The sequence below is a fragment of the Actinoalloteichus caeruleus DSM 43889 genome (assembly GCF_000429185.2).
GTDB classification, from domain to species: domain Bacteria; phylum Actinomycetota; class Actinomycetes; order Mycobacteriales; family Pseudonocardiaceae; genus Actinoalloteichus_B; species Actinoalloteichus_B caeruleus.
Genome location: NZ_AUBJ02000001.1, coordinates 4951778 through 5009448, shown reverse-complemented (window position 1 = coordinate 5009448; position 57671 = coordinate 4951778). Strand labels below are relative to the sequence as shown.

The following is a 57671-nucleotide window of genomic DNA, read 5'->3' as shown; positions in this document are numbered from 1 at the left end:
CGCGGCCCCGCTCTTCGCCGAACGCGGGTTCCTCGGGGTCTCCATGGAGGACCTCGGCAAGGCGGTCGGGGTGTCAGGCCCCGCCCTCTACCGGCACTTCCGCAACAAGGAGTCGGTCCTGAGCGAGATGCTGCTCGACATCAGCCACCGGCTGCTCGACGAGGGGCGCCGCCGGGTCGCGGGCGCCACCTCACCCCAGGACGCCCTCACCACGCTGCTCACCTGGCACGTGGAGTTCGCCCTGGCCCAACCCGCCCTGATCCGGGTCCACGACCGCGAACTCCACAGCGTCCCCGCCGCCGACCGCCGCCGGATCCGGGCGGCGCAACGCCGCTACGTGGAGGAGTGGGTCGACGTCCTGACCCGGCTCGCCCCCGGGGCGCCCTCCGAACGGCTCCGCGCCGCCACCCACGCGGTCTTCGGGCTGCTCAACTCCACTCCGCACAGCGCGAACGGCGTCGACACGACCACGATGGCCCTCCTGCTGCGCCGCATGGCCGAGGCGGCACTCGCCGAGGCCATCGCCACCGGCGGGGAAGCATCCTGACAGCTGGATCCGCACACCGCTCCAGCCCCGGTCACCCGGTTCCGCCGGAGGGCGGGACGCCTCGGCGCGTCGCGCCCCCGCCACGCCCAGCTCGTTAACTAGAACAGGTCATTTTCCTCGCTCGAACGAGGGTTTTCTCCGCATCGAACTTCAACGGCCCCGGGAACGACGTCGATCATGCTCGGGTGCGGTGGCGGCCCGCACGAGGTGAGTGCCCCACTCAAACCGTTGCCGACCAAGGAGCGCGCTGGCGCCGCGACCACCGCAGAGCGCCGGCAGTCGGTCCGTCCGGTCCGGGCCCCACCACCCCAGCACTCGCGACGACACCGAGGAGAAACCCCCCTTGTCTTCCAGGACCTCGCGCACTCTGAAGGCCGCGGTGATGGCGGCCGGCCTCGCCGCGGCGGGCGCCGGCACCGGAGCCGCCGCCGCGGCCGAGCACACCGACGGGACGACGGACCTTCCCTACGTCCCCAAGGAGCTCGGCGTGGAGGTGCCGCTGAACACCTGCGGCCCGCTCGTCTACCACCCCTTCGGCACCGAGGTCGTTCCCTGCCTCGACACCGAGGCCAAGCTCAGCGTGCCCAACGTCCTCACGGCGCCGGGCCACGCCGTCGAGGCGATCGCGCACGGCCTCGCGCGGGACGCCCAGTCCCCCCAGTCCCCGCTCGAGCCAGGGGCCACCTCGGCGTTCACCACGGCGATCGGCGAGCAGCTCAACGAACTCTCCGGCCTGACCCGCACCAGGCCGGACATCGAGGTCGGTGTCGCCCCGCAGAACATCGGCCTGCTGGAGGACACCAAGTCCGAGAAGCTCGTCCACGCCCACGTGTGGGAGCGCCCCGAGGTGCACTCGGGTTTCTCCGCCGTGGACACGGCGGTCGAGGTGACGGCTGTCGAGGGCTACAACCTCGACCCCGAGCTGAACCTGAACCCGGTCACCCAGCAGGTGGGGCAGGCCACCCAGCAGCTCCAGGTCCACCGCCTCCTCTCCACCCCACCGGTGCGGGAGCTGCCGGTGGTGGGCCCCGCCGCGGACCGGGTCGTCTCGGGTGGCGGCGAGACGCTGCGCAGCACGGCCTCCGGGCTGGGCGAGACCGCTGGCCAGGCCCGGCGGAACCTGTCCGAGCTGGACGCGGCCGGGACCCTGGGGGAGACGGCGGGAGCGCTGCGCGGAGTAGCGGACGCGGCCGGAGCCCACGTGAGCGGAACGGCGCCCGCCGCGAGGGGCCTCGTCGACCGCCTTCCGGGCGCCGACCGCTTCGACGTGCCGCAGGACGGCCTCGCCGGGCTGGCCTCGGCCGCTCGCCAGGAGCAGACGCCAGGCGAGGCCGACGAGCCGTCCACCCCCATGACCAGCACCGTCACCACCCTGTCCGACAACCTCTCCGGGGTTCTCGACCTCCTCCCCGGCCAGGAGGAGGCCCCAGGTGACGGCGGGACGCAGGCCGGCGGCGACACGAACGCCCGCATCCTGCCGGACCTGAGGCTGCCCGACCTCGGACTGCCCAGGTTGCCCGGTCAGACGCCAGCCGCCACCGCGGACCAGCAGGTCTCCGAGATCCCGCACTCCGTGGTGGAGAACGGAACGGCCGCCACCGGCCGCCTGCTCTCCGGGGTCGACCTGCCGGAACTCGCCTCCAGCCTCCCCGTGGGCGAGGCCGCGACGACGGAGCGGCTGCTGCCCGACCGCACCCTCCCGACGCTGCCCCTCCGGACCGAGCGGTCGCCCGAGACGCCGCAGACCCTGCCAGCACCGGCGGACCAGCCCCAGGCGGCGGCCGGGGGCGCCGAGGCCGCGCAGGACCCGGCCGAGCGGCCGCAGGTGCTGCCCGCCGCGGCGGACACGCAGCACAACGAGTCCTCCGGGGTGCTCGGCACCGCCCAGAACGTCCTGTCCCACGCGGCCGGATTCGCTCCGATGACGGGAACGCTGCCGCTCGACTGAATCACACGCGGAAACCACCGGGCGAAGGGCGAATAGGCCCTTCGCCCGGTTGGTGCTGCCCGCACCACATTCCCGGGTACGCCTTTTACCAAGCACCTCCCAGCCGGGAGGCCACCGTGGGAAAAATACCAAGATTCACTCTTTCAGGTACAGAACCCACAATTCTGCCGGACGGGGATGAATTACCGGTCGAAGTTGGGGCAGAATCCCCCCAGCGCCTCAGCGGGAGCCCTCCCCAGAGACGCTGCCAGACACTCACACGTAATTCCTGAAGGAAGGCACACCAGTGCGTACCTCGACTCGTATTGCAGGCGCCACCGCGGCGGCAACGCTCGGTGCTCTCGCCTTCAGCGCCCCCGCGTTCGCGGACGCCGCGGGCAACGACGGCATCAACGCCGTCAACGACAACAACATCAGCGCCGTGCCGATCCAGGCCTGCGGAAACAACATCGCCGCCGTGATCGGCGTCATCGTCCCGCTGGTCTCCCCGCAGATCAGCGACTGCACCAACGCCCCGATCCTCGACCACAACAAGGTCGAGGTCGAGGTCGAGCACGGCAAGTGACACAACCCGGCCGAGGCGAGACGCCCCGGATCAGCTGACTCAGCCGGCTGACCGACAACGCCGTCTTCCGTAAGGCCCCGGTGGGAGCTTTCCGCCGGAAATGCGCGTCACCGTTACTGCGCTTCCGACGAAAGAAACGCTGCCGCCACCCCAAAGCAACTCCTGTCGTGCGCGGCCGGCCGTCAATCACACGGCCGGCCGCGCACCGGGAGCTCCCGGCTCTCGCCCACTCCGGCGGCGACGGTCGACACCAAGCACGTTTCACCAGATCGAAAGGCCCACCAATGCGCACCTCCGCTCGTCTCGCCGGCGGCCTCGCCGGTGCCGCCCTCGGCGTCATGACGCTGGGTGCCACCGCGTTCGCGGACTCCGCGGACAACGACGGCATCAACCTGATCAACGACAACAACATCAGCGCCGTGCCGGTGCAGCTGTGCGGCAACAACGTGGCCGCCGTGATCGGCGTGATCGTGCCGATCGCGTCCCCGCAGCTCAGCGACTGCACCAACGCGCCGATCCTCGACCACAACAAGGTCGAGCTCGAGTTCGAGCACGAAGGCCACGAGGGCAAGGGCACCCCGCACGGCGGGCACGGCTCGCACCACGCCGGCTTCTGATCGGCACTGCCCACGGCAGGACACCCGGAAGGGCGTCGGTCCGCTCGGACCGGCGCCCTTCCGCACGTCCACGCCCGGGTGTCGCGGATTGCCGGGTGCGCGGGGGAGCCCCACCATGAGGCCCTGACAGTTCGCGTCCACCCGAACGGAGCAGCGCGTGTCGATTCCCGAACCACTACAGCCGGGGGCGGCCGTCCCGAACGATCCGGCTCTGCCCTCCGCTTACTGCCAGGTGACCACCACGACCGACTCCGAGGACACCGCGCTCCGGCTCGCCAGGGACATCGTCGAGACGGGCCTGGGCGCGAGCGCCCAGGTGCTGGGTCCGATCAGCAGCGTGTACCGCTGGGCGGGCCTGATCCAGGTCACGCAGGAGTGGCAGTGCGTCGTGAAGACCGTGATGTCCCGGTTGACCGACCTCACCGACCACATCGAGGCGATCCATGACCGGGAGGTCCCCGAGGTGGTGGCGACGCCGATCATCGGTGGCAACGAGGACTACCTGAACTGGGTGAGCGCGCAGGCCGCCCCCGAGGACCTCTGAGCTCCCGGACCCGGTGTTGGTGCTGAGGGCCCCCGTCACGCCGGACCGCCGCTGACGTCGCCGCCGAGGGACGACGTGCCAGTTCCTCCGTCGGCGGGGCCACCCATCCGCCAGGCGGCGACCCGGGCCCCGGCGGACACGAGGTCCCCTCGGGCCTGCCTCCACTCCCGCGCCGCGGCTCCCACCGCACCGCCATCGACCTTCGGGGGCCGTCGAGACGCCGAGGATGTCCCGGGGAGGCGAACGGGATCCCCGCCACGGGCTGGGCGACCATGACGGCAGGCGTCCGACCGGCGACGGCGGGCTTCCTCAGACCCGTTCGACCACCGTGGCGATGCCCATCCCCCCGCCCGCGCACAGCGTGACGAGCCCGTACCGCAGCCGCCGCCGCTCCAACTCGTCGAGGACCGTTCCCAGGAGCATCGCCCCGGTCGCGCCCAACGGGTGGCCGAGCGCGATCGCGCCTCCGACCACGTTCACCCGCTCCGGGGAAAGGCCGTAGTCCCTCGTGAACTTCATGGGCACCGCGGCGAATGCCTCGTTGATCTCCACCAGATCGATGTCGGAGATCGTGAGCCCCGCCCGGTCCAGCGCCCGGTCGACGGCGGGGCCCGGGCCGGTCAGCATGATCGTGGGATCGGCCCCGCTGACCCCGGCCGCGAGGATCCGGGCCCTCGGCCGCAGGCCGATCCGTTCGCCCACCTCCTCGTTCCCGACGAGGACGAGCGCAGCACCGTCGACGATCCCCGAGGAGTTCCCGGCCGTGTGCACGTGGTGGACCTCGGACAGCGAGTCGTAACGGCCCAGGGCGACCGCGTCGAAACCGCCGTCGCGTCCCACTTCGGCGAAGGCGGGGGCCAGTTCTCCCAGCGCCTCCACGGTCGTTCCCTCCCGGGGGTGCTCGTCCTGGTCGAGCAGGACCCGGCCGTCACGGTCCCGCACCGGAACGAGCGAGCGGTCGAACAACCCCGCGGCCCGGGCCTCGGCGGCCCGGCGCTGCGACTCGGCGGCGTACCCGTCGACCGCGGCGCGGTCGAAACCCTCGATCGTGGCGATGAGATCCGCGCCGATGCCCTGGGGCACGAACGCCGTGCGCCGCATGGTCTCGGGGTCGTTGGCCCACGGACCGCCGTCAGAACCCAGCGGGACACGGGACATCGACTCCACCCCGCCGGCCAGCACCAGTCCCTCCCAGCCGGAGCGGACCTTCTGGGCGGCGACGTTGACCGCCTCCAGGCCCGAGGCGCAGAAGCGGTTCAGCTGCACTCCGGCCGTGGTCTCGGGGAGGCCCGCGAGGAGGGCGGCGGTCTTGGCGATGTCGCCCCCCTGGTCCCCTACCGGGGTGACCACTCCGAGGACCAGGTCCTCGACCAACGCGGGGTCCAGGCCGGGTGCCCGCCGGCGCAACTCCTCGACGAGCCCCACCACCAACTCGACCGGGGGAACACCGTGCAGGGCTCCCGTCCGCTTGCCCCGACCGCGCGGGGTCCGCACCGCCTCGTAGACGAACGCCTCGGCCGTCATGTCACCGCCTCCGCTCCCTGGACGCTCCCTGGCCTCCACAAGCTACCGTTCAGTAGCCATCTCGGGCGAGTGTTCCGGCTGATCGTTGACACCACCCCACCCGAAGGTCACGATCACAAGGACATTCCTCCTTTCAGGCAAGGAAGTCGCGATGACCCGTTTCTTCCGCTCACCGCCGCGCGGAGTACGCACCCCACTCGCGGTCGCACTCTCCATCCTGTTCTCCGGTGTTCTCCTCGCCCCGGCCGCGTCGGCCGAAACGCCCGACCTCGTGCGGGACGACCGATCCCACCACCACTACGTCGCACTCGGCGATTCCTTCACCGCCGGTCCCCTGATCCCCTATCCACAGCTCAACCCGCTCGGCTGTTTCCGGTCCACCAGGAACTACCCGGCGGTGCTCCGGGCGTCCCTCGACGTGAACTCCTTCACCGACGCCAGCTGCAGTGGCGCGACCACCGTGGACCTGCACGAGCCCCAGAACGTCCTCGCTGGACGCAACGCTCCCCAGCTCGACGCGTTGCGGCCGGACACCGACCTGGTCACGCTGCAGATCGGTGGCAACGACATCGGCTTCAGCGACATCGTCCTGACCTGCGCGACGCGGAGCGTCACCGCGCCCACCGGGAACCCGTGCGAACGCCACTACACCGGCGGGGGCGGGAACGAGCTGCTGGACCGCATCGAGGACACCGCGCCGCTGATCGACCGGGCACTGGACGAGATCACGCACCGGTCCCCGTCGGCGACGGTGCTGGTCGTCGGGTACCAGACGATCGTGCCCGCCACTGGTGGCTGCTTCCCCCGGGTACCGATCGCGCGGGGCGACACGGCCTTCCTCGACGGCGTGCACCAGGCACTCAACGCCATGCTCGCCTCGGCCGCCGACCGGGCTGGCGCGGTCTTCGTCGACACCTACGGCGCCTCGCAGGGCCACGACTGGTGCCAGCCGAAGGGCGTGAAGTGGGTGGAGGGCGTCCTCCCCACGAGTCCGGCCTTCCCCGTACACCCCAACGAACTCGGAATGGCGGCCGTCGCCGACATGATCGAGGCGGAACTGTCCACCCGGACCACCATTCCCGCGCTGGACTGAATCACGTCGCGGTGGCGGCAGTCGCCCACATTCGCGCCGACTGCCGTCACTCTGCGCCCCGATACACGAACGAGTTAAACCCGAACGAGTAGTTACTCCGTGGTTGCCTCGCGGCCGGATCGGCGAACAGGTAGACCCGATTTGCCCCCGCCGGCACGAAACCCGCCGCCATCCACTGGCGGGCACGACAACGCCCTCACCACACACGGAGGACTACCGACATGGCTCTGCACCACCTGGTCGTCAGCTCGCTCCTCGCGGGCAGCGCCCTTCTCGGCGGCGCGGCTCCCGCCGCCGGCAGCGAGCCGGCGGCCTCGCGGCCGGCCTCGACCGTGTTGACCCTGAACGTGCGTCCGGTCACCCCGGCGAAGGCCGACGAGTCCCCCCTGGGCAGGACCGTCCTGCTCACCTGCGACCCCGACGGGGGCGACCACCCGAACGCGGAGGCGGCCTGCGCCGAGCTCCGGGACTCCGGGGGTGACCTCGAGGCGATCCGAGGCGACGGCAACGCCTTGTGCACGATGATCTACCAGCCCGTCGCCGTCTCCGCGCGGGGGACGGTGGCGGGGGTGCCGGTGGACTACGAGACCGAGTGGTCGAACTCCTGCACGATGGCCGCCGGCACCGGCGCCCTGTTCCAGTTCTGAGCCGAGCTCCGAGCGCGCCGGTCGACATCCCGTCGGCCGGCGCGTTCGTGCCAGCGGCCGCGAGGACCCGCTCCCCGCGATGCCGCACGGCCCGGCGCCGGGCCTGCCCTGGCGCGGGAAGCCGGCCGCCGCGCACCCACCTCGGTGAACAGCCCGGCCCCTCCCGCCCGGGCCCAGGTGCTCAGCGGGCCGCCCGGTCGGGCCAGGCCGCCGGCAGCACGGCGAGCACGAGCAGGGCGACCACCATGAATCCGGCACCGTAGCCGGCCTGTTGGACGACGAGGCCGATGGCGACCGCGCCGAGGCCGGTGCCCGCGTCGAAGCCGATGTTCCACTGCGTGCTCGCCAGCCCGTAGTTCCGCCGCTCGACCCGCTGGAACATGATCACCAGGGTGGCGTTCTGCACGACGCCGAAGCCGAGTCCGAACAGGACCATTCCGGTGAGGAGCACCACCGGCTGGTCCCCGAGCACGACCGCGCCGACGCCCGCACCGGCCGACACCACGGCGGGCACCAACAGCCGTCCGTTGCCGAACCGGTCTCCGAGGAGTCCCGCCGCCCAGCGCCCCCCGGTGGCGAAGGCCTGCTGGGCGAGCAGCGCCGCCGGCACGAGAGCGGCTCCGGCTCCGGTGACCGCCAGGGGGAGGAAGGTCACCACCGTTCCCGAGGCCACCGCGGTCATCGTCAACACCAGGAAGGGGCGACGCAGCGCGCCGGTCCGGAAGGCCCGGAGCAGACCGCCCGCCTCCTGGCCCCGCACCGGGCGGGGCGCGGCCAGGCCGATCGCGGCGAACAGGGAGACGAGCGGCACCAGCCCAGCCGTCAGGAACACCGTCTCGTAGCCGAGGTGCTCGGCCATCCAGACCCCCAGCGGCAGCGCGCCGAGTCCCGCCAGTCCGACGGCGCCGCCGTAGAGGCCGGAGCCCTTGCCCCGCAGCCGTGGTGGCACCAGCTCGGCGACCAGGGCGGCGCAGGCGACCGTCACGATGCCGAAGCCGAGGCCGCGCACGGCTGAGACGGCGAGGACCACATCGATCCGGGAGGACGCGATCAGCAGCAACGCGGGCGCTCCCAGCAGCACGGCACCCGACAACAACAGGGTCCGGTACCCGAACCGGACGAGCAGCCGGGGCATGAAGACCTGCAGTCCGACCGTCGCGAACATGTAGACGCCGGTCGTCGCGCCCGCGAGCGCCTCGGCCGCCCCGTTCGCCGCGGCGAACTGGGGCACCACCGAGAGCAGGAGGTAGAAGCTGGAGAAGACACCGAACGTCGTCGCCAGCAGCAACATCATCTGCCGGCTCCACACGCCGGTGGCCTCGGCTGCGGGTGGCTCGCTCCGCGTCTCCCTGGTGCTCACGTGCCTGACGGTAGCTCGTCCCCTCGTCCGTTCGGCTGGTCCGGGTGGTGTGAGCGCCCCGCGAATGGGTTACTTCGCTTCTAGTCGCACCCGTGTGACCGGCGATACGTTCGACTCACCCGTGCGATGCCGAACACCAACCGGCATCGCGGGACCGACGGCGGGCCGCGGGCAACCGGTCGCCGCCCGCCGACCCGCCGCCATCCGACGGAAGGAAACACCGTGAAGATCGCCGTTCCCCGCGAAGTGAAGAACAACGAGTACCGGGTCGCGCTCACCCCCGCCGGTGTGCTCGAACTCACCGGGCTGGGTCATGACGTGCTGGTGGAGACCGGGGCCGGGCAGGGCTCCGCGATCAGCGACGCCGAGTACCACTCCGCCGGCGCCAAGATCCTCGACACCGCGGAGGACGTGTGGGCCAGCGGTGACCTGGTCCTCAAGGTCAAGGAACCCGTTCCGTCCGAGTACCCGTTGTTGCGGGCCGGCCAGGTGCTCTTCACCTACCTGCACCTGGCCAGCAGCAGGGAACTCACCTCGGCGATGGTGGACAGCGGTGTGACCGGCATCGCCTACGAGACCGTGCAGGCCCCCGACGGCACGTTGCCGCTGCTCGCGCCCATGTCGGAGGTCGCGGGCCGGCTCGCCCCGATGGTGGCTGTCGGGGCCATGCTGCGGCCCGCCGGCGGCCGGGGCGTACTCCCCAGCGGCGTTCCCGGCGTCCCCCCCGCGAAGGTGACGGTCATCGGCGCCGGTGTCGCCGGGCTGAGCGCGGCCTCCATCGCGCTCGGGATGCAGGCCGACGTCGAGCTGCTCGACACCAGGGTCGACAGGCTGCGCTCGATCGACCGCGAGTTCCGGGGAAGGCTGCGCACGATCACCTCGAACCGGTACACCCTGGAGCGGTCGGTGCTGTCCGCCGACCTCGTCATCGGCGCCGTGCTGGTGCCGGGCGCGAAGGCCCCGAAACTGGTCGACAACGACCTGGTGGCGCGCATGCGGCCGGGTTCGGTGCTGGTGGACATCTCGATCGACCAGGGTGGTTGTTTCGCTGACTCCCGCCCGACGACGCACGACGAGCCGACCTTCCGGGTGCACGACTCGGTCTTCTACTGCGTGGCCAACATGCCGGGCGCGGTTCCTCACACGTCCACCCACGCGCTGACGAACGTGACGCTGCCGCACGTGCTGGCACTGGCGGAGCACGGCTGGCGGGGGGCGGCGCGGCGGGACCCCGACCTGGCGCACGGGCTGAGCACCCACGAGGGGGCGTTGACGAACCGGCCGGTCGCTGAGGCGCACGGGATGGAGTGGGTCGAGCCGGAGCGCCTGTTGGGCGGGTGACGGAAGGGCGGGGCGCCGAGGCGGCGCCGTACCGGCATCACGCTTGGCACGAGGTCGCGACGCATCGCGGCACAGGGGCGGCCCGCTCAACCGGCCTGGGGGTCACCGGGAGCGGGCCGCCACCGTCAAGTCTAGTCGCTCGGTACGGCTTGTGTTGACCAGGTCGTGGTGTATCCGGAGAAGATCACCCGACTACCAACCTTTAGCCCATCCGAGAGCGCCCGATCGAGTGAACCTCCACCGGAAGACTGAATCATTTTCATCTCGTGGCCGATGACTGCTCAGTGAACGCCTCGGTCGACCCGACAGCTCACCCGTCGCACACCGCGCGGCCCATCCGTCACGGGCGGACGGACGAGGCCGGGCGGCCGCCGGGGGGACGACGTTGGCTGATCGCCTGCCACGACCCCTTCGGCCGGGACCGATCGGTGACCGTGCTGGTCGACGACCAGGACGTACTCCTGGTCGCACCCCCCGGGGCGAGCGCGGTGCTGTCCACCCAGCAGACGCGCTCCCTACGGCGGTCGCTGGACCGCGCCGCCGTCACCACGAGGGACCACGACGGAGATGAACGTGACTGAGAAGGCGCTGCGCCAGGCGGTGATGGAACGCTTGGCGATGCTCGACCGCGCCGCCGAGCATGACGACGAGAACACCCTGCTGCCGCTGGCCCGAGCGGAACTGCGACGCCTGGCCGACGGCTGGCGACTCCTGCTCACCGTGCACCAACCGGCCGACGACGGGCGCTGCCGCGCCTGCCCGGGTGGCTGGCGGCGCCGCCGCTGGCCCTGCAAGGTGTGGCTCATGGCCCACCGTCACCTGATCGGGGACGGGGGTGGGCAACGACCGCGCCGGGGCCCCCTCGGTTCCCTCGGGCGAGGGTCGGCCAGGGGAACGCCGCCGCACCGCATGAGCCCGACCCACGAACCCGAACACCCCCTCCCGGTGACCCCAGCCCCCACCACTCCCGGTGGATCCGGGGCACCGGGACCGCCCTGGCCGGACGACGCGCCCTCCCCCACCGCTCCGGCCTGGCCGGCGAGCGACCAGGAAGCCGCCGAAGCCGCCAGTGCCGAGAGCACGTCCACCTCCCCGGGGCAGGGCCACGTGTTCGCCACCCCGGTGGGCGGGCACCTCGAGACCGACAGCACCCGCATCCACCGGGCGAACGTGATGGAGCGCCAGTCGCGGCTGATGCGACGCCTCTCACCGAACGGCTGAGAGCGGCTCGCCATCCCCCGGCACGCGGGACACGTGCCCGAGGGCGGTGGGCGCGAGCCGTGACCTCCGTCGTCACCGGGCTGACGCACGACGCGGTGCGGCCGGGAACGCCGCCGCACACCGCTCCGCCCGGGACGACGAGCCCCGCCTCGGCTGCTCGGGGTGACGGGAACGCCGCCAGGACGGGCCCCGGCGGCGCCCCTCGAGCACCCGCCCGACCGCACCCGCTCGGCACCCGGCGGGTTCACTCCTCGACACCGCCCAGGCACGGTCGGTACTCCCACCGGCCCCCACCCGGCCCGGTACCCACGACCGCCCACCGGGGAACCGCCCCGTACGGCAGGATGAGCGCGTTCAGCCGCGCGGCGACGAGGAGGAATCCGTGCACGACGGCACAGGCCGGATCGTTGTGCAGGGCCTGACGAAACAGTTCGGTCCTGTCACGGCGGTGCAGAACCTCGACTTCACCGTGGAGCCCGGCTCGGTCACCGGGTTCCTTGGCCCCAACGGGTCCGGGAAGACGACCACCCTGCGGATGCTGTTGGGACTGGTGACACCCACCGCGGGCGTCGCCACCATCAACGGGCTCCGCTTCGACGACATCACCAACCCCGCCCGAGTGGTCGGCGCGGTCCTCGAGGCCCAGAGCTTCCACCCCACCCGAAACGCGCGGAACCACCTGCGCTGCTACGCGGCGGCGATCGGGCTGCCCGACTCGGCCGCCGACCGGGCCCTGGACCAGGTGGGGCTCGGAGTCGCGGCCCGGCGCGGCGTCCGGGGGTTCTCCCTCGGCATGCGGCAACGCCTGGCGCTGGCCACCGCGCTGCTCGGTGACCCGCAGGTCCTCGTCCTCGACGAGCCGGCGAACGGTCTCGACCCGGAGGGCATCGCCTGGCTGCGTGGATTCATGCGGTCCTTCGCCGCCGCCGGCAGGACCGTGCTCGTCTCCAGCCACCAACTCCGCGAGGTCGAACAGACCGTCGACAAGCTCATCATCGTCAGCCGCGGTCAGACCGTCTACTACGGCGGCCTCGACGACCTGCGGGCCACCCGTCCCAGCCGCGTGCTGGTCAGGGCGGACGACCCCAACAAGCTGGTGGAGGCGCTTCGGGCCGCCAACCTGACCAACCTGGAGACCACCCCGGACGGGACCCTCGCCGTGATGGGCGGCGCCGATCCGAGGCGGGTCGCCGACATCGCCCGCGACGCCGGGGTGGCCGTCTACGGGATCCAGGAGGACAAGGCGGACCTCGAGGAGATCTTCTTCCAGCTCACCAGCGGCCAGTACGGCGGCGCGCAACAGAACCTCTACACCCAGCAGCCACCAGGACCGGGCCAACCCGGCGGGTTCGGCGGTCCCCCGCCGCCGGCCGGGTACCAGCAGCCCCCGGGCTACCAGCAGCCCCCGGCCGGCTACCAGCCGCCACCCGGGTACCAGCAGCCGCCACCGGGGTACCAGCAGCCACCGGCCGGCTACTCACCACCACCCGGCTACCAGCCACCGGGGTACCAACCGCCCCCCGGCTACCAGTCACCCCCCACCGGTGACCAGGCTCGCCCGGAACAGCAACCGCCCGGCGGGGACCCCTCCGAGGGCAACCAGGGAGGAAACGCCTGATGGGCCGGCTCATCACCTCCGAGTTCCGCAAGATCCTCACGGTGAACCTGTGGTGGGCACTGCTCATTCCCGCCGCGCTGTTCACCTTCTTCCTCGCCTGGTTCGGCGGCGCCGTGGGTTCCTTCGCGGGCAGCGCGGCCGAGTTCGGCGGCGACTCCGTTCCGATCGCCGGGCTGATGTACGCGGCGGGCTTCAACCTGGCCACGGTCTTCGGCGCGATCTTCGGCGGTCTGTCGATGTCCGGTGAACTGCGGCACAAGACCATCACCACCACGTTCCTGACCGCCGACTCCCGGGCCGCCGTGCTCGGGGCGAAGCTCGTCAGCTGTGCCGCGGTCGGCGCGTTCTACGGTGTGGTCTGCGCGATCACGGGTTCCCTCGGCGCCTTCGTCGGTTACGGTGACGGCTTCCCCGCGGTGGGTGACTGGCTGCTGCTGTGCCTGGTCAGCATCGTCCTGATGGTGCTCTGGACGTTGTTGGGCGTGGGTTTCGGCGCGCTCGTCGGCAACCAGGTCGGGGTCGTCCTCATCATCCCGATCTACACGCTCCTCGGTGAGACCATCCTGGTCAGCCTGTTCTCCGAGATGGGTGGGAGCGCGGTCAGCCCGTACCTGCCGAACGGTTCCGGCAGTTTCGCCCTGCTCGGCCTGGCGATGGCCCAGCTGTTCTCCGTGGTCAGCACCCATGCGGGGACCGCGGACATCCCGCCGGAGGTGCGCGGCGACCTGGAAGCGGCCGGCGTCAGCGGGCAGTTCAACGACTGGTGGCTCAGCGGCCTGGCCTTCCTCGGGTGGGCGGCGCTGTTCGTCCTGCTCGGGTGGCTGCTCAACCAGAAGCGCGACGTCACCTGACGAGCGCGAGCCGCCGGCCCCACGACGGGGGCCGGCGGCTCTCCCCGGCTCCCGCCTGGCGGCTCGTCCGCCCCGGCCGACCTGACGGCCCCAGTCCGCGCGGACGTGGGCCCCTGCCACACCTGTCGGCGGCACCCACCCACCCGCCCGCGGGTTCCTCCTGCTGGACCGCCGGGCAGGGGTGCTGGCGCCGCACCGGCCGGTCGGACGTCGACGCCCCTCGGCGCACAGCGGGTGCGCCGCGCTAGGAAAGGCCTAGCCTGACCACGTGCCTGACAGCTCTTCCCCGAGTCCCGACGCCAGACCGGGCTCCAACTCCTCCGGCCCCGGTTCCGCCCGTTCCGCCCCGGAGGACGCCACCGGCCCGGCGCGTTCCACAGACGAGCCCTCCCCCGCCGTGCCGGCGGCCGGCTGGGTGCGGCGTCTCGCCTCGGCGAGCTGGCGCCACCGCGGGACCGTCCTGCTGGCCTTCGGGGCTTCGGTGCTCGGGGTTGGTCTCGAGGCGGCCGCGCCGCTGCTCACCAGGGTCGTCGTGGACCGAGCCGTGGACGGGAGCACCGAGGGGATCGGCCTGCTGGTGGGTCTCCTCTTCGTCCTGGCCCTGGTCCGTTTCGGGATGGCGTTCGTCCGGCGCTACGAGGCGGGACGCCTCTCGGTCGACGTCCAGCACGACCTGCGCCAGGCCGTGTTCGCCGCGGTCAGCCGCTTCGACGGGGGCAAGCAGGACACGATGCGCACCGGCCAGGTCGTGTCCCGCGCGATCAGCGACCTCCAGGTCATCCAGACGCTGCTGGCGATGGCGCCCTTCTCCGCCGGCAGCGCCGTCCTCGCGCTGTTCTCACTGGTCGCCATGTTCTGGCTGTCGGCACCGCTGACGCTGATCGCGTTGGTGGTGCTGCCGCTGGCCGCGCTGACCGCGATGCGCAGCCGGCTCGTCCTCTACCCCGCGACGTGGGCCGCGCAGCAACGGGCGGGCGAGGTGGCCGGTCACGTCGAGGAGGCCGTGACCGGTGTGCGGGTGGTGAAGGGCTTCGGCCAGGAGGAACGGGAGATCGGGCGACTGGAGGACAGCGCGAGGAAGCTGTTCGGCGAGCGGCTGCGGGCGGCGCGCCTCACCGCGTGGCCCAGCTCCCTGCTGGCCGCGCTGCCCGTCGCCGGCCAGGTGGGGGTGCTCGGTCTCGGTGGCTGGTTGGCACTGCGGGGCGAGATCAGCCTCGGCACCTTCCTCGCCTTCGCCACCTACGTCGCCATGCTCGTCGGTCCGGCCCGCATGCTCACCAACATGGTGGTCAGCGCGCAGTTGGCCAGGGCCAGCGCGGAACGGGTCAACGAACTGATCGACTCCCAGCCCGAGGTGCGGGAGGCCGAGGGGGCCGTGGCACTGCCGGAGGGACCGCTGGCCGTGGAGCTGCGCGGCGTCGGGTTCGGCTACGTCCGGCGGGAGCGGGTGCTCGACGACGTGAGCCTGCGGGTGGCACCGGGCGAGACGGTGGCCCTGGTCGGGGCCGCGGGCTCCGGCAAGTCCACGGTCGCCCTGCTGCTCCCCCGCTTCTACGACGTCCACACCGGGTCGGTCCGGGTCGGCGGCCAGGACGCCCCCGTCGACGTCCGTGACCTGCGGCTGGACTCCCTGCGCGGAGCGGTCGGGGTCGCGTTCGAGGAAGCCTTCCTCTTCTCCGACACCGTGCGCGCCAACATCGCCTACGGCCGGCCGGAGGCGACGGAGGAGGAGATCAGGGCGGCGGCCGCGGCGGCGGAGGCCACCGAGTTCATCGACCGGCTCCCCGCCGGGTACGACACGGTGGTCGGCGAACGGGGCATGTCGCTCTCGGGGGGGCAGCGGCAACGGATCGCCCTGGCCAGGGCCCTGCTCACCGACCCGAGGGTCCTGGTGTTGGACGACGCGACGTCGGCCGTGGACCCCGTCACGGAGGCCGCGATCCACGCCACGCTCCGCTCGATCACCCGGGGGCGCACCACCCTGCTCGTGGCGCACCGACGTTCCACGCTCTCCCTCGCGGACCGCATCGCGGTCCTGGACCGGGGCAGGGTCGTCGACGTCGGCACCGAATCCGAACTGAACCAGCGGTGCCCGTTGTTCCGCCGACTCCTCGCCGGCCCTGGCGAGGAGATCGAGGGCGCGGGCGACGACGGGGACGAGCCGGAGGGCGGGCCGGGAACGGTGCCTCGGGGCCGGGACCTGTGGCCGGCGGTCACCGACGAGGACGGGACGACGAGCCGCCCGGCGCTGGAAGCCGACCCGGATCTGGCCGCCCGGGTGGCCGCGCTCCCGCCGGCGAGGGACGTGCCCGACCTCCGGGGTGTGGACGCCAGCGCCCCCGACCCGGAGTTCCGGTTCCGCCGTCAACTCCGCGTCGTCAGGTGGCCGCTGGCACTGGCCGTGGTCGCGGTCGCCCTTGACGCCCTCACCGGGCTCGCGCTCCCCACGCTGGTCCGGCACGGCGTGGACTCGGGCGTCGGGCAGGGTGACGGTGGCGCGCTGCTCGTGGCGACGGCCGCCGGCGCCGCCGTGGTCGTGGTGTCGTTGCTGGCGGTCGCCCTCCAGACCGTGGTGGCCGCCAGGGCCGGGGAGACCCTGCTGTACCTGTTGCGCGTCCGCAGCTTCTCGCACCTCCAACGGCTGGGGCTCGACTTCTACGAACGCGAGCTGGCCGGGCGGATCATGACGCGGATGACCACCGACGTCGACGCGCTGTCCACCTTCCTCCAGACCGGGTTGGCGACCGCGGTGGTGAGCCTGTTCACCCTCATCGGGATCACGGTCGCGCTCCTGCTGACCGACCTGTCGCTCGCCGTGGTCGCGCTGCTGCCCGTCCCGGTGCTGGTCCTGGCGACCCTGGTGTTCCGCCGCCTGTCCTCGGCCGCGTACTCCGAGGCGCGGGAACGGATCAGCGCGGTCAACGCGGACTTCCAGGAGAACCTGTCCGGCGTCCGCGTCGCCCAGTCCTTCACCCGCGAGAAGCGGTCCGCCGCGGTGTTCGCGAGCCGCAGCGACGCCTACCGCAGGTCGCGGTTGCGCGCCCAGCGCTACATCGCCACCTACTTCCCGTTCATCGCGTTGCTCTCCGAGCTCGCCCAGGCCGCGGTCCTCGCCGTGGGCGCCTTCCGCGTCGCCGACGGCGGCCTGTCCCCCGGCGTGCTACTGGCCTTCAGCCTCTACCTGCGGCTCTTCTTCTCGCCCATCCAGCAGTTGTCCACCGTGTTCGACGGGTACCAGCAGGCCAGGGTCGGCCTGCGCCGGATCGGCGGGCTGCTGCGCACCCCGACGTCGATCGTGCCGGCCGCCGAGCCGGTGCCGGTGCGGGGCCGACTGACCGGGCTGGTCGAGTTCAGCGACGTCAGCTTCACCTACCCGGGGGCCTCGACCGCCGCGTTGTCCGAGGTCTCGCTCCGGGTGGCACCCGGCGAGACCGTCGCACTGGTCGGCGCCACCGGTGCCGGCAAGTCGACCCTCGTGAAGCTGCTCGCCCGGTTCTACGAACCGCAGGAGGGGAGCGTGCTGGTCGACGGCGTGGACGTCCGCGACTACGACCTGGCGGGGTTCCGCGGTCGACTCGGCGTGGTGCCCCAGGAGGCGCACCTGTTCTCCGGCGACGTGGCCGACAACATCCGCTACGGACGTCCGACGGCCAGCCGCGCGGAGGTGGAACGCGCGACGGCGGCGGTCGGCGCCACCGCGATGGTGGGCAGCCTGCCCTCGGGGTTCCACCAGCCCGTCGGTGAGCGGGGCAACCAGCTGTCAGCGGGTCAACGGCAACTCGTCGGTCTGGCCAGAACGGAACTGGTCGACCCCGACATCCTGCTGCTCGACGAGGCGACGGCCGCGCTCGATCCGGCCACCGAGGGGGCCGTGCTGGCCGCCAGTGGCCACGTGTCCGCCGGCCGGACCACCTTCGTGGTGGCCCACCGGCTTGGCACCGCGGCCAGAGCGGACCGGATCGTCGTCCTCGACGCCGGCCGCATCGTCGAGGTCGGCCCGCACCAGGAACTGCTGGAGCGCCGCGGCTACTACTACCGACTGTGGTCAGCCACGAGTAACCTGGGTGACAGTATCGATTCAGTGATCGATCAGGAACGCCATCTGGCCGGCTGACCCCGTGGTCTCGTCACAACCGTTCGCCGCGAAGGATTAGCCTAGAAATAGTGTCTGTAACCCCGAGCAGATGGATCGAGGCGAACGGGAGCCGTGTCCAGCAGCAGTCCTGCGTCACAGTTCGGCCCTAACGAGTGGTTGGTCGAGGAGATGTACGAGCAGTTCCTCACCAACCCGTCATCAGTTGACCCCGCCTGGCACGATTTCTTCGCCGACTACAAGCCAACGCAGAACAGCGGCGCCCAGGGCGAAACAGGGACGACCGACGGCACGTCGAGCACGCTGACCAGCAAGAACTCCAGCGCCGCCCCGGCACCCAAGGGTGGCTCCGCCACCGCTGGCGCCAGCGGCGACCACCCACGCAACGGCAAGAAGACAGTGCAGCAGACCACGAAGAGCAGCAACGACGCGGCCGGGTCGGCCGCCCCCGCCAGGAGCACGGCCCGTCCGGCCGCGAAGCCCTCCCCGAAGGACGCGGCGAGCGCCGCTCCCGCGAAGCCCGCGAAGAAGGAGGAGGAGCGCAGGACGCTGCGGGGCGCCGCCGCCGCGATCGCCAAGAACATGCAGCAGTCGCTGACGGTGCCCACCGCCACCAGCGTGCGAGCCGTGCCGGCGAAGCTGCTCGCGGACAACCGCATCGTCATCAACAACCACCTGAAGCGGTCCCGTGGCGGCAAGGTCTCCTTCACCCACCTGATCGGGTACGCGCTCGTTCGGGCGCTCGAGAGCTTCCCGAACATGAACCGCTACTTCGCCGAGATCGACGGCAAGCCGCACGTGGTGACGCCGGAGCACGTGAACCTGGGCCTGGCGATCGACCTGCCCGGCAAGGACGGCTCCCGCTCCCTCGTGGTCGCGTCGATCAAGAACTGCGAGGGCACGAACTTCCTCCAGTTCTGGCAGGCCTACGAGGAACTGATCCGCAAGGCCCGGACCGGCTCGCTCAAGGCTGATGACTTCGCCGGGACCACGATCTCGCTGACCAACCCGGGCACGATCGGCACCAACCACTCGGTGCCCCGACTCACCGCCGGACAGGGCGCCATCATCGGGGTGGGCGCCATGGAGTACCCGGCGGAGTTCCAGGGCAGCAGCAGCAAGGCCCTCGTCGACCTGGGCATCGGCAAGATCATCACGCTGACCTCCACCTACGACCACCGGATCATCCAGGGCGCCGAGTCCGGGGACTTCCTGCGCCGGGTGCACCAGCTGCTGCTGGGCGAGGACGGCTTCTACGACGACATCTTCACCGCGCTCCGACTGCCCTACGAGCCGGTCCGCTGGGTCAGCGACATCCCGGAAGGCTCGGTCGACAAGACGGCCCGGGTGCTGGAACTGATCCACGCCTACCGGACGCGCGGCCACCTGATGGCCAACACGGATCCGTTGAACTACCGGCAACGCAAGCACCCCGACCTGGACATCCTGTCCCACGGGCTCACGCTGTGGGACCTGGACCGGGAGTTCGCCGTCGGCGGCTTCGCCGGCAAGGAGCGGATGAAGCTGCGGGACGTCCTCGGCGTGCTGCGCGACTCCTACTGCCGCACCGTCGGCGTGGAGTACATGCACATCCTGGAGCCCGACGAGCGCGACTGGCTGGAGAAGCGCGTCGAGGTCCCCCACACCAAGCCGGACCCCGCCGAGCAGAAGTACATCCTGTCCAAGCTCAACGCCGCCGAGGCGTTCGAGACGTTCCTGCAGACCAAGTACGTCGGGCAGAAGCGGTTCTCGCTGGAGGGCAGCGAGACGACCATCCCGCTGCTGGACACGGTCCTGGACACGGCCGCCGAGCACGAGCTGGACGAGGTCGTCATCGGCATGCCGCACCGAGGCCGGCTCAACGTGCTGGCCAACGTCGTCGGCAAGCCCATCGCCCAGATCTTCCGGGAGTTCGAGGGCAACCTCGACCCGGGGCAGGCCCACGGTTCCGGTGACGTGAAGTACCACCTCGGCGCCGAGGGCAAGTACTTCCGGATGTTCGGCGACGGTGAGACCACCGTGTCCCTCACCTCCAACCCCTCCCACCTGGAAGCGGTCAACCCGGTGCTCGAGGGCATCGTCCGGGCGAAGCAGGACCGCATCGACAAGGGCGAGCAGGGCTTCACCGTGCTGCCCGTACTGCTGCACGGCGACGCCGCGTTCGCCGGCCAGGGTGTGGTGGCCGAGACGCTGAACCTGTCGCTGCTGCGCGGCTACCGCACCGGCGGCACCGTGCACCTCATCATCAACAACCAGGTCGGGTTCACCACCGCCCCGGAGCACTCGCGGTCGAGCAAGTACTCCACCGACGTCGCCAAGATGATCGGCGCACCGGTCTTCCACGTCAACGGTGACGACCCCGAGGCGTGCGTCTGGGTCGCCCGGCTCGCCGTCGAGTACCGGCAGGCCTTCGGCAAGGACGTCGTCATCGACATGCTCTGCTACCGCCGGCGCGGGCACAACGAGGGCGACGACCCGTCGATGACCCAGCCGAAGATGTACGACGTCATCGACACCATGCGCAGCGTCCGCAAGACCTACACGGAGTCCCTGATCGGCCGGGGCGACATCTCCGTCGAGGACGCCGAGAAGGCCCTGCGGGACTACGCCAGCCAGCTCGAGTACGTCTTCAACGAGGTGCGTGAGCTGGAGAAGCACCCACCGGCGCCCAGCCCCTCCGTGGAGTCCGAGCAGGTCGTGCCGACCAAGCTCGACACCGGTGTGCCGGAGGAGGTCGTCCGCCGGATCGCCGACGCCCACGTCAACCTGCCCGACGGCTTCACACCGCACCCCCGCGTCAAGCCGGTGTTGGAGCGGCGGGAGAAGATGAGCCGCGAGGGCAACGTCGACTGGGCCTTCGCCGAACTGCTCGCGTTCGGCTCGCTGACGATCGAGGGTCGCGACGTCCGGCTCGCCGGGCAGGACTCCCGGCGCGGCACCTTCGTGCAGCGGCACGCCGTCGTGATCGACCGGAAGACCGGCAACGAGTACACGCCGCTCCAGAACCTCGCCGAGGACCAGGGGCGCTTCATGGTGTACGACTCGGCGCTGTCGGAGTTCGCCGCGCTCGGCTTCGAGTACGGCTACTCCGTGGCCAACCCGGACGCCCTCGTGCTCTGGGAGGCCCAGTTCGGTGACTTCGTCAACGGCGCGCAGTCCATCATCGACGAGTTCATCTCCTCCGGTGAGGCCAAGTGGGGCCAGCGCGCCGACGTCGTGCTGCTGCTCCCCCACGGCCATGAGGGCCAGGGGCCGGACCACACCTCGGGTCGCATCGAGCGGTTCCTGCAACTGTGCGCGGAGGGGTCGATGACGGTGTCGATGCCGTCGACACCCGCGAACTACTTCCACCTGCTGCGTCGGCACGCCCTCGACGGCGTGAACCGCCCCCTGGTGGTGTTCACCCCCAAGCAGCTGCTGCGGCTCAAGGCCGCGGTCAGCCCCGTGTCCGACTTCACCGGCGGGAAGTTCCAGTCGGTGCTGGACGACCCGACGGTGAGCGACCCGAACGCGGTCCGCAGGCTGCTGCTGTGCAGCGGGAAGATCTCCTACGAGCTGCACAACGAGCGGGTCAAGCGCGGAGTGGACGACACGGCGATCGTGCGTCTTGAGCAGTTCTACCCGGTGCCCAAGCGGAAGCTGGCGGCGATGCTGGAGCGTTACCCGAACGCCACCGACGTCCGTTGGGTGCAGGAGGAACCGGCTAACCAGGGCGCGTGGCCGTTCCTGGGCCTGCACCTCCCGGACCTGCTGCCCGAGCGCCTCCGGGGCCTGCGGCGCGTGTCGCGGCGGGCCATGGCCGCCCCGTCCTCGGGGTCGCCGAAGGTGCACGAGGTCGAGCAGGCCGAGATCATGGCCTCGGCCTTCGGCGACTGACTCGCTGACGGGCACTGCTGAGTGACCGGGACGGGCGGTCGGATCACACGATCCGACCGCCCGTCCCCATCAGTGGCTCCGGGGCGTGGCCCCACCCGCGATAACAGACCCCGCTCCACCCCGAAGGCCCGTTACCTGATCGTGCCCTTCGCACACGGGAACCCAAGGGCCTCCACGGGCGTCATACATCCTGCGGAGGCTCCGCCCGGGTCCTCCCGCAGGACTGCGGCAGCTTGGTCGGTTTCCCCCTGTCGGGACCGGTGACGCTGCTACGGTGCTGTTTGACCCGGCGGTGTCGCCGAGGGTCTGACGCGAGGGGGCGTGCGGGCCAGCGAGGCCCGAGCAGCCTCGGGCGCCCGCACAGTGTGCTGTTGGTTGAAGATCTCCTGGGGAGGAACCGCCGTGAGCGGCAGCTACGAAGTGGACCCCGAGGCCCTGCCTCGGGCCATCGCGGAACTCAAGGAAGCTCTGGATTGCGTGCTGGACCTGCAGACGGTCGCTACTCGGATGGGCATGGACAAGCCCTCGCGGGGGGACGACGCGGTCAGCTTGAACGCAGGGGACCAGTTCAGGGAACTCGCAGCTTCGCCTCAATCCGGCTCCCTCGGCCGCACCGCAATGCAGCTGCGGGACGAGCTCATGCAGACGATCCATCACTTCGAATCGATGTTGGCCGAGTACCTCAATCTCGAAGACACCGCTACATTGCCCCAATACGAGGGCGATATCACGTCGTTCAAGAACTCCCCCACCTACCAGGAGATTGCTGCTGCAGCCAATCGGGCCCGCGCAGCAGCGGGTGGCTACATCCCGATCTGAGCAAGGAGCCAAGCGCATCATGACGTCCCGTCACCTAAAGATCGTACTTGGGCTTATGGCTCCTCTCGCTCTGCTCCTCACAGCATGTGCGGACGTTAGCACTGAGGACAGTACGAGCAGCGCTGAGGAGACTTCGGTTGTAAGTAGCACCCCGGGAGAAACGGCAGGGTCGGACGAAAATCAAAGTCAGCTTGCGCCGCCGGTCTCGGCACCCGTTGACGCCGCCGGACTCGAACCATGTGAGCTAATGTCCGACGGTGCCGCAACCAGCGCTGGTTACGACCCCGACTCCAAAGAACTACGTCCGAACCACTCGCTTGACGAGGCACCCCTCGACATGTGCCGATGGCTTAGCAACGACGTCGGCTCCGTCACCCTGAATGCGTCCTCGGTCCCCGAGGGCCTATCAACTGTGTACGCGAACTACTCAAACTACGTCGTGTTCGAGCCTCGGACGGTCGGCGAATACCCAGCAGTACACACTAACGACGTCGAAGATTCGGCGCGGTGTCCACTCTTCGTGGGCATCGCCGATGACCAGGTGCTTCTGGTCGATGCACTGACCGGTCCGACTGACGACGCATGTCAGATCGCAACCGAGGTTGCCCAGGCAATTATGAACGAGCTTCCTCCCGCAGCACAGGAGCAGTAGGCATGCACCTCGAGACCACATGTGAGTATTTCGGCGGGAAGACCGCGAAGCAGCTGCATACCGAGATCAACGGTGAAGGCCACGGCGGCGACCAGTCGGAAGCTTCCATCTCCTGGCAGAACATCGGCACGACCTTCGGGGACCTCGCGGAGTACATCAAGGGTTCGATGACCCGCGCGGCCGACGCTCACCAGGGCGAAGCTGCGGAGAACTCTCGTGCCGCGACCCTGCCGCTGGTCACCTACACGGAGCAGGCGAAGGACCAGGCACGCGCGATCGGCCAGGGCATCTCCACGCAGGGAACGCACCGCACCTCCGCCGTCCTGAACATCCCCGAGGGACAGGATGAGCCCAAGAAGGAGGGGTTCGAGGTCATCCTCCCCTCCAGCTGGACCGGGCACGGTGACCGCATGGAGGCCTACGAAGCGGAGAACGAGGCCGCCCGCGAGGTCATGCAGACCTACCAGAACGAGACCAACAACGTTCTGATGTCCGTCCCCTCCTTCGAGGAGGTCCCCAGCACCACCTACTCCGCCAAGGGCACCACCAACCCCGAGTCCATCGGGAACGGGATCCCCGGTGGCGCTCCGTCGGTGCCCAGTGTCGGCGGTAGCGGCGGCGGAGGGGGCGGCGGCTACGGTGGCGGCACTCCCGGTGGCGGGATGAACTGGAACGGCACCGGCGGAGGGGGCGGTGGCGGCGGTTACACGCCCCCCAGCCCGTCCGCGCCCAACCCCGGAGCACCCGTCACCCCCATCGGAGACGGACCCGGCGCGGTCCGCCCCGACCTCGTCGCCCCCAGCCCCGGCGGGCAGTTCCCCGGCGGCAACCTGCCCCCCGGCGCCGGCCCCCTCCCCGGCGGCGGCCCCGGCGGCGGGTGGGGCGGTATGCCCCCCGGCGGGATGCCCCCCGGCGGCATGCCGCCCGGCGGGAGGCCGCCAGGGGGCGGCGGCCCCGGCGGGCCCGGCAGCGGGCGCCTCCCGGGCGGGCCCGGCGGCGGGTTCGGCGGCAGGCTCCCCGGCGGCGGCTTCGGCCCCGGCGGTGGCTTCGGCCCCGGTGCCGGCGGCTTCGGCCCCGGCGGTGGCGGCTTCGGCCCCGGCTCCACACCCGGTGGCCCCGGCGGTATGGCCGGCGGCGGTATGGGCGGCGCCGGCGGCGGCATGGGCGGTGGCGCTGGCATGGGCGGTGGCGCGGCCGGCGGCGGAGGCGGCATGGCCGGCGGCGGTGCCCGAGGCCGCGGCGGACAGGGCGAGGACGACGGCGAGCACAAGCGCGCCGACTACCTGCTCGAGACCGACGACGTCTTCGGTGACGGCCGCCTGGTCGCGCCCTCCGTGCTCGGCGACCAACCTCCGACCGGACGGTGACCGTGTCACCACGAGGGCGCATCACGCTACCGGCGATCGCCGTCGACGTGATCCAGACCAGGCTCCGGGCCACGCTCCCCGCGGCATTGAAAACGGTCGGCTTCGGGTCCACCGAGGACGAACGCAGGATGCTGCACCAACGAGCGTGGCAGGAGTTGGAGGCCCGGGGCCTGGTCCGGCACGGTGACCTCGACCCGTTCCTGGAGGACGCGTTCCAGATCCTCGCCCGGCCACCACTCGCGGTCTGGGCACTGCTCCAAACCGACCGGGAGAACGGCATCGACGCGGTGATCGCGGCGAGCGGTGATTTCGCGGTGCTGGCCATGCAGTCCGGCCCCGAGAACGCTCCCCGCGAGGAGAAGGAGCTGGTGCTGGAGGCGGTACGCCCCACCGGTCTTGCGCACGTGGCGGCGAGCCTCCTTCCCGAGCACCGCCCGGGCAAGGGGCAGTCGGTGAGCTGCCCCTCGGATCTGATCGAGAAGGCGACGGCGAACGCGTCCCCCGGACCTGGCGGGCTTCGCGCCTCCCTGACCTCCCACGGGATGCGTCCCGGGGAGGCGGAGTTCATCGCCGAGGTCCTGACCAGCGAACGCCTCCGGTACGGGGAGTTCAGCACGCGCTCCTTCAACCGGCTGGCGGGCAAGACCACCCGGTCGGCCTACCGGGTCGACGTGTTGGACACCTCCATCGGCCGGTACCTGTTGCAGCACAAGCCCGACGGTCAGGGAAGGCCCTGGTTCGCCATGGCCCCCACCGACCGGACTCGGATGGCCGGGCGGATCCAGGAACTGATCACCTCGGTGACCACCTGAGGGAACCGGCGGAACGGGGGGGGCGGGTGTCCAGCGTGGACGCCCGCCCCCTTCGTTTCTCCCCGGCGCGGGAACCGCGAGGACTGGGGGAACGGTGGCGTTCCTCCCTCGGGTCAGGAGCAGCGGTGCGCCCTTCGGCGGTCTTCCCGCGGTCCCCCGGGTCGGAGCTGTATCTTGCGAGGGCGCACCCGCACCCCGTGTGCCGCGAGCCGTGCCAGTGGTCGACGTGACCGGCCCTGGAGGCCGGTGCGTTCACCCGTACTCGAAGATGCACTTCGCGGGCTGTCCAGGAGGCAGCGATGTACTTCACCGACCGTGGGATCGAGGAACTCGAGGACCGCCGGGGCGACGAGGAGGTGTCCTTCGGCTACCTCGCCGACAGGCTGCGTGCCTTCGTCGATGAGAACCCGCGGTTCGAGGATGCCGTGGAGCGACTGGCGACCTACCTCGCGCGGGACGACGGCGACGAGGACGCGGACTGAGCGACCTGGTACCCGGCGGGATCTCGGGAGCACACGCGGCCGCTCCCCCGCGTTCAGCGGATGCGGTGCCCCTTCCGCCACACGGCCCAGGTGAGGGGAACACCTGGCCGGTAGGCCAGGTGGGTGGCCGAGGGCGCGTCCAGGACGTGCACGTCGGCCCTGGCCCCTGGCCGCAGGACGCCCACCGCCCCTGGCCCGGCCTCCCTGCGCAGTGCCCTGGCACCGCCCCAGGTGGCCGCTCGCACTGCCTCGCTGACCGACATGCCGAGTTGCAGCACGGCGGTGGCCACGCAGAACGCCATGGAGGACGTGTAGGACGACCCCGGGTTGCAGTTGGAGGCCAAGGCAACGGTCGCCCCGGCGTCCAGGAGCTCCCTGGCGGGAGCGGGTGGTTGCCGGGTGGAGAGGTCGCAGGCGGGCAGCAGGGTGGCGACGGTGTCGGAGCCGGCGAGGGCGTCGATGTCGGCACCGCTGAGGTGGGTGCAGTGGTCGACGCTGGCCGCTCCCACCTCGACGGCGAGCTCCACTCCTGGCCCGGGGCCCAGTTGGTTGCCGTGGACCCGCAGGCCGAGGCCGCGTGCCGAGGCGGCGGCGAGCACCCGGCGTGACTGGTCGAGGTCGAAGGCGCCGGTCTCGCAGAAGACGTCGGCCCAGCGGACGTGCGGGGCGACGGCCTCGAGCATCGGTCCGGTGACGAGGTCGAGGTAGGCCGCCGCCCCGGTGCCGGGTGGGACGAGGTGCGCGCCGAGGAAGGTGACGTCGTCGGCCTGTTCGGCGGCGATCCGCGCGGCCCGTTCCTCGTCGGCCACGGTCAGCCCGTAGCCGGTCTTGGTCTCCACGCAGGTGGTGCCCTGGCTGGCGGCTTCGGCGAGGTGGCGGCGCAGCGTGTCCCGCAGGCTGTCGTCGGTGGCTGACCGGGTGGCGGCGACGGTGGTCGCGATTCCCCCCGCCCGGTAGGGCTCCCCGGCCATCCGGGCCTCGAACTCCGCGGTCCGGTCCCCGGCGAAGACGAGGTGGGTGTGGCTGTCCACCCAGCCGGGGAGGACGGCGCGGCCTTCCACGTCCACGCGGAGGTCGGCCGCGGGTGCGGTGTCCTCGGGCCCGACCCAGGCGACGCGGTCCGCGTCGAGTACGACCGCCGACGACGAGGGGCGGCCCAGGTCCGGGTCGTTGGTGGTCAGTTCGCCGATCCCGGTGATCAGCGTCGCGCTCATGGCGGCTCCGTCCCTTCCGCACGGTCACCCGTTCCGTCCTGGCCAGCCAGCCACGGGGTCGCTGCTGCTCGCGTGCCCCCGAGCGCCATGTCCGGCACGGGTCCGGGCGCGGCCAGGCTCACCCCCACAGCTGACCGATCACCTCCCTCATCTCGGCGCTGACGTCGGGTACGCGCAGGTGGATTCCGGCGGAGACCACCTGCTCGCCGTCGATGACGACGTCGACGACGTCGGAGGCCGTGGCGGCGTGGATGGCCGCCGAGGGGTCGACGCCGGCCAGCCGCACGCTGTCGAGGTCCAGGGTGACGATGTCGGCGCGGGCCCCGGTGTCGAGCCAGCCCGCGTCGGGCCAGCCCAGGGCCGTGTGCCCGGCGGATGTCGCGGCGCTCCACAGTTCCTGCGGTGTGAAGTGGCCGCGGGTCTCCGTTCGCAGACGTTCGTGGAGTTCCACGGCCCTGGCCTCGGCGAAGACGTCGATCACGGAGTGCCCGTCGCTGCCGAGGGCGGGGGTGCCGCAGGCGTCGGCGAGTGCCCTGCCCGGACCGATGCCGTCCGCCAGGTCCTGTTCGGTGGTGGGGCACAGGCAGACCGACGCGCCGGAGGCGCCGAGTTCGGTGATGTCGGGCACGCTGAGGTGGGTGGCGTGCACCAGGGTGGTGTCGGGGCCGAGGGCTCCGTGCCGGCTCAGCAGCTCCGTCGGTGTGCAGCCGTGGGCAGCCCGGCACATGTCGTTCTCGGCGCGCTGCTCGGACAGGTGGGCGTGCAGCGGGGCCCCGTGGCTGGTCGCCCAGTCGGCGACCACGCGGAGGCCGGAGGCCGGGACGGCGCGGACGGAGTGGATCGCGGCTCCGATCCGGACTCCGGGTGCGGCGGTCTCGGGTCGACCGGCCAGGTCGGCGGCCCGCACGGCCCACCCGTGGGCGTCGTTGTCGCCGAACCGCAGCTGCACCCCTTCCAACGGTTTGTCGATGCCGCCGGTGAGGTAGCAGGTGTCGAGGAGGGTGATGCGCGGGCCCGCCTCCCGGGCGGCGTCGACCAGGGCGAGCCCCATGGCGTTCTGGTCGTCGTACCGGATGCCGCCGATGTCGTGGTGCAGGTAGTGGAATTCGCCGACCGAGGTGATCCCCGCGAGGGCCATCTCGGCGTAGACGAGGCGGGCGAGGCGGCGGTAGCTGTCGGGGTCCAACCGCTCCGCCAGCGAGTACATCTGGCGTCGCCAGGTCCAGAACGTCCCGCCCTGGAAGTGGGTGCGGCCCCGGAGGGCGCGGTGGAAGGCGTGCGAGTGGGCGTTGGCCAGTCCCGGCACGGCAAGCCCGGTCAGCCGGGTGGCGTCAGGAGGGGCGGCGACGCCGGGGACGACCCTGGTGAGGCGGCCGTCGTCCTCCTCGAACAGGACGCCCCACTCCACTCTGGGCAGTTCGCTGCCGACGAGCGCGTAGGGCGCCCACCAACGCCTCACCACGGGGTTCTCCCGGTGGTGCTCGTCAGGTGGCCGAGGACGGTGGCCAGCGCCCTGGCGCCCGCTTCGCAGTCGGCGGGTTCGGCGTGCTCCGCCGGTGCGTGGCTGACCCCGGTGGGGTTGCGGACGAACAACATGGCGGTGGGCACCTCGGCGGCGAGGATCCCGGCGTCGTGGCCGGCCCCGGTCGGCAACGCGGGAACGTCCCCGAGGGTCGCGGACAGGGTTCGGCGGAGTCCCTCGTCGAAGGTGACGGGGCCGCCGTAGGACTCCTCGACGACCAGCAGCTCGCAGCCCTCGTCGGCGGCGGCGTCCTTGGCGGCGGCGGTGACCTGTTCGACGACGGCGCGGGTGGCGGCGTCGTCGGCGGCTCTGGCGTCCAACCAGAGGTCGGCGCTGGAGGAGATGACGTTGGTCCCGCCGGGGTTCGGGCTGAGCCTTCCGACGGTGGCGCGGGCGCCGGGTACGGATTCGCCGATGCGGCGCGCGGCCAGCACGGTCCGGGCTGCGGGGACCAGCGGGTCGCGGCGGTCGGACATCGGGGTCGCGCCCGCGTGGTTGCCCTCGCCGAAGAAGGTGAGCCGCCACCGGCCGTGGGCCAGGATCGAGGTGGCCAGTCCGACCGGGGCGTCGAGTTCGACGAGCCCTCGGCCCTGTTCGACGTGGAGTTCGACGAAGCAGCCGATGTGGCGCAGTGCCTCGCCGTCGCGACCGATGCGTTGCGGGTCGAGGCCCGCACCGCTCATCGCCTCGGCGAGGGTCATGCCGTTGCCGTCCATCAGCCGGGCGGCGTCCTTGGGGACGATGCCCCCGGTGAGCAGTCGGGAACCGAGGCAGGGCACCCCGAACCGGCCGCCTTCCTCCTCGGCGAACACGACGACCGCCAGTGGGCGGCGGGGTACGTGGTCGCGGGCGCGCAGCAGGTCCACCGCCGCCAGTGCCGAGGCCACGCCGAGCGGACCGTCGAACGCGCCGCCACCGGGAACGGAGTCGAGGTGGCTCCCGGTGACGATGGCGTTGGGCCCTGGTGGTCCCCACCAGGCCCACAGGTTGCCGTTGCGGTCGGGGCGGACGTCCAGGCCTCGGCGGTCGGCCTGTTCACTGAACCACTCGCGCAGTTCCATCTCCGCGTAGTCGAAGCCGTGGCGGGAGAAACCACCCCGCCTGCGGTCCATTCCCACTCGTTCGATCCCGGCCAGCAGGCCGGTAGCACCTTCCGCCATGGCTCGCTCCCTCCCATGCCGTCCTCTCGAACGGTACGGTCGCCGACGGGCAAGATCCAGCCGTCGTTCCCGTCCGTCCTCCGTGTCCACCAGTTGGTGCGCCCGGCGGTTGGCCGGGCCGTCAGTCTCGCGGGACGGGGACGCGCAGCGACGCCTGGTCGGCCACCTCGACGGCCCTGGCGTAGCCGGCGTCGGCGTGGCGGAGCACACCGGTGGCGGGGTCGTTGGTCAGCACGCGTTCCAGCTTGCGGCCGGCGAGTTCCGTGCCGTCGGCGACGGTGACCTGGCCCGCGTGCAGGGACCGCCCCATGCCCACCCCGCCTCCGTGGTGGAGGGAGACCCAGGTCGCGCCCGAGGCGGTGTTGACCAGGGCGTTGAGCAGGGGCCAGTCCGCGATGGCGTCGGAGCCGTCGAGCATTCCCTCGGTCTCCCGGTAGGGGGAGGCCACCGAGCCGGTGTCGAGGTGGTCGCGGCCGAGGACGAGGGGCGCGCTGACCTCCCCGGTGGCGACGAGGTCGTTGAACAGGGCGCCGGCCTCGGCGCGTTCCCCCTGTCCCAGCCAGCAGATCCTGGCCGGGAGCCCCTGGAAGGCGACGCGTTCGCCGGCGAGCCGGAGCCAGCGGGCCAGGGGCTCGTTGTCGGGGAACAGGTCCAGGACGGCCCGGTCGGTGCGGGCGATGTCGGCGGGGTCCCCGGAGAGGGCGGCCCAGCGGAACGGCCCTCGGCCCTCGCAGAAGAGGGGGCGGATGTAGGCGGGGACGAATCCCGGGAAGTCGAAGGCTCGTTCGTACCCTCCGAGCCGCGCCTCCCCCCGCAGCGAGTTGCCGTAGTCAAAGACCTCCGCCCCCGCGTCGAGGAAGCCGACCATGGCCGCCACGTGCTCAGCCATGGACGCCCTGGCCCGATCGGTGAACTCGTCGGGCTTGGCCCTGGCGTAGTCGGTCCATTCCTCCAGGGCGACGCCGGCGGGCAGGTAGGAGAGCGGATCGTGGGCGGAGGTCTGGTCGGTGACGATGTCGACGTCCACGCCGCGGCGCAGCAGTTCGGGCAGCACTTCGGCGGCGTTGCCGACCAGGCCGACCGAGAGCGGGCGGCGTTCCCGGCGCGCCGCGAGCACCCGGTGGACGGCGTCGTCGAGGTCGTCGGCGACCTCGTCGAGGTACCGGGTGTCGACCCGGCGGCGGGCCCGGGCCGGGTCGACTTCCACGACGAGGGCGACGCCGCCGTTCATCGTGACCGCCAGTGGCTGGGCTCCGCCCATGCCACCCAGCCCCGCGGTGAGGGTCAGGGTCCCGGCGAGGCTGCCGCCGAAGCGTTTGGCGGCGACGGCGGCGAAGGTCTCGTAGGTGCCCTGGAGGATGCCCTGGGTGCCGATGTAGATCCAGGACCCGGCGGTCATCTGCCCGTACATCGTCAGGCCGAGGTGTTCCAGGCGGCGGAACTCGGGCCAGGTCGCCCAGTCCCCGACGAGGTTGGAGTTGGCGATCAACACCCGCGGAGCCCATTCGTGGGTGCGGAGGACGCCGACGGGTTTCCCGGACTGGACGAGCAGCGTCTCGTCCTGGTCGAGCCGCGTCAGTTCGCGGGTGATCGCGTCGAAGCTGGCCCAGTCCCGCGCGGCCCTGCCGGTCCCGCCGTAGACGACGAGGTCCTCGGGGCGTTCGGCGACCTCGGGGTCGAGGTTGTTGTGCAGCATGCGCAGCGGGGCCTCGGTGCTCCAGCTCCTGGCGGTCAGGTTGGTGCCTCGGGCGGCGCGCACCGCTCGTGGTCCTGGGTTCACGGTGACCTCCACGTTGTCGGGGTGGCGAGGGTGGGCGGTCGTGCGCTGTCGGGTCCGGCGGGGGCGCGAGGCGCGAGGCGTTCGTGCCTCCGAGGTGCTGGGACTGGTGGGGCCGGGGCCTGGCTCGTCCCCGTCCCGGTTGGTCGCCGGTCAGCGGGGTCGGGGCTCCACCGCCGGGGGGTGGTCGTGGTGGGTGGCCAGTCCGTCCGGGAGATGTTCGGCGACGGCGTCGAGCACCTGCCCGCCGCGAACCAGGTCCTCGGCGGCGTGGATCTCCGGTGCGAGGTGCCGGTCGGGTCCTGGCGGGGGGACGGTCACGCGGAGCAGGTCGCGGACGGCTCCCGTGGCCGCCGCCGGCCGGAGCGGGGCCCGGAGGTCGAGGGCCCGCGCGGCGGTGACCAGCTCCACGGCGAGCACCGAGGTCAGTCCGTCGACGGCTCGTCGGAGCTTGCGCGCCGCCGACCAGCCGAGGGAGACGTGGTCCTCCTGCATCGCGGAGCTGGGGATGGAGTCGACCGAGGCGGGGCTGGCGAGTCGTTTCAGCTCGGAGACGACGGCGGCCTGGGTGTACTGGGCGATCATGTGGCCGGAGTCCACGCCGGCGTCGACGGCGAGGAACGGTGGTAGTCCGTGGGAGCGGTGCACGTCGAGCATCCGGTCGGTGCGCCGTTCGGCCATGCTGGCGACGTCGGCGAGCGGGATGGCCAGGAAGTCCAGCACGTAGGCGAGGGGCGCGCCGTGGAAGTTGCCGTTGGACTCGACCCGCCCGCCTGGCAGGACGACGGGGTTGTCGATCACGCTGGCGAGTTCCCGTTCGGCGACGGAAGCGGCGTGGTCGAGCGTGTCCCTCGCGGCGCCGTGGACCTGTGGCGCGCAGCGGAGCGAGTAGGCGTCCTGCACCACCGGGCACTCGGGCCCCCGGTGGCTGGCCATGATCTCGGACCCGGCGAGCAGCGCGGTCATCCTGGCCGCGGCCACCGCCTGCCCGGGGTGGGGGCGGAGCCGCTGGAGGTCGTCGGCGAACACGCGGTCGGTGCCCAGGAGGGCTTCGACGGTCATGGCGGCGGTCACGTCCGCGATGTCGAGCAGTCGACGCAGGTCCGCGACGGCGAGCACCAGCATGCCCAGCATGCCGTCGGTGCCGTTGGTCAGGGCGAGCCCTTCCTTCTCCGCGAGTTCGACGGGCCGGAGCCCCGCGGCGGGGAGGGCTTCGGCGGCGGGGCGTCGGCGCCCTTCCGTGTCGGTGATCTCCCCTTCCCCCATCAACGCCAGCGCGACGGCGGCGAGCGGGGCGAGATCTCCGGAGCACCCCAGCGACCCGTACTCGTGCACGACGGGGGTGAGGCCCGCGTTGAGCATTCCGACCAACGCGTCGACGGTCGCCGGTCGCACCCCGCTCCTGCCGGCCGCCAGCGTCCGGAGGCGCAGCGCCATCATGGCGCGGACCACCTCGGTCTCCACGACGGGGCCGGTGCCGGCGGCGTGGGATCGGACCAGCGACCGCTGCAGGTCGGCGCGTCGGTCCGCCGGGATGTGGCGGGTCGCGAGTGCCCCGAAGCCGGTGGACACGCCGTAGACGGCGCGGGGTTCGGCTGCGAGCCCTCGGACTCGTTCCCTGGACTCGACGACGAGGTCCCTCGCTTCGGGGGTGAGGCGCACGGGGGCGCCGGCGCGGGCCACGGCGAGTACCTCGGCGGCGGTGAGGGGCCCGGGGCCGACCGCGATCGCGTGGGCTGACATGCCTCCATCACAGCGCGATGAGGGCGGGGCGCCAAGCGGACACCAGCCGGGAGGCGTCTGGTATCCCAGACTCGCACCAGGTGGTGTCGTGAGGGGGCGGGCCCGCGCCGGTCCCGGGGCCGGCTGTCCGAGCCGGGTGGTGCGGTGGTGGTGGGCGGGGCGGTCCCGCCGGGTGGCGGAGCTGGACGGGAGGCTCGGGTGGGGGACAGCAGCGATGTTCCGGCCCTGCGGCGGGGCCTCGCCCTGCTGCGGGCCCTGGGGAGCCGGCCCTCGCCGGTTTCGGCCGCTCACCTCGCCAGGGAGGTCGGCCTGCCCCGCTCGTCGACCTACCACCTGTTGGGCGAGCTCGTCGCCGCCGGGTTCGTGGTGCACTACCCGGAGGAGCACCGGTACGGGCTCGGGTGGGCGGCGGCCGATCTGGGGTCGGCGCACTCCGCGTCGCGCAGCCTGGAACGGCTCGGCCGTCCGTTGTTGACCGGGTTGGCGGCGGCCACCGGGCATCCGGCGCAGCTCGTCGTCCCGCACGGCGCGGAGGTCGTCTACCTGGTGAAGGCCCAGCCGCCGACACCGCAGACCCTGGTGACGCGGGAGGAGGTGCGGTTGCCGGCCACGTTGCCGGCGTCCGGCCGGGCGATCCTGGGTGGGCTGCCCTCGGCTCAGGTCCGGGCCCTGTTCCCCCGGGCCGCCAGCTTCGTGCGCCGTACCGCGAGGGGGCCGCGAACCCTGCCCGAGCTCCGCGCTCTGCTGGCCCGGCAGGTCCGCCGGGGGTGGGCGGTGGAGGACGGCTGCGTCACGGAGTCCTGGGCGTCGGTCGGGGCCCCGGTGCTCGACCACGCCGGCCGGGCGGTGGCGGCGGTGAGCCTGACGTTCCGGCACGTGTGCGAGGGGGTCGAGGAGTGTGGCCGGGAGTGGCCGGACCTCGCGGAACCGGTGACCCGCACCGCCGGGGAGCTGACCGCGCGGATCGGCGGTCCCGGGCGGGGTCGGACTCGTACCCGGTGAGGACGGGTCCCACTGACGAGGAACCGCGCCGGTCGCGTGCTCGCGCTTGCGCGGGAGGGGCGTCCTCCGCCCCTGGCCCGCCGAGGTGTCCAGCGGACCATCATGACCGGCTCCCCGGACGGGTACCCGCGAGCGGACGGTGACGGCTCCCACTCGAACAGGTTGGTCGGTAACCCACGCTTTCGAGCAGGAGTTCGACAATCGGACACGTCGCGTCCGGGAACGCTGCGCCACACCATCCCTCCGAGGCGACACAGCACCCAGAACCTCACCCCATAGAGTGAAAAGCTGGCGGTCGATCTACCAGCGGGAACGCGCGGTATGCCCTGGTGGGGAACCCGGTGGCGCCGGGCCTCCGGTCTTGCCTGATCGTCGGCCGCCCGCGATGCTCCTCGCCGACGCCCCGCTCGTTCGGGACAGCGGCGGAGGGGTCACCACGTCGTCGGTGAGGACAACCGCGCGACACCTCACCCGAGGACCGCGACACCCAGGACGGGCGCCCGCCGATCAGCGGGCCCGCCGGGTACACCGCGCGATCCTCCGACGACGCCGCACCCCCACGAACACCCCGGCACCCCCGACATCCAGCGGCGGTGTGACGGGTCGCCTCGGCACCGCGCCCCTCCGGAGGGACACCGGACCGGTGGCCGGTAGCCACCACGCACCGCGCGTGCCCAGCCCACCTCGGGCACCCCGGCACGACGAGCCGCTCCCGCACGGGCCGCCCCACGCGCCGAGCGCACCGCCGCGCACCTCTCGGTGCGCCGGCCCTCCGTGCGACACCCAGTTCCGACCGGTGGGACCGGTTCCCCGTCCCCTCCGCCTCCACCGCTGCCACCAGCGGGAAAGGAACCCCGAGATGCCGCTGCCCTGGACTTCCGTGCCCAACCGGCTCGTGCCCGCCCCCGGCGGTCCGGCCGTCCCGCACCCCGGTCCTCCCCGGCCCGTCCTCGCCGTCCTGCTCACCTGCCTGGTCGCGGTGCTGGCCGGCTGCGCCGCCTCGGAATCCATGCCCGCCCAGCCCACCCCGGCGCCGGGGGACGTGCGTCCCGTCGCGGTGACGGACACCGAACTGGCCGGGCTGCCGGAGGCCAGCACCTTCGGCGACGTCCCCGACGCCCCCGTCGACCCCGCTCCGCACGACCCCGGCACCGGCACCGTCGTCCGAGCCCACGCCGAGGTGCCGGTGTACGGGGAACCAGGTGGCGCGCCCGTCGCGCGCCTCCCCGAGCGCCAGCTCGGTTCGCCGACCTGGCTGCCCGTCGTCGACCGCGCCGGCGACTGGCTCCAGGTCCTGCTGCCCTCCCGGCCGAACGGCTCCACGGGCTGGCTCCACGCCGACGACGACCTCGAGGAGGCGGGCAACGACTTCCTCGTCACGGTCGACCTCGCGGACTTCGCCCTCACCGTCACCCGGGAAGGGGAGGAGATCGGCCGGTGGACCGTCGGTGTCGGCAGCGCCGAAGCCCCGACTCCGACCGGCCGCACCTTCGTGATGGCCTCCATCCAGGAGACCGTCACCGACTTCAGCCCCTACACCCTGCCGTTGGGCGCCCACTCCGACACCCACCAGACCTACGCGGGCGGACCCGGCACCGTCGCCATCCACGGCTGGCCTGACGAGACACCCTTCGGAACCGAGACCAGCGACGGTTGCGTCCGGGTTCCCGACGACGCCCTCGACCTGCTGATCACCCTGCCACTGGGCACGGTCGTCCTGGTCCGTTGAGCCCGCACTCCCCGCACCGATCCCGTCCCATCCTCCGGCCACGTCGGAGGCCCCAGAAAGGAACGCCAACCGTGCCCAGCAGAACAGCCACCCTCGGGGTCCTCGCCGCGACGGTGAGCGCCGGCCTGGTCCTCACGCCAGCCGCCCAGGCCGACCAGGCCCCGAGTTCGGCCTTCGCCCTGTCCGCTCGCGGCCTGCTCACGGTGGAGCCCCTGCCCCACCTCGACAGCGCGGCCGGCTACCAGGAGAGGTCGGTCGCCGAGGTCGGCGTCCCGTTGGACCTGGTGCGCGTCGGGGCGTTGAACGCGGCCGCCGGCGAGGGGCACGCCAGGGCCAGCGTCACCGACCTGAGGGTGGGGTTGGGTGAGGTGTCCCTGCTCGACCTCGGCCTCGCCGACCTCAACGCCGACGTCATCACCGCCGAATGCGAGAACGGTCAGGGCACCTCCACCGTCGTCGGCGCCTCCCTGGGCGGTGTCGCGCTGGAGGCCGGTGTCGGCCCGAACACCGGGGTCCAGGTGCCCGGGATCGCGGAGGTGCTGCTGAACAAGCAGGTGGAGAACGAGGACGGGACCCTGACCGTCACGGCGCTGTCCATCCGGGTGGTCGGCCTCCAGACCATCGACATCGCCTCCGCCACCTGCGGCGACGCCGGCGACGGCGGCACCGGACCGGAAGGACCGGATGAGGGGGGCCAGGCTCCCGCCCCTCCGGGCGAGGAGGACCCCGATGAGCGGCCCGGCGAGTCCCCCGACCCCGGTGGCCCCGGAAACAAGGACAATCAGCCCGGCGACGCGGAGCCGGGCGACCCCGGTCCCGGCGGCGGCCACGCGCCCCGACCCACTCCGGTACCCGGGCACCACCCGGTGACCGGATGACCTGACAGCCACGTCACCTCGGTGCTCCAGGCGGATCACCCGCGCCGATCCGCCGCCCCGGGACACCGGGGACCGCCTCCTCCCGAGGCCGGTGGGGCGTGACCAGTCCCGGTCACGCCCCACCGGCGTGGGACCGCACCCTGGCGGCGCTCAGCCGAGGACCCGCTCGACGAAGTCCCGTGCCACGTCGACGTAGTTCTCCCGGTCCACCTCGACCCGACGGGCCAACTCGGTCAGGTCGTCGGTGCTGATGCGCGCGCTCACCTCGTTCAGCGCGTCCCGCTGCTCGGCGCTGAGATCCCCGTCCCGCACCAGGGGGACGACGTTCTGCGCCGGGTACATCTGCCGGGTGTCCTCCAGCTCCACGAAACCGTGCTCCTGGATGGCGGGCATGGTGGTGAACAGGTTCGCGACGTCCACCGTCCCGTCGTCCAGGTTGTCGATCGTGATCGGACCGCCCGCATCGGTCGTGCGGATCTCGGCGAACTCGCACCCGTAGAGCTCCTGGATGCGCGACGCCCAGCGGTCCCGCCACTCGCCCGCCGCGCCGAGCACCAGCTCACCGCAGACCTCGCCGAGGTCGTCCAGCGTCTCCAGGCCGTACCGACCCGCCGTGCCCTCCGTGACGGTGAGCACGTCCGAGTTCTGGGCCTCGGCCTGGTCCAGCACCGCGAGCCCCTCGGGCAGCCGCTCGGCGAGCGCCCCGTACACGTCGTCCGGTGTCGTCTCGCCGGCATCGGTGTCCACGTAGTACAACAGGTTCCCCGTGTACTCGGGGACCACCGTCAACGAGCCGTCCTCCAGACCACCGACCAGGAACTCCCGGCTGCCGACGCCGGGCTCGGTGTTGACCTCCGCCCCGGTTCCCCGCAGGACCTCGGCATAGATCTCCATCAGGATCTGGTTCTCGGCGAAGTCCGCCGACCCGACCGTGATGGTCGTCGACCCCCCGCCATCGTTGCCCGGCCCGGTGTCCTCCGAAAGCGGATCACCGCTTCCGCAGGCCGTGGCCAGCGCCGCCGTCGACACGGCCACCACCAGTGTCCGTCGTCTCACCACGAACCTCCCGTCGTGCCGGCCGTCTCGGCCGGCGTCGTCCTACATCCCCCACACCAGCCGTTCGCAACCCGGCTGGCACCACGAGCCACTGCACCCCGGAGAGCACCACGTCCAGCAGGATCGCCAACAGGGCGACCAGCAGCGCGCCGGCGAGCACCTTCGGGTAGTCCACGGCGCGGATCCCGTCGAGCACGTACCGCCCGAGCCCGCCCAGACCCACGTACGCGGCGACGGCGGCGGTCGCCACCACCTGCAACACGGCGTTGCGGATGCCGCCGAGGATCAGCGGCATCGCGTTGGGCACCTCCACCTGCCAGAGCCGTTGCCAGCGGGTCATCCCCACACCGACGGCCGCGTCCACCACCCGTCGGTCCACCTGTTGCACACCCGAGTAGGCGCCGGCGAGGATCGGCGGCACCGCGAGCACCACGAGCCCGATGAGCGTCGCGGTCTGGGTGCCCCCGACGACCAGGTAGAGGAAGGTGACCAGGCCGAGCGTCGGCAGTGCGCGCAACGCGTTGCCCGCGCCGACCAGGAGCGTCCCGCCCCGCCCGGTGTGCCCGATGAAGAGGCCGACGGGCAGGGCGACGAGCGTGGCGAACCCGGCGGCGACCAGGCAGTAGTAGAGGTGCTCCAGGAGTCGTTTCGGAATGCCGTCCGGGCCGCGCCAGTGCGCCGGGTCGGTCAACCACTCGATGAGCTGCGGGATCACCGGGCGCCTCCCGGGGTCGACCTCGTCCAGGGGGTCAGGCGGTTCCGCGCCAGGACCAGCGCCCGGTCGACCACCAGGGCCAGGAGGAGGGTCAGCACGATCCCGACCAGGATCGGCGCGAGGTACCGCGTGCGGAAGCCCTCGGTGAACAGCACACCCAAGCCACCCGTTCCGATGAGCGCGCCAACGCTGACCAGGCTGATGTTGCTGACCGACGCCACCCGGACCCCGGCCGTGAGCACGGGCACGGCCAGGGGCAGCTCGACGGTGAGGAACCGCCGCAACGGGCGGTACCCCATCGCGGTGGCGGCGGCGGTCACCGGGCCGGGCACCGCGTCCAGCGCTCCCACCACGGACCGGACCAGCAGGGCGGCCGTGTACAGGGTGAGCGCCACCACCACGTTGATGCTGTCCAGGGTCCTCGTCCCGATGATGCCGGGGATCACCACGAACAGGGCCAGCGACGGCACGGTGTAGAGGACGCTCGCCCCGCCGAAGACCACCGCGCGGACCGAGGGGAGCCGCTGCGCTCCCCACCCGAGCGGAACGGCCACCAGCAGCCCGAGCAGCAGCGGGACCAGCGACAGGTAGACGTGCTGGCCGAACTGCTCGGCGAGCTGCTCGCGGTTGCTCGGGCTGCCGAGGTAGCGACCCAGCTCGTCCAGGGTCACCGTCCGCCCTCCGGCTCGGAGTCGGCGGCGGCCCGCTCGGTGGACAGCAGTTCGAGCACCTGGTGCGCCGTGACCACACCCACGGCTCGACCGTCGCGGTCCACGACGACTCCCCGCCCCGAGGGCGAGGACAACGCGGCGTCGAGGGCACCGCGCAGCGGCAGGCCGAGGGTGTGCAGTGAGCCGCCCGGCTCCAGCTCCTGTTCGCTGAGCGGACCCGCCACGGTGGCCCTCGGCCGCAACCAGCCCCGGGGACGCCGGTCCTCGTCGAGGGCCAACAGCCACTCGTCACCGGACACCACGCCCGGCGCTCCGACCGTGACGGTCTCCACCTCGTCGGGCCGCAACGCGGCGCCCGCGACGAACGACAGCCCCCGGTACCCCCGGTCCCGACCGACGAAGTCGGCGACGAAGTCGTTCGCCGGCCGCGCCAACAGCTCCGGTGGTTCGGAGTACTGGGCGAGCACGCCGCCCGTCGCGAACACCGCCACCCGCTCACCCACCCGCACGGCCTCGTCGATGTCGTGGGTGACGAACAGGACGGTCTTGTCCAGTTCGCTCTGCAACCGCAGCAGCTCGTCCTGGAGGCCTTCGCGCACCACGGGGTCCACCGCGCTGAACGGCTCGTCCATCAACAGCACGGGAGGGTCCGCGGCCAACGCCCTGGCGACTCCCACCCGCTGCTGCTGGCCTCCGGAGAGCTGCGCCGGGTAGCGGCGTCCCACCTCCTCGGGAAGACCGACCACCTCCAACAGCTCGGCCGCCCTGGACCGTGCCCGCCTCCGGGTCCACCCGGCCAGCAGGGGCACGGTGGCGACGTTGTCCAGCACCGTGCGGTGCGGGAACAGTCCCGCGTGTTGGATGACGTACCCGATCCCCCTGCGGAGCGACGCCGGGTCCGCCGACCGGACGTCACGACCGTCGACCAGGACTCGCCCCGAGGTGGGCTCCACCATGCGGTTGACCATGCGCAGGGACGTCGTCTTGCCACAACCGGACGGTCCGACGAAGACCGTGATCGTGCCCGCCTCCACCGTCAGGTCCAGGTCGTTCACGGCGACGGTCCCGTCGTCGAACGCCTTGGTGACCGACTGGAACTCGATCAACCGAGCCCCCCAAGCTCTCGCCACGGCCACTCGCCGGCCGAAGTCATCGCTCGACCCTAGACGGAACGGGGCACCACGGCGACCAAAAGTGCCACCGGGCACGTGGCCTACCGGGGCTCGTCCGTAGAGTGGGAGAACTGTGGCCACATCGCAGGACGGCGCCGACGCCGAACGCCCGGACGACGTGACGGACACGGCGCTGGCCGCCGTGGCCGGGTTGTCGCAGGAGGCCGGCATCCACCGGGACCGGGTCCGCGCCGTCCTCGCGCTGATCGTGGCGGGGCCCGTCTCCCTCGCCGACGCCGTCCGGTTGGCGGCGGTACCCCGGCGCACGGTGGAAGAGCTGTTGACGGCGCTCGGCCCCGACCTGGACCGGATCTCCCGGCGGGGTGAGGAGGAGGAGTTCCGGCTCCGCCCGGACCGCGTCGCCCAGTACCGCCCCCTCCTCGGCCGGGTGTCCCGCCCTCCCTCCGAACCCCGCCAACCGGGCTTCGAGGACCACGCCGACCTGGTGGCCACGACCACCGAGGACATCGCCTCCGGTCCGCCGCCGCTCCCGCACCTCGACCACGTGCCGGCGACGCCCACGAGCGTGGTCAACCGGGCGCTGTGGCTGCGCGACACCTATGACCTCGTGGACGCCAGGGTGATGTTCCTCGGCGACCACGACCTCACCTCGCTCGCCCTCGGGGGGCTGTGCCCCGACCTCCCCATCACCGTCGTCGACCTCGACGAGCGCGTCCTCGAGCACATCGACACCATCGCCACCCGCCGTGGCCTGCGCGTCCGGTGCCTGCACGCGGACCTGCGGTTCGGGCTCCCGCCCACCGCGGTGCGGCAGGCGGACCTCGTCTTCACCGACCCGCCCTACACCGAGGAGGGCATCGGCCTGTTCGCCGCTCGCGGTGTCGAGGCACTCCGCGCCGGGACCGGCCGGCTGCTCGTGGCCTACGGGTACAGCGCGCGCACACCTCGGCTGGGGCTGACCGTGCAGCGCCAGCTCGGGCGGCTCGGTCTGCTGTTCGAGGCGATCCTGCCCGACTTCGACCGCTACGTGGGGGCGCAGGCGATCGGTAGCAGCAGCGACCTGTACGTCTGCCGACCGGTCAGCGGAGCGGGTCGGCGACCGCAGGACGCTCCCAGCAACATCTACACCCACGGGGCGCAGTCGGTGGAGGCCGCTGGTCGGACGGCCGAGCGGACGGCGGACTGGACCTCACGGCTGCGGGACCTGGTGGGCGCGACCGACGACGACAGCGCGCCACGCCGTGTCGACTGGTCCGAGCCGGTGGGGCCCCCGGGTGGCGTGCTCCTCGCCGACGCCACCGGCGACCAGGGCTTCGGCCCGCTCCGGATCCTGCTGGCGGCCTCGGCCGACCGGGTCGCGGTGCTGGTGCCGGACGGCCACCCCGACGTGGTGGACGAGGCAGGGCAGCGACGGCTCGCGGGCCTGCTCGAGGGGCGGTACCAGCTCCGCTTCCACCGAGGGGTCCCCGGCCGGGGGCAGGCGGTGATCGCGGCGACCCCGGCCGGTCCAGCCGAGGACCCGGCACGGCCGGCGGACCGCACCGGTTCGCGGTTGGCCGAGGGTGAGTGGTGCGCCCGCCAACTGCTGCGCAGGGCGCACGGGCGGGTCGACAACGTGTGGCGGGAGGCCCTGATCCGCCGGCGGGCGGCCGACGGGGTCAGCCTCAACAAGAAGGAGGCGCGGGAGCTGGTGCGCCGGTTGGCGCCTCGCCGGGAGGACCTCGCCGAGCGGCTCATCGACCTCCCCCGGCACCGGCTGGCCGAGCTGCTGGCGGCGGTGCGCGCCTCCTGACCCGGGCCTCCCTCCTCCGGCACCGACCTCGGGTTACCGGTCAGCCCGCCCTGGGCACGTGGAGGGGGCCGAGTCCCAGGACGGCCCGGAACTCCTTGGGCGGGACGGGACGGGAGAACAACCAGCCCTGGTAGGCGTCGACGCCCACACCCCGGAGGACGTGGAACTGCGTCGCCGTCTCGACGCCCTCGGCGACGCAGCTGCGCCCCATCGCCCTGGCCATGTCCACCACCGCGCGGGCCACCGCGAAGTCGGAGGGGTCGGTGCCCACTCCGGAGACGAACTGGCGGTCCACCTTCACGATCTGGGCCGGGAGTTCCTTGAGCCTGGCGAGGGAGGAGTAGCCGGTCCCGAAGTCGTCCACGGCGAACCGCACGCCCCGGTCCACCAGCTGCCCCATCGCGTTGAGCACTCGTGAGGGCAGGTCCATCAGGCTCGTCTCGACGAGTTCGAGGATCACCCGGTCCCAGGCGATCCCGCTCTCCGACACCGCGTTGATCACCGACTCGACGAAGTCGGGAACACCGGGCACGAGGCCGGCCAGGTTGACCGCCACCCCCACCTGCCGCCCGTCGGGTTCCGGCCAGGACGCGGCCTCCCGCAACGCGGTCCTGAGCACCCAACGGTCGAGCTCGCGGAGCAGGTCGCCCTGCTCGGCGACCGGCAGGAAGATGTCCGGGGACAGCAGACCCCGGTCCGGGTGCGGCCACCGCACGAGGGCCTCCGCGGTCTGCACCGAACCGTCGGCACCCACGACGGGCTGGAAGTGCAGGGTGAGCCCGTCCCGGCTGAGCGCGTCCCGCAGCTGGCCTTCCAGGTGCACCTGGCGGTCCGCCGAGGCGATGAGGGCCGCGCTGGCCAGCGACACCCGCCCGGCGCCCTCCCGCTTCGCCTCGAACATCGCCGCGTCCGCGAACCTCAGCAGGTCGGCGCCCGTGGAGGTGGCGCCGGTGGGCACCGCCGCCCCGATGGACGCCGAGACGCGGACCAGCTGGTTGTGGACCGGTACCGCGGCGCGCAGCAGGCCGGCCACCCGGGTGGCGAGCGCGTCGACACCTCCGACGGCCGCGACGTCGGAGCAGATCACCACGTACTCGTCACCGGAGATCCTCGCGGCCGTGCAGTGCGGGGGGAGTCCCCCTTCCAGCCTGCGGGCCAGGGCCACCAGCAGCTCGTCTCCCGCGTCGTGGCCGAGGGAGTCGTTGACCCGCTTGAAGTTGTCGATGTCGCAGAACAACACGGCGAGCTGGTCGGGGTCGACGGTGGCCAGCAGTTTCCCCAACAACTCCTTGACCGCTGCCCGGTTGGGCAGCCCCGTCAGGTCGTCGTGGGTCGCCTGGTGGCGGAGCGCCTCCGCGGTCCTGCGGCGTTCGGTGATGTCCTGGAAGACGACGAGCCAGAACCGGCTCCCGTCGTCCTGGACGGAGATGGCGATGTGCAGCTCGCAGTACACCGGCTCCCCGCTGGACCGCACCAGCAGGCGCTGCGCGACCTTGGAGCTCTTCTCCCCCGACTCGGTGATCCAGGCCGCGGAGCGGGACCGCGCCGTGCGGTCCTCGGGATGGGTCATCTCCTCGGCGGTGATGCCCCGCAGCTGGTCGAGGTCGTAGCCGAGCAGCTCGCACAGCGCGTCGTTGGCGTCGACCAACCGTTCGGAGTGGTCGAAGATCCCGATCCCCACCGGGGTGATCGACACGAGGTCGGCGAAGCGCTGGCTGGAGCGTTCCACGATGGCCTCGGCGGCCCGGTGTTCGGTCACGTCCTGGGCGGTGCCCACCAGGGTCACCCGGCCGTCCGGGCCGGTGACGGCCGCGCCGTTGCACCGGAAGATCCGCTCCGCGCCGTCCGCCGTGACCATCTGGTGCTCGCAGGACACCGGTTCGTGCTTGACGGCGAGCTGGCGCCAGAGCCGGTCCACCCACTGCCGGTCGTCGGGGTGGACGAAGCTCAGGTAGCTGCCGTAGGTCAGGTCCAGGTCCGAGGACACGCCCACGAGCGCCGCCATCGTCTCGGACCACCGGCACTCGTCCGTGACCGGGTCCCACTCCCAGATGCCCAACATGGCGACTCGTTCGGCGTCCTCGGAACGTCGGAGCCGCTCCCGGAGCCGTCGCTCGTTCTCCCGGATGGTGGTGACGTCCTGGAGGGTGCCCAGCCAACGGATGACCTCGCCGGACTCGTCGAAGTCGGGTCGGGCGCGGAGCATGAAGAAGTGTTCACCGGTGAGGTCGCGCAACTCCATCTCGATCCGGTTCCGCCCCGCGTCGTTGATGAGGGTGGCGGTGGCGTCCCGGTCGTTGGGGTGCACGTTGGCCAGCGGGTCGTCCAGGTCGTAGCCGTGGCGGGCGAACATCTCCAAGGCGCCCTGGCTGAAGTACATCTCCTCGGTGGCGGGGTCGTAGGTCCAGCTCCCCACCCCGGCGAGCCGCTCCGCCTCCGCGAGGTCCTGGGCGTCGGTCAACCAGCCCACGTCGGGGAACTGCCCGGTGGGCACGCGGGCGGCGCGGGGCGCGGCCGGGGCGGCGGGTACGGCCTCCCCCGGCGGCCGCTCCTCGTCACAGGGGGTGCAGAGCACGAGGCGGAGCGCGGGATCGCGGCCGTTCCCCGTCGGCCACACCGACAGTCGCACCGTGGTCTCGGAGCCGTCGAACCGGGAGAGCCGGTGCGCGCCCAGCGCGCCCGCCCGGACGAGGAAGCTGCCGAGGTCCTTGCCGATGAGGTCGTCGACGCCGCCTGCCGCCAGCAACCTGGCGAAGGGTTCGTTCGCGTACTCGACGACGTCTCCGTCGCTGCACAGCGCCGCCGGAACGGTGAGCGCGGTCAGCCGGTCGAGCTCGGTCGGCGTGGAGGCCTGGGCCTCCGGGGGGTTGTCCGCTGCGCCGCAGCGTGCGCGCCACGCATCCACGCTGATCTCGGCGCGCTGGGCCGGGTCGGTCACGGTCTCATCCTCCCGCACGGGCCCCAGAGGCAGAGCGTTGTCCCACGGAACATGCCGAGTGGACACATTCGGTTGTACTCCATTGGCAGGTGCGGAGCTCTCCCCTGAACAGGCGAGGGAAAGGACACCGTCCGGAGTCGCGCGGTTGACCGCCACCCGAGTCTCCACATCCGTTCAGTGTCAAGCTTGAGTCAAGTGCGCTGGTCGCCGGACCGATCCTCCCAGCCGCACACGGGTCCGCCCGAAGTCGGGTCCCCGCGGGAGCGGGCCTGACCCCGGTCGCTGCAAGGTATCCCCCACGGCGGCGCCGGGCCAGCGGCGAGGATCATTCCGTAACGGGCTTACCCGCGCGGATTGGTCGTCCGAATTGCGGAAGGGCGGGTTTTGGGCGCTCTGCGTGACCAACCAACGCACATCTTCACCCGGAAGAGAGAGTTTCCGCGCGAACTACTCGCACAATTCAGTGATTCCCGGCGAGTTCGCTCCACCGAGACCCACGGGTTCGGAACGGGCCGGTCGGCGGCGGTGAGCGCCCGCCGACCGGCATCCGGGGCGGCCGCCCTCAGCGGGCGGCGCCGGCCACCGCCTCGGCCACCGCCTCGGCCACGGCCGGAGCGACCGCCGGGTCGAACACGCTCGGCACGACCCGGTCCGCCCTCAGGCCCGGCAGGGCCACCCGGGCGATGGCCTCCGCGGCCGCGAGCTTCATCCGCTCGGTGATACGACGGGCTCCGGCGTCCAGCGCTCCCCGGAACACCCCGGGGAAGGCCAACACGTTGTTGATCTGGTTGGGGAAGTCGCTGCGCCCGGTCGCGACGACCGACGCGTGCCGCGCGGCGATGTCCGGGTGGATCTCCGGGTCGGGGTTGGACAGCGCGAACACCACGGCTCCCGGGGCCATCGACGCGACCAACTCCTCGGGCACGGGGGAGGACGACACCCCGACGAGGACATCCGCCCCCGCCAGCGCCTCGGCCAGCCCACCGGTGAGCCCCCTCGGGTTCGTGCGCCCCAACAGGGTCCGCTTCACCGGGTTCAGGTCGTCACGCCCGACGTGGAGCACCCCCCGTGAGTCCAGCACCGTGACGTCGGCGACGCCGGCCGCCAGCAGGATGCGCGCGCACGCGACACCGGCGGCGCCCGCACCGGAGATCACGACCCGCAGCGATTCGACCGCGCGGTCCACCACCGTGGCGGCTCCCCGCAGCGCGGCGAGCACCACGATCGCGGTGCCGTGCTGGTCGTCGTGCATGACCGGGCAGTCGAGCGCCTCGACAAGGCGGTCCTCCAGCTCGAAGCAGCGCGGGGCCGCGACGTCCTCCAGGTTGACGGCACCGAAGGAGGGTCGGAGCCGGACGAGGGTCTCGACGAGCTCGTCGACGTCGGTCGTGTCGAGCACGAGGGGGATGGAGTCCAGACCCGCGAACTCCTTGAACAACGCCGCCTTCCCCTCCATCACCGGGAGCGCGGCACGGGGTCCCACGTCACCGAGACCCAGCACGGCGGTGCCGTCGCTGACGACGGCCACCAGCCGACCGGCCCAGGTGTGGGTACCGGCGAGAGCCGGGTCGTCGGCTATGGCACGGCTCATCCTGGCCACGCCGGGCGTGTAGGCGATCGAGAGGGTCCGCGCGTCGACCAGGGGGCGGGTGAGGTTGACGGCGAGCTTCCCCCCTCGGTGTCCCTCGAGGATCTCGGAGTCGGTCAGTGGCGAGGTGGTGTCCAGCGTTGTCATGTCGTCCTAACTGAGCGATGGCACCGCCACCAGGCTCCAGTGAGGGGGACGGCGCGGTGGGCCGACAAGGAACTGGGCGGGGCGGGGCGGTGGGCGCGGGCCCGGGGTCTGGCCACGCGGCGACGACGCGGTGCCGGACAGTGTGACAGCGCCTCGGCGGACTCCCCAAGGCCGGGCCAGCGAAAGGTGAGGGTCCGTGCACGTCCCCACCACGCCCCGCCCGGGATCCGGCACGCACCGACGAGGGCGGTACCGGCGTGGTGGGCGGCTCCGGCCGCACCGGCCCCTCCTCCGGTCGCGGAGACGACCTCATACGCTGCCCGGTGTGCAGGTACGCAAGCTTGAGATCGCCGGAGCCGTCGAGTTCATCCCCTCCGTCTTCCCCGACCACCGCGGGCTGTTCGTGGCACCGTTCCAGGAGGACGCGTTCGTGGAGGCGGTGGGGCGACCATTCCGGCTCGCCCAGACCAACCACAGCGTGTCCCGGCGAGGCACCGTTCGCGGCGTGCACTTCTCGGCCGTGCCACCGGGCCAGGCCAAGTACGTCTACTGCCCCCGGGGGGCGCTGCTCGACATCGTCGTCGACATTCGCGTGGGTTCCCCGACCTTCGGCCGGTGGGAGGCGGTCCGCCTGGACTCGCTCGACTTCCACGCGCTCTACCTCGCCGAGGGTCTCGGTCACGCGCTCGTCGCGCTCGAGGATGACACCCTCCTGACCTACCTCTGCTCGACCGGGTACCGGCCGGCCTCCGAGCACGGCATCAACCCGCTGGACCCCGAGCTCGGACTTCCACTGCCCCAGCACGACGGACTGGTCCTGTCCGACAAGGACCGGAGCGCACCGACGTTGCGGGAGGCCCAGGAGGCTGGCCTGCTGCCCCGGTACGAGGACTGCCTCGCCTGGTACGGGAGGCCGGCCGACCCGGGCGGGGCCTGACGCGCTCGACCCCGCCCCGGGGCACGGCGTCGAGCGGTGGATCGACCCGGCCACGAGTAGGGTCCGGCACGTCGACGCGGTACCCCGGCCACCAGCAGGAGGACCCATGCCCCCGCCTCCACCCGACCCGGTCGGGAAGCCCACGACGGCGCGCCGGTCGAGCCTTCTCCCGCAGGGCGCCGCCGGCCGCGGGGCCACGAGTTCGCCGAACACGGGGCGGGGCCCCTCCCGGGATCTCCCGGTCCGGACGGGTGGCCTCCCGCGTTCGGGGAGGCCGACGTGAGCCCGGCGGGTCCCGGGACCGGCGCACCCGCCGACCAGCCTGGGGATCGGCGTCCCCTGGTGTTCCTCGTCCGCCACGGGCAGACGCCCTGGTCCCTCGCTGGTCGTCACACCGGGCGCACCGACGTCCCCCTGACACCGGTGGGCGAGGAACAGGCGGTGCGGGCCGGCGAGGTGCTGCGCGGGGTGCTCCCGACCGGCCCCCCACCGCTGGTCCTCGTCAGCCCTCGGCAGCGCGCCCGCAGGACGGCGGAACTCGCCGGGCTCGACCACACCGAGGTCAGTGAGGACCTCCGCGAGATCGACTACGGGGACTACGAGGGCAGGACGACCGCCGACATCCGCCGCGAGCTCCCCGGGTGGTCGATCTGGACCCATCCCGCTCCCCACGGGGAAACCGCGGCCCAGGTCACGTCCCGCGCAGACCGCGTCCTGCACCGGGTCCGGGACGCCCTCCCGCACCGGGACGTCGTCCTCGTCGGCCACGGCCATCTCAGCCGGGTGATGATCGCCCGCTGGCTCGGCCTCCCGTTCTCCACCGCCGCGCACTTCTCGATGCTGACCGGGGGCGCGGCGGTGCTGGGGGTGGACAGGGGGACGCCGCAGCTCCAGGCGCTGAACCTGGGATCCTGGGGCCGGTAGGTAGGCCCCGTCGAGGAAGGCGTCCCCACGATCATGCCCGATTCCCGCGTTCGCCGCGTCGAACCCCGTGACGTCACCCGGGTGGTGGAGCTGGCGCACCAGTTGGCCGCGCACGAGGAGGCGGCGCACGAGTGCCACCTGACGGCCGACGCCCTGCGGACCGCGTTGTTCGGTCCCGAACCCGCCCTGTTCGGCCACGTCGCCGAGGTGGGTGGTGAGGTGGTGGGCTTCGCCCTGTGGTTCCTGAACTTCTCCACGTGGCGGGGCACGCACGGCATCTACCTGGAGGACCTGTTCGTCGCCCAGGACCGGCGGGGGGAGGGTCTCGGGCGGGCGTTGCTGGCCGCGCTGGCGGAGCTGTGCGTCGAGCGCGGTTACGCCCGTCTGGAGTGGTCGGTGCTGAACTGGTTGGAGCCGACGATCGCCTTCTACCGTTCACTGGGCGCCGTGCCGATGGACGAGTGGACCGTGTTCCGCCTGACCGGGAGCCCGCTGGCCGCGTTGGGTTCGGCCGATCCGGTGGGAGCCGGGAAGTCGGGAACCGAAGCCCCGCTCCCGACCGGTTCTGGCTGAACGCGTTCGACCCGGGGCCTGGCACCGCCGCGGCCCACCGTGGGGCGGGCGGGGCGACGCGTACGACGTCAGACCCGGTCGTGGCGCCCGCGCCGCACCGGTTCGACGAGCGGACGCGTCGCCCGTCGGAGACGTCGGCGGGTCCCCGACCGCCGTGCGATCCCCCTCGACCCCGGGTGGTTCAGAGCGCGCGACGCATGATGTGCGCGCCGACGAGGCCGAGACGGGGGTGGCGGAAGGCGTCGGGGACGGTCGCGAGCACCTCGAAGCCGAGCGACTTCCACAGCCGGACCGCGTGGGTGTTGGTCTCGACGACCGCGTTGAACTGCATCGCGAGGTAGCCGGCCTGGGCCGCCTCCGCGAGGACGAACTCGGCGAGACGTCGTCCGAGCCCGCGACCGGCCTGGTCAGGGTCGACCATGAAGGAGGCGTTGGCCACGTGGTCGCCTCCGGCCGGTTGGTTCGGTTTGAGCAGGGCCGTGGCGAGGAGTCCGCCGTCCTCCTCGAGCACGAACACCTTCGCCGGCGGGGGGAGCATCCAGTAGCTCGCCGCCTCGTCCTGGCCGACGTCGGGCAGCATGTAGGTCTCGCCCTCGGCCACGATCCGGTGCCAGATCGGCCAGATGTTGGGCCAGTCGGCGGAGTTCGCCTCTCGGAAACGCATCAGAGGTCCTTCCGGCGTCCGTGATCGGGTTCGACGGTCGGGTCGACGAGCTCAGGAGTTCTCGGGACGATCGTCCCCCGGCCCGGCCCCGGCGGGGAGGGGCTCTCCGGCCCGCCGTGCCAGCTCCTCCTCGGTCAGGTTGACCGACCAGAGGCGGGCCCTGATGGTGCACAGCGCGACGAAGGTCGCCACGCAGACGGCGCCGAGGGCGACGCCGGCGAGCCGCTGTTCGGAGGGGCCGAAGGCGTACCAGGCGACCGCGAACAGCAGGATCTGCACGAACAGCGCCGGTGTCCTGGCCCACGGCTTACCGCGCAGCAGCCCGGCGGCGATGGCGAGCACGCCGACGCTGAGCAGGCTGAAGTAGGCGACGTGGCCGAACCCGCTCCCGCCGGTCTCCTGCCCGACGCCGCCGATCTCCCTGGTGAGGAAGACCGCGACGAAGCCGAGACCCCCGAGCCCCTGGAGGGCGACGAGAAGTCCGGCGAGTCGGACGGACCGCGGCGGCGACTCGGAGCGCACGGGGACACCTCACGGGATGGGGGGCGGGAGTTCCGAACGCCGATGATAACCCCGACCAGCTCGAGGTCGACGTGGCGCGGCCACCCGTGACGCGCGGGACGCGTGGCGATCACGGGGCGCGCTGGGGATCGCCCGGCCAGGCGACGCGCGATCACGCGACGGGCTGGCCTACCCTGCGATGCGTGCGCGCGCTCCTCGTGGTCAACCCGCAGGCCACCTCCACGACGTCCGGGGTTCGGGACGTGCTCGCGCACGCACTGGCGAGCACCGTCCGGCTGGAGGTCGCCGAGACGGACTACCGGGGGCACGCCGCGGACGCCGCCGCGAGGGCCATGGATGACGGCGTGGATCTCGTCGTGGCCCTCGGCGGTGACGGCACGGTGAACGAGGTGGTCAACGGTCTGTTGCGCCGGGGTGTTCGGGACGACGTCCCCGCGCTGGGCGTGGTTCCCGGTGGCATGGGCAACGTGTTCGCCCGTGCGCTGGGCATGCCCAGGGATCCGGTGGAGGCGACGCACCAGCTGCTCACCGCGATCGAGGAGGGGCGGTCCCGACGGGTGGGCCTCGGCCGGGCCAACGGCAGGTGGTTCACGTTCAACGCGGGGGTGGGCTGGGACGCCGACGTGATCGCCGGCGTCGAGCGCCTGCGCGCGCGGGGCCGCGAGGCGAGTGCCGCCCGTTACGTGCGCATCGCCGTGGCGAACTACTTCCGGCTCGTCGGTCGCCGCCCCCTGTTGACCGCGACGCTCCCCGGTCGGGAACCGGTCACCGGTCTCCACCTGGCGTTCGTGTCGAACACCGACCCCTGGACCTACCTCGGTCGCCGGCCGCTGCACGTGAACCCCGGGGCGTCCTTCGACGGCGGCCTGGGAGTCTTCGGTCTTCGTTCCACCGCGCTGCCGACCGTGCTCCGACACCTCGGGCAGGTGGTCAGTTCGTCGCGGGAACCCAAGGGACGCGCGGTGTTGCGGGTGGACGACGTGCCCTCGGTCGTGGTGCGCTGCGCGAGGCCGACGGGGCTCCAGGTCGACGGCGACTTCCTCGGTCACCACACCACAATCGAGTTCTCCGCAACACGAAACGCCCTACAGGTAGTAGTCTGATTCCCGGGCAATCACAACGGGCGCGAGTGTCATACCGCCATAGGGTGTGGTTCGGCCAGCGAGCTCCCCGACTTGGCCGCACCTGTAGCTACTCAGCGTGATCAAATTTGATCTTACAGGTGAGCTGCCTCACCTGATTGGATCTAACCCCTTGACATTGCGCCAGTTCGTGAAAGCATTCACAAGGCAAGGCACGTGAAAGCCTTCACAAGCACCCGCCACACTTACCCCCGAACAACGACCGGCGCGTTGCATCGCGCCTAGCGAGGAGCACGTAACAATGGACTGGCGCCACCGCGCGGCCTGCCGTGACGAGGACCCTGAGCTGTTCTTCCCCGTGGGCAACAGCGGTCCCGCCCTCCTGCAGATCGCCGAGGCGAAGGCCGTCTGCCGACGGTGCCCGGTGTCCTCCGAGTGCCTGACCTGGGCTTTGGAGAGCGGGCAGGACGCAGGCGTCTGGGGCGGAATGAGCGAGGACGAGCGACGCGCGCTGAAGCGGCGCAATGCCCGGACCCGCGCACGGAGCAACGCCTGAGCCGCGCGAACCCTCTGATCACGCCGAGAGCCCCCGAGCTCTCGGCGTTTTCATGTTCGGGGCATTTCCCTTCCTCCGAACCCGTCATGCGCGACGGGAATCGAGACGATTCCGAGTGCCCGACAAACGTCGGACCGAACATCGGAGCGACGTCCCACCCCGGCGCGCCGCCCGTTCCCCCAGTAGCGGGATGTCACCCCGGACAGCGGAATGATCTCCGCCATCCGGAGGAGCCCCGGCCATCAACGGCGGCGCTTGAGCGGAACACGCAGGACCGCCTGCGTCCCCACCGGCTCACCTCGTCGCAGGCTCAGCGACCCCTGGAGCTCGGAGTCCACCAACGTCCGCACGATCTGGAGTCCGAGCCCGTCGGCGCGTTCGAGGGAGAAGCCGGCCGGTAGTCCCCTGCCGTTGTCGTTGACCAACACGTCCAACCACTTCGCCGACCGGCTCGCCGACAACGAGACGTCGCCGCGCTGCCCACGGCTGAACGCGTGCTCGATCGCGTTCTGCACCAGCTCGGTCAGCACCATCACCAACGGGGTCGCCAGTTCGGCCGGGACGACGCCGAACCGGCCGTCCCGGCGGACCGCCACCCGGCTCTCCGCGGCCGCGACGTCGCTCATCATCGGGATGACCCGGTCGATCACGTCGTCGAGGTCGACCCTCTCGTCCACCGACATCGACAGGGTTTCGTGCACCAACGCGATCGACGTCACGCGGCGCATCGACTCCTGGAGCGCCTGCCGCGCCTCCGGCGTGGACATCCTCCTCGACTGGAGGCGCAGCAGGGCGGCGACGGTCTGGAGGTTGTTCTTCACCCGGTGGTGGATCTCACGGATCGTGGCGTCCTTCGACATCAGGGCCCGATCCCGCCGCTTCAGGTCGGTCACGTCACGCACCAGCACCAGCGCTCCCGCCGCCTGCCCTCGGGGCCGCAGCGGCAACGCGCGGAAGAGCACGGTGGCACCTCGGGCCTCCGCCTCCATCCGCATGCTCGGCTGGCCGTCAACGGCCAGCCTGATGCGCTGGGCGACCTCCGTCGCGTCGAAGGGATCGGAGATCAACGCCCGGGTCAGCGGCGCGAGCTGGGTGCCCAGGAGGTCGGCCGCGTGTCCCATCCGGTGGTAGGCCGACAGGGCGTTCGGGCTCGCGAACACCGCCGATCCGGTGGCGTCGAGCCTGATCAGACCGTCGCCGACCCGGGGACTGGTGTGCACGTCGGGGGCCGGCTCGCTCGTCGGGAAACTCCCGTCGGCCACCATCTGGCACAGGTCCGAGGCACTGCCCAGGTAGGAGATCTCCAACGGGCTCGGGACCCTCGGCATCGCCAGGTTCGTGTCCCGGCTCAACACGGCGACCACCCGGTTCCCGTACCGGACCGGGATCGTCTCCCGGCGCACGGGCACCCCGAGGTGCCACTTCGGCTCCTCCTCCCGGCAGATGCGCCCGTCGAGAACGGCTCGCCGGAGCTGGGGGTGCTCGACGGAGGTGACGACGCCGCCCACGAGGTCCTCGGGGTGCGCCGTCGGCGCCGTGGTGGGCCGGGCCTGCGCCACGCACAGGAACCGGCCGTCGTCGACCTCGCCGTCGGCGTTCTCCACCGGGGTCCACAGCAGGAAGTCCGCGAAGGAGAGGTCGGACAGCAGCTGCCACTCCGCCACCACCATCTGCAGGTGGTCCACGACTCCGTCCGACAGGGTCGTGTGTTCGGCGAGCAGGTCACTGAGCGTGGACAAGGCCACCACCCCGTCCGAGGAAGAAGGTTCCGGTCACGGTCGCCCCGTCACTCGACGACGGCGATCAGGTCGCCCTCCTGGACCACGTCTCCCTCGGCGACCGCCAACCGGGAGAGGGTCCCCGCGATCTCCGTGAGCACCGGGATCTCCATCTTCATCGACTCGAGGAGCACGAGGGTGTCCCCGTCGTCGACCGCCTGCCCCTCGGTGGCCAGCACCTGGAGCACGTTTCCCACGATCTCGGCCCGAATCTCCTCGGCCATACCGTCCCGCCTTCGCTCGGAGGTCCCCTCCGACCATCCAACCACGCCCCTGGCCACGCCACGCTCGGCCCGGACCGCCCGCCTCGGGCGTTGGGACCGGGTTACCCACCTCGGCCCTCCCGCACCCCCACCCACCGGTGCGGGGTCGGCTCCCGCTCCGCCAGGTCGGCGCGGCGGCCCGCGTGCCCCCACACCGCCAGGGCCGCGGTTCGGCCGGCCGGGGATCACCGCGGGCCAACCCCCGGCCGGCCCATCCGGGGCCAGGTGTCAGACTGACGGGTAGACCTGCGCCCGGCTCCGCCTGGCGGTACCGGTCGCTCCTCCACCACGGCGAGGCGTGTGGAGGCCCCACGAAGGAGGAACGCATGGGAAAGCGTGCGCGCAAGAAGCGTGACCGGAAGAAGAACAAGGCCAACCACGGCAAGCGGCCCAACTCCTGAGGCCGACGACGGGGGCCCGGAGCGCGTGCTCCGGGCCCCCGTCGCCGTTCGACATGCCGTCCGGGCCGGTCAGGCCTCCTCGTCCACCCGCTGGTTGGTGAGGGTGACCTCCACGGTTCGGGCCCCGCCCGCCGCGGGCTCCACCGTCACCTCCGCCTGTGCGAGCACCGTCTCCCTGATGGAGGCGCGCAGCCGCTCCTTGAAGTCGGCCGAGGCCTGCTCATTACCGCACTTGCGGGCCAACAGCTCCTTCAGGTGTTCCTCGATCCCGAAGTGCTCGAGGCAACGCCCGCACTCGTCCAGGTGCCGTTGCAGCACCTCCCGGCGCTTCTCGTCGCACTCGTGGTCGAGGTACAGCCACAGCTCACCCAGGACCTCGTGACACGGGGTCGTCGCGTCGCCACAACTCACGAGCCAGTCACCTCCCGCTGCCCCGAACGGAGAAATCCACGGTCCCTCGCCACGTCCGTGAGCAGCTCGCGCAGCTGTGCCCGGCCTCGGTGGAGTCGGGACATCACTGTTCCGATCGGTGTTCCCATGATCTCCGCGATCTCCTTGTAGGAGAAGCCCTCGACATCCGCGAGGTAGACGGCCATCCGGAAGTCCTCGGCGAGCTCCTGCAACGCCGCCTTGACCGCGGTGTCCGGCAACCGGTCCAGCGCCTCCACCTCGGCGGAGCGCAGCCCCTGCGAGGTGTGGCTCTCGGCCTGGGCCAGCTGCCAGTCCGCGATCTCGTCGGTCGGCTGTTGCTGGGGCTGCCGCTGCTTCTTGCGGTAGCCGTTGATGTAGGTGTTGGTCAGGATGCGGTACAACCACGCCTTCAGGTTCGTGCCGGAGGCGAACGACTCGAAGGCGGCGTAGGCCTTGAGGAAGGTCTCCTGGACGAGGTCCTCGGCGTCGGCGGCGTTCCTGGTCATCCGCAGGGCCGCGCCGTAGAGCTGGTCGAGCAGCGGCATGGCGTCCCGTTCGAACCGCGCCGCCCGTTCGGCGGCGCTCTCCGCCGGCTGGTCCCCACCCTGCGAGGACGTGCCCTCACCAGCGGGGCGTCCGGCTTCGGACCTTCCGGTCACCGGCCTCCTTCCCCGCCGCGCGGACAGCCCGGCGGTCACCCTCGACGTGGGCCGACCACGCTGGCCGGCGACCGCCGCCAACCCTACGTCGTCGTGCCCGCTTTCGCGCGTTACGACATCTGTGACCACGTCGCGCACAACGCGTCCCACGCCGCTCGCATTCCCGGGGTGCCCGCGGTCACCCGGTCCTCCCTTCGGCCGGCCCGCCTATCCTTCCGGCATGGCGGGACACGGGACACCGGCGACCACGCTGGTGAGCAGGCGGGGCGTGCCGCACACCCTCCACGGCTACGACCACGACCCCAGGCACGAGTCCTACGGCCTGGAAGCGGCCGAGGCCTTGGGGGTCGCGCCCGAGCGGGTGTTCAAGACGTTGGTGGCGGACTCGGCGGGGACCCTGCTGGTGGGGGTCATCCCGGTGACCAGGCAGCTGGACCTCAAGGCGCTCGCGGCCGCCGTGGGGGTGAAGAGGGCACGGCTGGCCGAGGTGGTCGACGCCGAGCGGGCCACCGGGTACGTCGCCGGTGGCATCTCGCCGCTCGGGCAGCGCAAGCGCCTTCCGCTGGTGCTGGACGCCTCCGCCGAACGGTTCGAGACCATCTTCTGCAGCGGTGGCCGCCGCGGCCTGGAGATCGAACTCGCCCCGGCGGACCTGGTGAGGCTGACCAACGGCACCGTCGCCGCGCTCTGCGCCTGACGGGCACCCGTCCCCGTGCCGGGGGCGCGGGCGAGCTCAGGCGGTCGAGTCCGAGAGGTCGAGGGGGCGGAGCACCCGGTCGAGCCACTCGTGGACCGCCCGGTACACCAGGTCCTGCTCCCCGCGCAACGAATGGTTGCCCGCCACCAGGACCACCTGCCGGTGCGGAGCCGGTTCGGGACGGCCGAAGGGGTCACTCGCGCCCTGGACCACCAGCACCGGGACGTCGACCCCGTCCAGTTCCGCCAGCCGGTGCTTCTCCGGCTTCCCGGGGGGATGCACCGGGAAGGCCAGGCACAACACCGCCTCCGCGCCCCCCGCACCCGCCGTGCGGCAGGCCACGCGCGCCCCCGACGAGCGCCCACCGAACAACAGCGGCAGCTCCGGGAAGCGGTCGCTCGCCAGCGCGGAGGCGACGGCCAGCCAGGCGGCGTCCAGCTGCCGGGCCGGAGCGGGCGCCCGACGACCGGCCACCCGGTAGGGCTGTTCGACCGCCGCCACGTGCACCCCCGCGTCCACCGCCGCTCGCGTGGCCGTGACCAGGTCAGGGCTGTCGGTACCGCCCCCCGCACCGTGGCCGAGCAGCAGGACGCCCCGGTCCTGGGCCGCGCCGTGCACCTCGACCCGGGCGGTGCCGACCGGCGTCTCCACCTCCATGGCCGGCACGGAGGTCAGGCCTCGAACAGGGTAGGAGCCGGCGACGGTGGCTCGCGGTCCTCCAGCTCGACCGGATCCACCAGGTGCGGACCGTTGTTGCGCATGCTGTTGACCTCCTTGGACACCGGGTACATCGTCAACTCGTCCAGCGGAACGACGGCCGGGTCGTCGAGCAGGTGACGGACTTCCTCCGCCCCGGGGTCGAGCCATTCCTCCCAGTGCTCCCGACCGAGCACCAGGGGCATCCGGTGGTGCACCCGGGCGAACTCGCCCTGGGCCTCAGTGGTCACCACCGCGCAGCTCACCACCGGTGCGGTGTTCTCCTTGGGCTGGTCCTTGGGCCACCAGGTGGAGAAGACCGCCGCCATCGCCAGTGGGCGCCCGTCCCGCCGAACGCTGAGGAACGGCTGCTTCCCGGACTCGTTGGGCTGCCACTCGTACCACCCGGTGGCGGGGACGAGGCACCGGCGGCGGCGCACCGCCTGCCGGTAGGCGGGTTTCTCGG

The 57671-nt window shown here is 72.1% G+C and carries 52 protein-coding genes (2 of these 52 running past the window's edge); 30 read left to right on the top strand and 22 right to left on the bottom strand.

Annotation, left to right across the window (positions count from 1 at the left end; translation table 11 throughout):
- The 5 genes from G443_RS20320 to cutA form a co-directional block, all read left to right on the top strand.
- Positions 1-547, top strand: the 3' portion of a protein-coding gene (locus tag G443_RS20320) for an SACE_7040 family transcriptional regulator (protein WP_245588827.1). The gene continues 86 nt to the left of window position 1, outside the view; the window shows 547 of its 633 coding nt (coding positions 87-633); its start codon lies off the left edge, out of view; the stop codon is at positions 545-547.
- Between the two features lie 343 nt (positions 548-890).
- On the top strand, positions 891-2495 hold the full coding sequence (locus tag G443_RS20315; RefSeq protein WP_155886151.1) for a hypothetical protein: 1605 nt from the start codon (positions 891-893) through the stop codon (positions 2493-2495).
- Between the two features lie 286 nt (positions 2496-2781).
- The gene (locus tag G443_RS20310; protein ID WP_026419106.1) at positions 2782-3060 is read left to right on the top strand and encodes a hypothetical protein; all 279 of its coding nucleotides are present in this window, start codon (positions 2782-2784) and stop codon (positions 3058-3060) included.
- Between the two features lie 284 nt (positions 3061-3344).
- Positions 3345-3677 carry a hypothetical protein gene (locus G443_RS20305; RefSeq protein WP_026419107.1) on the top strand — a complete coding sequence of 111 codons (333 nt, stop codon included), beginning with the start codon at positions 3345-3347 and terminating at the stop codon, positions 3675-3677.
- 232 nt (positions 3678-3909) lie between these two features.
- Complete coding sequence (cutA, locus tag G443_RS20300) at positions 3910-4221, top strand: divalent-cation tolerance protein CutA (RefSeq protein WP_245588828.1); 312 nt, start codon at positions 3910-3912, stop codon at positions 4219-4221.
- A 309-nt stretch (positions 4222-4530) separates the two neighbouring features.
- Here cutA and G443_RS20295 read toward each other — a convergent pair whose 3' ends face one another.
- Complete coding sequence (locus G443_RS20295; RefSeq protein ID WP_026419110.1) at positions 4531-5745, bottom strand: acetyl-CoA C-acetyltransferase; 1215 nt, start codon at positions 5743-5745, stop codon at positions 4531-4533.
- A gap of 151 nt (positions 5746-5896) precedes the next feature.
- On the opposite strand from G443_RS20295, the gene G443_RS20290 reads away from it, so the two are divergent.
- Together G443_RS20290 and G443_RS20285 are read left to right on the top strand one after the other, a co-directional pair.
- Complete coding sequence (locus G443_RS20290; RefSeq protein WP_026419111.1) at positions 5897-6838, top strand: SGNH/GDSL hydrolase family protein; 942 nt, start codon at positions 5897-5899, stop codon at positions 6836-6838.
- Positions 6839-7059: 221 nt separating this feature from the next.
- Complete coding sequence (locus tag G443_RS20285; protein ID WP_026419112.1) at positions 7060-7485, top strand: SSI family serine proteinase inhibitor; 426 nt, start codon at positions 7060-7062, stop codon at positions 7483-7485.
- Between the two features lie 181 nt (positions 7486-7666).
- Here the strand turns inward: G443_RS20285 and G443_RS20280 are convergent, their stop codons facing one another.
- Positions 7667-8845, bottom strand: a complete 1179-nt coding sequence (locus G443_RS20280) for an MFS transporter (RefSeq protein WP_026419113.1) — start codon at positions 8843-8845, stop codon at positions 7667-7669.
- Positions 8846-9067: 222 nt separating this feature from the next.
- Here G443_RS20280 and ald point away from each other — a divergent pair, with 222 nt between their 5' ends.
- The 3 genes from ald to G443_RS20265 all read left to right on the top strand — a co-directional run bounded on the left by ald (position 9068) and on the right by G443_RS20265 (position 11407).
- Positions 9068-10186 carry an alanine dehydrogenase gene (gene ald / locus G443_RS20275; protein WP_026419114.1) on the top strand — a complete coding sequence of 373 codons (1119 nt, stop codon included), beginning with the start codon at positions 9068-9070 and terminating at the stop codon, positions 10184-10186.
- Positions 10187-10614: 428 nt separating this feature from the next.
- Positions 10615-10767 (top strand): hypothetical protein, encoded by a 153-nt coding sequence (locus G443_RS20270; protein ID WP_245588829.1) that lies wholly within the window; start codon positions 10615-10617, stop codon positions 10765-10767.
- Complete coding sequence (locus tag G443_RS20265) at positions 10754-11407, top strand: hypothetical protein (protein WP_211237540.1); 654 nt, start codon at positions 10754-10756, stop codon at positions 11405-11407. Before G443_RS20270 ends, G443_RS20265 begins: the two co-directional genes overlap by 14 nt.
- Before the next feature lie 244 nt (positions 11408-11651).
- On the opposite strand, the gene G443_RS20260 is transcribed toward G443_RS20265, so the two are convergent.
- Positions 11652-11795, bottom strand: coding sequence for a hypothetical protein (locus G443_RS20260; RefSeq protein WP_155886152.1), 144 nt, complete (start codon positions 11793-11795; stop codon positions 11652-11654).
- Between G443_RS20260 and G443_RS20255 the strand changes: the two genes are divergently transcribed.
- From G443_RS20255 to G443_RS20215, 9 genes are all read left to right on the top strand, one after another.
- Positions 11790-13025, top strand: coding sequence for an ATP-binding cassette domain-containing protein (locus G443_RS20255; RefSeq protein ID WP_026419115.1), 1236 nt, complete (start codon positions 11790-11792; stop codon positions 13023-13025). The two genes, G443_RS20260 and G443_RS20255, sit on opposite strands and share 6 nt — an antisense overlap.
- Positions 13025-13876, top strand: coding sequence for an ABC transporter permease (locus G443_RS20250; RefSeq protein ID WP_026419116.1), 852 nt, complete (start codon positions 13025-13027; stop codon positions 13874-13876). Before G443_RS20255 ends, G443_RS20250 begins: the two co-directional genes overlap by 1 nt.
- Before the next feature lie 397 nt (positions 13877-14273).
- Positions 14274-17990, top strand: a complete 3717-nt coding sequence (locus G443_RS20245; RefSeq protein WP_051314020.1) for an ABC transporter ATP-binding protein — start codon at positions 14274-14276, stop codon at positions 17988-17990.
- Positions 17991-18083: 93 nt separating this feature from the next.
- A complete protein-coding gene (locus G443_RS20240) occupies positions 18084-21845 on the top strand; it encodes a multifunctional oxoglutarate decarboxylase/oxoglutarate dehydrogenase thiamine pyrophosphate-binding subunit/dihydrolipoyllysine-residue succinyltransferase subunit (RefSeq protein ID WP_081715478.1) in 3762 nt (1253 codons plus the stop codon).
- Between the two features lie 402 nt (positions 21846-22247).
- Entirely contained in the window at positions 22248-22664 is a 417-nt protein-coding gene (locus tag G443_RS20235) for a hypothetical protein (RefSeq protein ID WP_026419118.1), read from the top strand.
- 19 nt (positions 22665-22683) lie between these two features.
- Complete coding sequence (locus tag G443_RS20230) at positions 22684-23316, top strand: DUF3558 domain-containing protein (RefSeq protein WP_081715479.1); 633 nt, start codon at positions 22684-22686, stop codon at positions 23314-23316.
- Positions 23317-23318: 2 nt separating this feature from the next.
- Positions 23319-24683: a hypothetical protein gene (locus G443_RS20225; RefSeq protein WP_253860254.1), complete on the top strand. Its 1365-nt coding sequence runs from the start codon at positions 23319-23321 to the stop codon at positions 24681-24683.
- Positions 24680-25495: an ESX secretion-associated protein EspG gene (locus G443_RS20220; protein ID WP_026419259.1), complete on the top strand. Its 816-nt coding sequence runs from the start codon at positions 24680-24682 to the stop codon at positions 25493-25495. Before G443_RS20225 ends, G443_RS20220 begins: the two co-directional genes overlap by 4 nt.
- A gap of 299 nt (positions 25496-25794) precedes the next feature.
- Positions 25795-25977 (top strand): DUF6104 family protein, encoded by a 183-nt coding sequence (locus G443_RS20215; RefSeq protein ID WP_026419260.1) that lies wholly within the window; start codon positions 25795-25797, stop codon positions 25975-25977.
- A gap of 53 nt (positions 25978-26030) precedes the next feature.
- Here the strand turns inward: G443_RS20215 and hutI are convergent, their stop codons facing one another.
- The 5 genes from hutI to hutH all read right to left on the bottom strand — a co-directional run bounded on the left by hutI (position 26031) and on the right by hutH (position 33393).
- A complete protein-coding gene (hutI, locus tag G443_RS20210) occupies positions 26031-27191 on the bottom strand; it encodes an imidazolonepropionase (RefSeq protein WP_026419261.1) in 1161 nt (386 codons plus the stop codon).
- Between the two features lie 118 nt (positions 27192-27309).
- On the bottom strand, positions 27310-28650 hold the full coding sequence (locus tag G443_RS20205) for a formimidoylglutamate deiminase (RefSeq protein WP_026419262.1): 1341 nt from the start codon (positions 28648-28650) through the stop codon (positions 27310-27312).
- Positions 28647-29873: an allantoate amidohydrolase gene (locus G443_RS20200; protein ID WP_030105032.1), complete on the bottom strand. Its 1227-nt coding sequence runs from the start codon at positions 29871-29873 to the stop codon at positions 28647-28649. The genes G443_RS20205 and G443_RS20200 overlap by 4 nt, the downstream gene beginning before the upstream one ends.
- Before the next feature lie 121 nt (positions 29874-29994).
- On the bottom strand, positions 29995-31653 hold the full coding sequence (gene hutU / locus G443_RS20195) for a urocanate hydratase (RefSeq protein ID WP_035292531.1): 1659 nt from the start codon (positions 31651-31653) through the stop codon (positions 29995-29997).
- Positions 31654-31803: 150 nt separating this feature from the next.
- A complete protein-coding gene (gene hutH, locus G443_RS20190) occupies positions 31804-33393 on the bottom strand; it encodes a histidine ammonia-lyase (RefSeq protein ID WP_026419265.1) in 1590 nt (529 codons plus the stop codon).
- A gap of 198 nt (positions 33394-33591) precedes the next feature.
- Between hutH and G443_RS20185 the strand changes: the two genes are divergently transcribed.
- From G443_RS20185 to G443_RS20175, 3 genes are all read left to right on the top strand, one after another.
- Entirely contained in the window at positions 33592-34395 is an 804-nt protein-coding gene (locus G443_RS20185) for an IclR family transcriptional regulator (RefSeq protein ID WP_026419266.1), read from the top strand.
- Positions 34396-35254: 859 nt separating this feature from the next.
- Positions 35255-36124, top strand: coding sequence for a L,D-transpeptidase (gene ldt-CoaP, locus G443_RS20180; RefSeq protein ID WP_155886185.1), 870 nt, complete (start codon positions 35255-35257; stop codon positions 36122-36124).
- A gap of 71 nt (positions 36125-36195) precedes the next feature.
- Positions 36196-37002 carry a choice-of-anchor P family protein gene (locus G443_RS20175; protein WP_030105025.1) on the top strand — a complete coding sequence of 269 codons (807 nt, stop codon included), beginning with the start codon at positions 36196-36198 and terminating at the stop codon, positions 37000-37002.
- A 150-nt stretch (positions 37003-37152) separates the two neighbouring features.
- Here the strand turns inward: G443_RS20175 and G443_RS20170 are convergent, their stop codons facing one another.
- The 4 genes from G443_RS20170 to G443_RS20155 are packed head-to-tail and all read right to left on the bottom strand — an operon-like array spanning position 37153 to position 40550.
- On the bottom strand, positions 37153-38058 hold the full coding sequence (locus G443_RS20170; protein ID WP_245588847.1) for an ABC transporter substrate-binding protein: 906 nt from the start codon (positions 38056-38058) through the stop codon (positions 37153-37155).
- Positions 37991-38773, bottom strand: coding sequence for an ABC transporter permease (locus G443_RS20165; protein WP_245588848.1), 783 nt, complete (start codon positions 38771-38773; stop codon positions 37991-37993). Before G443_RS20165 ends, G443_RS20170 begins: the two co-directional genes overlap by 68 nt.
- Positions 38770-39444 carry an ABC transporter permease gene (locus tag G443_RS20160; protein WP_103056045.1) on the bottom strand — a complete coding sequence of 225 codons (675 nt, stop codon included), beginning with the start codon at positions 39442-39444 and terminating at the stop codon, positions 38770-38772. Before G443_RS20160 ends, G443_RS20165 begins: the two co-directional genes overlap by 4 nt.
- A complete protein-coding gene (locus tag G443_RS20155; RefSeq protein ID WP_026419270.1) occupies positions 39441-40550 on the bottom strand; it encodes an ABC transporter ATP-binding protein in 1110 nt (369 codons plus the stop codon). The genes G443_RS20160 and G443_RS20155 overlap by 4 nt, the downstream gene beginning before the upstream one ends.
- Positions 40551-40689: 139 nt before the next feature.
- Here G443_RS20155 and G443_RS20150 point away from each other — a divergent pair, with 139 nt between their 5' ends.
- The gene (locus G443_RS20150; protein WP_245588849.1) at positions 40690-42369 is read left to right on the top strand and encodes a bis-aminopropyl spermidine synthase family protein; all 1680 of its coding nucleotides are present in this window, start codon (positions 40690-40692) and stop codon (positions 42367-42369) included.
- Between the two features lie 40 nt (positions 42370-42409).
- Here the strand turns inward: G443_RS20150 and G443_RS20145 are convergent, their stop codons facing one another.
- Both G443_RS20145 and G443_RS20140 read right to left on the bottom strand, forming a co-directional pair.
- Positions 42410-45307, bottom strand: a complete 2898-nt coding sequence (locus G443_RS20145; protein ID WP_026419272.1) for a sensor domain-containing protein — start codon at positions 45305-45307, stop codon at positions 42410-42412.
- Between the two features lie 562 nt (positions 45308-45869).
- Entirely contained in the window at positions 45870-47042 is a 1173-nt protein-coding gene (locus G443_RS20140) for an NAD(P)-dependent malic enzyme (protein ID WP_026419273.1), read from the bottom strand.
- 325 nt (positions 47043-47367) lie between these two features.
- Between G443_RS20140 and G443_RS20135 the strand changes: the two genes are divergently transcribed.
- The 3 genes from G443_RS20135 to G443_RS20125 all read left to right on the top strand — a co-directional run bounded on the left by G443_RS20135 (position 47368) and on the right by G443_RS20125 (position 49476).
- On the top strand, positions 47368-47979 hold the full coding sequence (locus G443_RS20135) for a dTDP-4-dehydrorhamnose 3,5-epimerase family protein (RefSeq protein ID WP_026419274.1): 612 nt from the start codon (positions 47368-47370) through the stop codon (positions 47977-47979).
- Positions 47980-48318: 339 nt separating this feature from the next.
- Positions 48319-48903, top strand: coding sequence for a histidine phosphatase family protein (locus G443_RS20130; RefSeq protein WP_026419275.1), 585 nt, complete (start codon positions 48319-48321; stop codon positions 48901-48903).
- Positions 48904-48936: 33 nt separating this feature from the next.
- Positions 48937-49476 carry a GNAT family N-acetyltransferase gene (locus G443_RS20125; RefSeq protein WP_026419276.1) on the top strand — a complete coding sequence of 180 codons (540 nt, stop codon included), beginning with the start codon at positions 48937-48939 and terminating at the stop codon, positions 49474-49476.
- Between the two features lie 181 nt (positions 49477-49657).
- Here G443_RS20125 and G443_RS20120 read toward each other — a convergent pair whose 3' ends face one another.
- The gene (locus G443_RS20120; protein WP_026419277.1) at positions 49658-50140 is read right to left on the bottom strand and encodes a GNAT family N-acetyltransferase; all 483 of its coding nucleotides are present in this window, start codon (positions 50138-50140) and stop codon (positions 49658-49660) included.
- A gap of 51 nt (positions 50141-50191) precedes the next feature.
- A complete protein-coding gene (locus G443_RS20115; protein ID WP_026419278.1) occupies positions 50192-50662 on the bottom strand; it encodes a hypothetical protein in 471 nt (156 codons plus the stop codon).
- A gap of 182 nt (positions 50663-50844) precedes the next feature.
- Between G443_RS20115 and G443_RS20110 the strand changes: the two genes are divergently transcribed.
- Both G443_RS20110 and G443_RS20105 read left to right on the top strand, forming a co-directional pair.
- Positions 50845-51765, top strand: coding sequence for a diacylglycerol/lipid kinase family protein (locus G443_RS20110; RefSeq protein ID WP_026419279.1), 921 nt, complete (start codon positions 50845-50847; stop codon positions 51763-51765).
- Positions 51766-52045: 280 nt separating this feature from the next.
- Entirely contained in the window at positions 52046-52300 is a 255-nt protein-coding gene (locus G443_RS20105) for a WhiB family transcriptional regulator (RefSeq protein WP_016698240.1), read from the top strand.
- Positions 52301-52542: 242 nt separating this feature from the next.
- Here G443_RS20105 and G443_RS20100 read toward each other — a convergent pair whose 3' ends face one another.
- Positions 52543-54039 carry a sensor histidine kinase gene (locus G443_RS20100; RefSeq protein WP_026419280.1) on the bottom strand — a complete coding sequence of 499 codons (1497 nt, stop codon included), beginning with the start codon at positions 54037-54039 and terminating at the stop codon, positions 52543-52545.
- A 47-nt stretch (positions 54040-54086) separates the two neighbouring features.
- Positions 54087-54302: a biotin/lipoyl-binding carrier protein gene (locus G443_RS20095; RefSeq protein WP_026419281.1), complete on the bottom strand. Its 216-nt coding sequence runs from the start codon at positions 54300-54302 to the stop codon at positions 54087-54089.
- 365 nt (positions 54303-54667) lie between these two features.
- Between G443_RS20095 and G443_RS25905 the strand changes: the two genes are divergently transcribed.
- Positions 54668-54742: a 50S ribosomal protein bL37 gene (locus tag G443_RS25905; RefSeq protein ID WP_372493020.1), complete on the top strand. Its 75-nt coding sequence runs from the start codon at positions 54668-54670 to the stop codon at positions 54740-54742.
- 69 nt (positions 54743-54811) lie between these two features.
- On the opposite strand, the gene rsrA is transcribed toward G443_RS25905, so the two are convergent.
- Together rsrA and G443_RS20085 are read right to left on the bottom strand one after the other, a co-directional pair.
- The gene (rsrA, locus tag G443_RS20090) at positions 54812-55153 is read right to left on the bottom strand and encodes a mycothiol system anti-sigma-R factor (RefSeq protein WP_026419282.1); all 342 of its coding nucleotides are present in this window, start codon (positions 55151-55153) and stop codon (positions 54812-54814) included.
- Complete coding sequence (locus G443_RS20085; protein ID WP_026419283.1) at positions 55150-55812, bottom strand: sigma-70 family RNA polymerase sigma factor; 663 nt, start codon at positions 55810-55812, stop codon at positions 55150-55152. Before G443_RS20085 ends, rsrA begins: the two co-directional genes overlap by 4 nt.
- A gap of 220 nt (positions 55813-56032) precedes the next feature.
- On the opposite strand from G443_RS20085, the gene ybaK reads away from it, so the two are divergent.
- Positions 56033-56509, top strand: a complete 477-nt coding sequence (ybaK, locus tag G443_RS20080) for a Cys-tRNA(Pro) deacylase (protein WP_026419284.1) — start codon at positions 56033-56035, stop codon at positions 56507-56509.
- Between the two features lie 36 nt (positions 56510-56545).
- Here the strand turns inward: ybaK and G443_RS20075 are convergent, their stop codons facing one another.
- Both G443_RS20075 and G443_RS20070 read right to left on the bottom strand, forming a co-directional pair.
- Positions 56546-57166, bottom strand: coding sequence for an alpha/beta hydrolase family protein (locus tag G443_RS20075; protein ID WP_026419285.1), 621 nt, complete (start codon positions 57164-57166; stop codon positions 56546-56548).
- Between the two features lie 14 nt (positions 57167-57180).
- On the bottom strand, positions 57181-57671 hold the 3' portion of the coding sequence (locus G443_RS20070; RefSeq protein WP_026419286.1) for an SOS response-associated peptidase. It continues 280 nt past the right edge of the window; 491 of the gene's 771 nt are visible here — the last part of the coding sequence; its start codon lies off the right edge, out of view; it ends in the stop codon at positions 57181-57183.

What these genes read in the sequence shown, in the direction of transcription:
- G443_RS20125 (WP_026419276.1), top strand. Translation starts at nt 48,937, where the DNA reads ATGCCCGATTCCCGCGTTCGCCGCGTCGAACCCCGTGACGTCACCCGG.
- G443_RS20075 (WP_026419285.1), bottom strand. Translation starts at nt 57,166, where the DNA reads ATGGAGGTGGAGACGCCGGTCGGCACCGCCCGGGTCGAGGTGCACGGC.
- G443_RS20265 (WP_211237540.1), top strand. Translation starts at nt 10,754, where the DNA reads ATGAACGTGACTGAGAAGGCGCTGCGCCAGGCGGTGATGGAACGCTTG.
- G443_RS20290 (WP_026419111.1), top strand. Translation starts at nt 5,897, where the DNA reads ATGACCCGTTTCTTCCGCTCACCGCCGCGCGGAGTACGCACCCCACTC.
- G443_RS20250 (WP_026419116.1), top strand. Translation starts at nt 13,025, where the DNA reads ATGGGCCGGCTCATCACCTCCGAGTTCCGCAAGATCCTCACGGTGAAC.
- G443_RS20230 (WP_081715479.1), top strand. Translation starts at nt 22,684, where the DNA reads ATGACGTCCCGTCACCTAAAGATCGTACTTGGGCTTATGGCTCCTCTC.
- hutI (WP_026419261.1), bottom strand. Translation starts at nt 27,191, where the DNA reads ATGAGCGCGACGCTGATCACCGGGATCGGCGAACTGACCACCAACGAC.
- G443_RS20140 (WP_026419273.1), bottom strand. Translation starts at nt 47,042, where the DNA reads ATGACAACGCTGGACACCACCTCGCCACTGACCGACTCCGAGATCCTC.
- ybaK (WP_026419284.1), top strand. Translation starts at nt 56,033, where the DNA reads ATGGCGGGACACGGGACACCGGCGACCACGCTGGTGAGCAGGCGGGGC.
- G443_RS20305 (WP_026419107.1), top strand. Translation starts at nt 3,345, where the DNA reads ATGCGCACCTCCGCTCGTCTCGCCGGCGGCCTCGCCGGTGCCGCCCTC.
- G443_RS20215 (WP_026419260.1), top strand. Translation starts at nt 25,795, where the DNA reads ATGTACTTCACCGACCGTGGGATCGAGGAACTCGAGGACCGCCGGGGC.
- G443_RS20200 (WP_030105032.1), bottom strand. Translation starts at nt 29,873, where the DNA reads ATGGCGGAAGGTGCTACCGGCCTGCTGGCCGGGATCGAACGAGTGGGA.
- G443_RS20095 (WP_026419281.1), bottom strand. Translation starts at nt 54,302, where the DNA reads ATGGCCGAGGAGATTCGGGCCGAGATCGTGGGAAACGTGCTCCAGGTG.
- hutH (WP_026419265.1), bottom strand. Translation starts at nt 33,393, where the DNA reads ATGTCAGCCCACGCGATCGCGGTCGGCCCCGGGCCCCTCACCGCCGCC.
- G443_RS20120 (WP_026419277.1), bottom strand. Translation starts at nt 50,140, where the DNA reads ATGCGTTTCCGAGAGGCGAACTCCGCCGACTGGCCCAACATCTGGCCG.
- G443_RS20285 (WP_026419112.1), top strand. Translation starts at nt 7,060, where the DNA reads ATGGCTCTGCACCACCTGGTCGTCAGCTCGCTCCTCGCGGGCAGCGCC.
- G443_RS20225 (WP_253860254.1), top strand. Translation starts at nt 23,319, where the DNA reads ATGCACCTCGAGACCACATGTGAGTATTTCGGCGGGAAGACCGCGAAG.
- G443_RS20105 (WP_016698240.1), top strand. Translation starts at nt 52,046, where the DNA reads ATGGACTGGCGCCACCGCGCGGCCTGCCGTGACGAGGACCCTGAGCTG.
- ldt-CoaP (WP_155886185.1), top strand. Translation starts at nt 35,255, where the DNA reads ATGCCGCTGCCCTGGACTTCCGTGCCCAACCGGCTCGTGCCCGCCCCC.
- G443_RS20295 (WP_026419110.1), bottom strand. Translation starts at nt 5,745, where the DNA reads ATGACGGCCGAGGCGTTCGTCTACGAGGCGGTGCGGACCCCGCGCGGT.